Genomic DNA, 57,157 nt, shown 5'->3' with positions numbered 1-57,157 from the left:
GCACAAGGCCGACCCCGAGGCCCACATCGTGAACCTGCGGGCAATCACCCTGTCCGGCCTGGCCTGGCAGAAGGGCGCCAAGTGGTTCGGCACCGGGGGCGACGCGTGGCACGTCGGCGTCAACGACGACCGGTCCCGGCAACTCGCCGACTACTGGCAGCAGTTGGTGGACAAGAAGCTGGTGGCCACGGACCAGGGCTACAGCCCAGCATGGTGGAGCGGCCTGCAGTCCGGCAAGGTGGCCACGGCTATCGGCGCGGGCTGGCTGAGCCCGCTGATCGCCCAGAACGCCCCCAAGGCCAAGGGCAAGTTCGGCGTCGCCCCGATGCCGCAGTGGACCGCCGGGGAGAAGAAGTTCGGCAACGACGGCGGCGGCAGCACGGCCGTGCTCAAGGGCTGTCAGCACAAGGACGAGGCGGTCGAGTTCGCCACCTGGATGAGCACCGACCCCGGCAGTCTCAAGAACCTGATCACGAAGACCGGCATCTACCCGGCCGCCACCGCCGGACTCGAGCTGCCCGAAGTGAACAAGGGCGTGGACTACTACGGTGGCCAGAACATCTACGAGGTGTTCGGCGAAGCCGCCCAGCACACGGACACGAACTGGCAGTGGGGTCCCGCGCAGTCGCAGTTCGGTGTCGATCTGGACGAGGCGACCGCCAAGGCCTACGCGGGTTCCGGCACGCTGTTCGACGCGTTCAACAACGTGCAGAAGAAGACGCTCGCGGCGATCAAGTCGAAGGGCGTGAAGGTCAGATGACCCGCGATGCGGACTCCCCGACAGTGCCGGTCGCGGACCGGCTGGCACCGTCGGGCACTCCCGGCCCGGACCGGCTCGCCGGTGCACCGGGCCGGCCGCGGCGGCCGTCGCGCAGCCGCTCCGGCAGCAGGCTCGCCGCCCGGCGCAACCGCTCCGCAGCCGTGCTGCTGGCCCCGTTCGGCGTCCTGTTCCTGGCCGTGTTCGTCATTCCGATCGGGTACGCCGTCCATCAGAGCCTGTTCCGGGTGGAGCGCTCCGGGCTCGGCTTCGGGGCGCCGCGCACCGTCTTCGCCGGCCTGGACAACTACGCGCGGGTGCTCACCGACAGCACGTTCCTGAAGGGCGTGGGCAGGGTCCTGGCCTTCGGCCTCGTCCAGGTGCCGGTGATGCTGGGGCTCGCCCTGCTCCTCGCCCTCCTCCTCGACTCCCGAGTGGCACGGTTCAAGCGCTTCTTCCGCGTCGCGTACTTCCTGCCGTTCGCGATCCCTGGTGTGATCGCGGCGGTGCTGTGGGCTTTCCTCTACATGCCCGGCATCAGTCCGTTGAACGACGTCGGCAGGAGCATCGGCGTAGACGTCGACTTCCTCTCCCACAACATGGTCCTCTTCTCGATCGGCAACATCGTCACCTGGTCCTGGACCGGCTACAACATGCTGATCATCTACACCTCGCTGCAGTCCGTCCCCAAGGAGCTGTACGAGGCCGCCGAGCTGGACGGATGCTCCGGATTCCAGACCGCCTGGCACATCAAGGTGCCGCTGGTGCGCCCGGCCCTCACCCTGACCGGCGTCTTCTCCATCATCGGCACGCTGCAGCTGTTCGGCGAACCGATGGTGCTGCGCCCCATGACCGCCGCGATCAGCAGCAACTACACCCCGGTGATGCTCTCCTACCAGGCCGCCTTCGGCCTCAACGACTACAACTTCGCCGCGGCTGTCGCGGTGGTCCTGGCCCTTGCCACATTCGCCCTGTCCTACGGCTTCCTGCGCCTGAGCACACGAGGATCGCGATGAGCACGCAGCCCGCAGCCCGACACCGCAGGTCCGACCCCGGGCGGGCGGCGCCGCCCGTCCGCCGTCACGGCACCTCGGCCGCCCGACTGAGCACCACCGTGCTGCTGTTCGCGATCGCGGGCTACTTCCTGCTGCCGATCTGGTGGCTGATCGTCTCGGCGACGAAATCCAACGGCGACCTGTTCGGCAGCAGCGGCTTCTGGTTCGGCTCGCACTTCCACTTCGCCGACAACCTCACGAAGGTCTTCCGGCACAGCGACGGCATCTTCGGCCGCTGGCTCCTCAACAGCCTTCTGTACTGCGGGGTCGGGGCTTTGGTGGCCACCCTGTTCGCCGCGATGGCCGGATACGCTCTGGCCAAATATCCCTTCAAAGGCCGGGAGGGTGTCTTCGCCGTGATCCTCGGCGCGGTGCTCATCCCCCCGCCGCTGCTCGCCCTCCCGCTGTATCTGCTCGCCTCGTCGACCGGCCTTGTCAACACGTACTGGTCGGTGCTGATCCCGAGCGCCGTCACCCCCTTCGGGGTCTACCTCGCCCGCGTCTACGCCGAAGCCTCCGTGCCCGACGAACTCACCGACGCCGCCAGGGTCGATGGCGCAGGAGAACTCCGGATCTTCTTCACCATCGCCCTGCGGCTGATGTCGCCCGCGCTGGTCACCATCTTCCTGTTCCAGTTCGTAGGGATCTGGAACAACTTCTTCCTGCCACTGATGATGCTTGCCGACGACTCACGCTGGCCGCTCACCCTGGGTCTCTACTTCTGGAACAGCCAGCTTCGGGACCAGCCCTGGTACGACATCGTCGTCACGGGCTCCCTGGCGTCGGTGGTCCCCCTCTGTATCGCCTTCCTCGCCCTCCAGCGGTTCTGGCGCTCGGGGCTGTCCGCCGGAAGCCTCAAGAGCTGACGCGCGGACCGTTCCGTGCTGATCAGCTGTGGCGGGTGTTGCGAGCCTCTCTCAGCAGGTGAGGAAAGTCGCCCACCCGAGGAAGGCATGGAAGTGGGAGCCCTTGGCTCGTACCGGATGGTGAGGCGCCGGTAGCCGAAGAGCCGGGCGATGGACCACTCGGTCTTCCAGCGGTGCCGGCCGAGCCGTTCGCCGGACCGGCCCCCCGAAGAGACGTCGTGCCGCAGCTCACACGATCACGGGGAAGCTTCATACCCGCCGTAGTCATCAGCCTGGACAGCGCTGTCAGCGGTGATCGCGCCGCAGGCGGCGATGTCCTGCTCGACCTCGACGAAGAGGAGTGCGGGTCAGATCACACGGAAGAGATCGGCGGCGGCATGGACGTCGGTGAGGTCCTCGATGGAACGGAGGTTGTCGCACAGAGTGTCCAACTCCTCTGCTCTTCGCCCGGATGCGTCATGGTGGGGAGGGAACCGGCAGTTCAATCGCGCCATGTTCCTCCCCGCCTTCGCCCGCATGAACGCCGACACCGCCTCCCGCACCTCCTGCGACCGGCCAGGTCGGCCTGCCCGGCGTGCTCGGTCGGGCTATCCGGCGTTCTGCTGGTCAAGGCCGGGAGGCTCCACTGCCCGCACCCCGAGACGGCCGCGGGTGGCGATCAGCAGGATGAGAGCCGCCGTGACGGAGCTGAGCAGGAACGCGTGGGCGGAGTAGTCGTGGGGCAGCGACGGGAACATGTCCGCCCAGGCCAGGGAGAAGAAGTTGTTGATGCTGCAGTGCAGCAGCATGACCAGGGGCATGCTCTCGCCGGAGCGGTTGAACAGCCAGGTCATGACGAAGCTGAAGGCGGTCGTCGTAGCGATGAACTCAAGGACCTGGAGGGAGGTCACGTCCGTGGAGCCGCCCCACTCGGTCAGGAACAGCGGCAGGTGCCAGGCGCCCCACAGCGGACCGACGACGAGGGTGGCGACCAGGGGGCCGTAGCGGCGCTGAAGGAGGGGCATGGCGAACTCGCGCCAGCCGGGCTCCTCGGCGAGGCCGGTGGTGACCATCTGCAGGATCAGACCGGGCAGGTACGCGGCGAGCAACGCGGCGGTCGGCAGCGCGGGGCCGCGGTCGGCCAGTGCGACCGCGGTGAGGGTCAGCGCGGCGGGCACCGCGAGGAGCACCAGGGCATACCAGTGCCAGCCGACCCGGAACTTGGTCATCCGGCCCCGCCAGGTCCGCAGCCCTTGGCGACCCTGGGTGACCCAGGTCACCAGGAGGGCCGACGCGATCGGGCCGAGATAGGCGCCGGGCAGGACGCCCAGCAGCTGGGTCGTGCCGCCGAACGCGGGAAAGGCGAAATGCCAGATACTCAGGCCGTTTTCGGACAGGACGTACGGCAGCCAGCCCAGCCAGCTCAGCAGGTAGGACAGCGAGAAGAACCAGATCAGGGGACGGCGATGGACGCTGCCCCGGAAGCCGGAGAGGCGGCCCCGCCCGTCGGCGGGGGCCTGTCGGGTTTCGGCGGGGGCTTGGGGTTGGAAACTCATCGCGGTGTCCGTTCGGAGGGCGTTGAAGTGACGTGTTCAGCACATCAGCGCGACGTCCGCGGATCACTGCCGTGCCCACCCCAAGTGTTGGTACGGCAGGCTGTACTCACCGACCCCGGCGAGCGTCCTCCAGATAGTGCAACACGGCGGCGACGCGCCGGTCGACTTGCTGGGTGGGCGCCAGGTCGAGCTTGGCGAAGATGCTGCGGATGTGTTTATGGATGGCGCCGTCGGTGACGACGAGGTCCACCGCACGCTTGCGGCCCCCACCGGACTGGCGCAACCGCCCCAACAGAGCCTCGCCGGACTCCAGTTCGCGCGTCGTCGGCGGCCGCGACGTCGACGAGGAACAGCCCCGGTTCCTTCACACGTACCTCGTTGATCGGGTCCATGTACAACACCATGGCGCACGGGCTGTGCGGGTTCCGCGGTTCCGGAGTCGTCACCCGACCGAGTGGTAGCCCGGAGGTCCGTGGCCAAGGCCTCCTCACCGGCCCGGTACAGGGGCCCCGGACGCTGATGAACTGGGCGTCGGTCTCGTGGGCGCCGTAAGCGCTGGTGGCCCCGCCTGGTGGTCTGAAGTTCGTAGAACAGCCGGGAGAGCTCCGTCAGGGTCGTGACGATGCCGATCACGGTCGTCATCGAGATGACGTACGGGCCATGCCCCGGGCCGGGGTCAGCACTCGTTGGCCATGGCGAGTTCGTCGTAGCGGCGCCCTGCTATCTGCTCCCAGGTCTCCGTGACGAGGGTGAGGGAATTGTCCCCGTCGGAGATCGCGCTCTCCGGGATGCGGGCGAACAGGACGTGCCCGTATTCCTCCGGCGAGACTTGCCAGGCGCCGGAGTGGCCGCCGAGCTGAATGTCGTGCCGGTACGGGACTTCGAGGACATCACCAATTCTCTCGATCAACTCGTCCACAAGGCGTGCCCGCTCGGCGTCCCCCTCGGCGTAGTCGACCGCTTCCGGGACATCGGACCAGCTGGGGAAGGTGTCGGGTTGGGTTGTGCCCGGTACGGCGTAGAGCGGGAACGGCTCGTACGTTTCCGGGGCACCCTCCTCCTCCGATTCGTTGTCCCGCGTGTGGTGCTCGACGGTCTCGGTACCTGCCGGCAGGTGGAGGACGGCGCCCATCGCCGGGTAGTCCGCGACATCGGCGAAGATGACCAGGTGGCCGGCGGCGGGAAACGCAATGTCGAGGACGCCGGTGGGTATGACTGCGCAGTCGACGGTCACCGCGTGCGGTACGGGCAGGGGCGGTTCCATGCCCTCGGGCAGGCGGGGCAGCCCACCGGCCGGACGGGCGTCTTTCTTCAGTTCTTCTGGCAGGCAGTCGTAGGGGCAGAGGTAGACACAGGGGCGCAGGAGGCGGAGGAAGGCCTCGGTCACCGACTCGGGTACTTCGAGGGCCCGTCCGGAGTCGAGGACGGCTTCACGCACGGTCGATTTCATGGAGGTTACCGTGTCATCCGCCACTGACACGTCTGCGGCCAAGACGAATCTGTGGCTCGACCATGTCGACCGCCGAGCCCTTCCGCGGCCCTCCGACGCGTCAATGTCAGCTGGGCTCCGATCTGTGACCGACGGTGCTACGAAGTGACACCGTCGGTCACGGCGGCAGCTTGACAACAGCATTAGCCTCAATACCGGTAACTTAGGGTGTTTGTGTTCGCTTGACCCGTTTGGGTTTGGTGGTATTGACGATGGTGATGGCCGGGGCGCGTGGTCGGTCTGCGGTGCGGTGGGCGGCGCGTTTGGGGCGGCCGCGGTGACACGGCGGGCGGTACTCCCGCGACGACCCCGGCGTATCCGCCCAGGGCCCCACGTGGCTGCTTGCTCCAGCCGAACGCCGTTGATGTTCAAGCGCGTTAGCGAGCGGCAGGCGAGACGGACAACACAGGACAGCCAGGCGGATCGATTGACTTTCGATCGATATCAATCGACAGTCGATATATGAATCGCTTCTTCATCGTCGCGCTCCGAGCCGGTATCATCGCAGCGATCACGGTGGGCCTCTTCGGTCAGTTCGTGGTCATCCCCACCACAGCGGCCGATGAAGTCGACCGCTTCCCTCCATACGCCTCGTTCGCCGCGCCCTATGCGACCGTGGCAATCATCGGCGTCGCCTGCGTTCAAGTCGCGCTCGTCGCGGTGTGGATGCTGCTCACCATGGTCCGACGCGGCGCGATTTTCACCCCGAGGGCCTTCCGCTGGGTCGACACCGTCATCGGGTCCTCGGCCGTGGCGACGCTGTTGGCGCTCGGCGGCACCGGGCACCTGACCCTGGCCGAGATCCCCACCCCCGATGACGACAACATGGCCGTCCTCGGCGCCCTGTTCGCCGCGCTGGCGAGCGTCGGCGTGGGGGCGGCATTCGTCATGCTGATCGTCATCATGCGCGGCCTGCTGCGCAAGGCGACGGATCTGGAGACCGAGATCGCCGAGGTGGTGTGATGGCGATCGTCGTCAACCTGGACATGCAACTTGCCAAACGCAACATGTCGGTCGGAGAGTTCGCCGCCGCCGTCGGCATCACCCCCGCCAACGTCGCCGTGCTGAAGAACGGGCGCGCCAAAGCGGTGCGGTTCACGACACTCGACGCGATCTGCCGCACCCTCGGCTGTCAGCCCGGCGACGTACTGCGCTGGGTCCCCGACGACGAGGACGACGAGGACGACGAGAGCGACGGAAACAGCGCTGTGAGCCGCGAGAAGAACGGCGCCGGACACGTCGGCTGAACACCCGCGAAAGCCCGCCACGACAACCCGCCACCACGGCCGACCGCGCAGGCCGCACGACCACCGGCCACGGCACATCCAACGGGTCCTCGCCCAGGAACGTCCCATCCGCAGGCCCAGCCCCGGGGTTCTCGGCAGCCCCAGGAATAAGCTCGCCGATGTCGCCGCGGAACGATCCGGCCTCCACTCCCCCGTTCGTGCCCGAGGAGTTAATACTGCAACCGTGCTTGGCGTGGCGTTGTGTCGGTGTGGTCGTTGTTCCAGTCATGGGTGGGGATCTCGAAGTCGTTGACGTGTGCTGGTGGGTGGCGGGCTGGAGACGGTGCATGAGCTGTTCGTGCACCGTTTTCAGCGCGCGTAGCCCCGGGAGTCGGCGTCGGCTCATATGCGAGGGCTGGTGTCGTCGCTGGGGCGGAAGAACGCGTGGACGGTCGCCGAGCGGGCGGGGCATGAGAGGCCGCACCGTTTGCAGCGACTGCTCAACACGTGTGACTGGGATGCTGACGAAGTCCGCGACGACGTGAGGGAGTTCGTGATCGAACACCTCGGTGACCGTCAGGCGGTGCTCGTCGTGGACGACACCGGGTTCCTGAAGAAGGGGGGTCCGTTCGGCCGGGGTGCAGCGGCAGTACACCGGCACGGCGGGCCGGGTCGAGAACAGCCAGGTCGGCACCTTCCTGGCCTATGCCACCGATATCGGTCACACACTGATCGACCGGGAGCTGCACCCGCCCACGTCCTGGACCGACGACCGTGAGCGCTGCCGCAACCACCGCAACGACCGGCTGCTGCGCCGAGGAGCCTCCTTGCATAAACAAATCCTCGTCACATGCGCTCAGCGCCGGACGCGCGGCATTCCCAGACCGATCCAGGAGATGATCTCCCGTTGGATCTCATTGTTGCCGCCGCCGAAGGTGAAGATGACGGCGGACCGGTAACCACGTTCGAGTTCGCCGTGGAGTACGGCGCCCGCCGACCCTTCCTTGAGCGGTCCGGCCGAGCCGACGACCTCCATCAGCCAGGCGTAGGCGTCGCGGCGCGCCTCGGAGCCGTAGACCTTGACGGCGGAGGCGTCCTGCGGGGTGAGGGTTCCGTTCTGGACCGCGGACACCATCTGCCAGTTGAGGAGCTTCATGGCATCGAGCCTGGTGTGGGTGCGGGCGAGGAGGGCGCGGACCCAGCCGAGGTCGATGACACGGCGGCCGTCGGCGAGCCCGGTGTCGGCCGCCCAGCGCTGGACGTCGTGGAGGGCGCGGACGGCCATGGTGCCGTGGGCGGCGAGGGTGACGCGTTCGTGGTTGAGCTGATTGGTGATCAGCCGCCAGCCCTTGTTCTCCTCGCCGACGCGGTGGGAGACGGGGACGCGGATGTTCTCGTAGTAGCTGGCGGTGGTGTCGTGGGAGGCGAGGGTGTTGATGACGGTGCAGGAGTAGCCGGGGTCGCTCGTCGGGACGAGCAGCATGGTGATGCCCTTGTGCGGGGGCGCGTCCGGGTCGGTGCGGGCGGCAAGCCAGACCCAGTCCGCGGTATCGCCGTTGGTGGTCCAGATCTTCTGCCCGTTGACGATGTACGCGTCGCCGTCGCGGACGGCACGGGTCTTGAGCGCGGCGAGGTCCGTGCCCGCGTCCGGTTCGCTGTAGCCGATCGCGAAGTCGATCTCACCGGCGAGGATCTTCGGCAGGAAGCGGGCCTTCTGTTCGTCGGTGCCGAACTGCATGATCGTCGGGCCGACGGTGTTGAGGGCCATCAGCGGCAGTGGTACGCCTGCCTGGGCGGCCTCGTCGAAGAAGATGAACTGTTCCATCGTCGACAGGCCGCGTCCGCCGTACTCGGCCGGCCAGCCGACCCCCAGCCACCCGTCGGCGCCGAGGCGCCGGATCGTCTCCCGGTAGAAGGTCTTCTGTGCGGCCGGGGTCGCATAGCGCGCGTAGGCGTTGTCGGGGACCAGCCCGGCGAAGTACGTACGCAGCTCGGCGCGCAACTGCTGCTGTTCAGGCGTGTATTCGAGGTGCACGGCCCCTCCAGGAGTCTCGCGATCGCGTCGCTCGTGTGCGGCGGCGCACACAGTAGAACGTGTTGCAAGAATTCGGAAGGGCCGGGGCACCCGGCGGCTGTCAGCGCTTGACGGCGCGCAGGACGACGAACTTCGGGTCGCCCGCGACCGTGGTGCAGTTGCCGAAGGTCCGTCGCAGCTGTGTGTGGTAGCCGAGGTGCCGGTTTCCGACGACCCACAGCTCGCCGCCCGGCCGCAGTACGGTGCGCGCCCCGTGGAACATCGCGCGGGCCGTCGCGTCGGTGGTGGCCTGATGGGAGTGGAACGGCGGGTTGTTGAGGACCAGGTCCGCACTGGCGGGCGCCAGACGTGCCGGCCCGTCGCCGACCATGAACTCGGCCGTGGCGTCCGGGCCGGCGTTGGTCCGGAAGGTCTCCTCGGCAGAGGCGACCGCCTGGTAGGACTCGTCGATGAAGGTGACCGTCGCCTCGGGGTTGGCGAGCGCGGCGGACAGTCCGACGACGCCGTTCCCGCAGCCGAGGTCGACGATCCGGTCCGGACCGCTGCGCTCGGGGAGATGACCGAGGAAGAAGCGGGTGCCGATGTCGAGACGCTCGGCACAGAAGATCCCGGCGTGGTTGGTGACGGTCCTGCCGGAGACCGGACCGACGCCCTCCGGCAGGTCGTAGCGGTACGGCCACGGGCTGGGCGTACGGGGCAGGGCCGGGTCCGGGGTGCAGAAGATGAGCCGGGCCTTCTTGACCGCGAGGGAGGTGCGGGTCGGGCCGATGATCCGCTCGAAGAGCCTGAGGGTGGAGGTGTGGATCTCCTTGACCATGCCGGTGCCGATGACGACGGTGCCCGCGTGGACGGCCGGCGCGAGCCGGTGCAGCTGGTCCTCCAGGAGCGCGAGGCTCTTGGGGACGCGTACCAGCAGGACGTCGATCCGGTCCGGGGGTGTGTCCCGCGCCGACAGGAGGCGCACGGCGTCCGCGGCCACACCATTGCGCTCCAGGTTCGCCCGGGTGGCGCGCTGCGCCAGGTAGGAGTCGGTGATCTGTACGGGGTGGTGCCCGGCCAGCACGGTGCTCAGGGCACCCCAGCGGTCCCCCACCACGACCACGGCGCCCGACAGGTCGACCGGCTCCGCCTCGTCGGCCCCCTCCAGCCGCCGCAGCAGGTACTCATCGGCAGCGTCCCACGCACGGAACGGGTCGCGCGGATCCTCGGGGAAGCGGGCGAGGTCGTACCCGGCCCCTGACGTCGTCAAACGGTTCATTGTGCACCCAGGCTAGCCGAGCCGCGGGGAGTGCCCACACACTCCCCGCGGCACCCGGGCCGCCGGGCCACGGACTACGGACTACGGCAGCGTCTTGTCGATCGCCGCCCGGCCCTCCCGGGCGAGCCTGCGCTCCGCCCACTGAAGATTCTTCGGGGTCAGGTCCCGCCCGGAGGCGAGCACCAGGTCCTCCGCCGACGGATTGTCGCTCCCGCCGGTGTGCAAGAGGCTGTCGGGAGTCGCTCCCCGCAGTGCGGGAGCGACCACCGGGGCTGCGGATACGGATTCGGGCTCGTCACTCATGCCGCCTCCTCGTCCTTTCGGTCATTCTCGCCCCGCGCCCGGCCTGCCGCATCCGATGCCTTCGCCGTCCGCTCCCGGCACCGCAGAAAGGCCCTCACTTGACCTGCACATGATAGGTACGCAGCGTTCACACCAGGGTCACGGTGCGTGTGGAAGGCTCCCGCTGACCGCCTACCACACGACCACCGCGGCGCCGCCCCCCACCATGTGACGGTTTCGTGGTGCCCGCTGTTCCGGAGAGGACACCCCACATGTCCCGTCGTCATCTGCCCTGCCGGCGCCCCCTGCTGGCGACCGTCGCCGCGTTCGCGATACTCGCCGGCACCGCGGCCGCCGCACCGGCCGCCACCCCCCGGGCCACCGCCCCCGAGGCCGCTCCGGTCGCCACGACGCCGCTCCGCACCCTCGACGACACGTACTACAAGGACGCGCTCGGCAAGTCCGGAACCGCGCTCAAGAGCGCGCTGCACACGATCATCAGCGACCAGACCAAGATCTCCTACAGCCAGGTCTGGAACGCCCTCAAGGACACGGACGAGGACCCCGCCAACCCCTCGAACGTGATCCTCCTCTACACCGGGCGTTCCCAGCCCAAGACCGACAGCGGCGGCTCGGTCGGCCAGTGGAACCGCGAGCACGTCTGGGCCAAGTCCCACGGAGACTTCGGCACCGCCACCGGTCCCGGCACCGACATCCACCACCTGCGGCCGGAGGATGTCCAGGTCAACTCCATCCGTGGCAACAAGGACTTCGACAACGGCGGCAGCGCGGTCAGCGGCGCGCCGGGCAACTTCACCGACAGCGACTCCTTCGAGCCGCGCGACGCGGTCAAGGGCGACGTGGCCCGCATGATCCTCTACATGGCGGTGCGCTACGAGGGCGACGACGCCTTTCCCGACCTCGAACCCAACGACAAGGTGTCCAACGGTTCCGCACCGAACATCGGCCGCCTCTCGGTGCTGAAGGCATGGAGCCAGGAGGACCCGCCGGACAGCTTCGAGAAGCGGCGCAACGACGTCATATTCGATCAGTACCAGCACAACCGGAACCCGTTCATCGACCACCCGGAGTGGGTCGAGTCCATCTGGTAGACGGGCACGGAAACGAGCGGACTCCTCCCCCGCCTTCAGTCGGCCGGGCCACCCGTGCACCGGGCCACGGCCTCCTCACGGGAGGCGAACGACCGAACCGCCAGGTGTTCGCCCTGCTCCCCGGCACCGGGAGCAGGGCGAGGTGGTCCGCCGGGTCGGCAACGGCGGTGCGCACACCGCCTTCCGCGAGCCGGCCGAGTCCGCTGCGCAGCATTGCGCGGGCCACCGTGTCGGAACCCGTGACCCGCCGTACGTCCAGCACCATGGCGCCGGTCTCCCGCGGTCGCGCCTCGTCCCGCGCGCACAGCACCCGCTCGGCCGCCGTGAAGTCGAGGGCGCTCCGGGCGGCGACGGCGGCAACCCCTGCGCGCCCGGCGCTCCCCGGGCCCCCGCCAGGCCGCGGACGGCTCCTCGGCGGTGGCGACCGGGGCGACGGTGGTGACCCGTACCGCGCACTGCCTGAAGCATGTCTCCACCGCGGCCACCGGGTCGACGGGGAGCGGACCGGCACTGCGCATCGATGGGCGAGGGCACGATTGCGGTCGCCGGTGACGGCGTCGGCGGCGCCCACCGGAGCCGGCCGTCAGCCGCGCTCGGCCTGGGCGATCCGGGGGAACGCCTTGACTCCGGCCGCCTTCCTGCTGTTGGCGTGCCCGCTGACACTCCGGCCGGGCGGGACGTCCGCGAAGCCGAGCACCACGGAGTCGAGCACCTTCCCGGAGGAGTCGGCGAACTCCACCTTCACGGCGTAGAAGGCGGCCTTGTCCGTACGGTTGGTGACCCGGACGAGGGCGCTGCGGAACTGCTCGGACTTTGCGACCGGCAGCCCTGTCACCGAGACGTCCCCGACCGCGTTGCCGCGGCCCTGGACACCTTCGAGCTGCTTGACGGCCCGCTGCCGGTTGCGTTCGGCGGCGGCCGCGGCCGATGCGGCGAACTCCTGCTGGGTGCGCGGGGTGGAACTCGCGGACCGCGTCATGGCCGGCTCCGGGGACACCGTACGGGTGCTCCTGGCCGTGCCCGGCGAAGTGGTGTGGGAACCGCCGCAAGCGGCGGTTCCGGCGACGGTCAACGCGGCCAGCACGGCGAGGGCCGGATGACGGGCTGCGCGGCCGCCGATGGCGTGACGCGAGGAACTGGTCGGGTTCACGGACACTCCGTCTGCTCGGAAGGACATATCGGAAGGGCACAAGGGAGACGGGGAGGGACGAGGAGCCGCCGGCCATCTCCCAGGCCCCCTGACCAAGAACTCGCCCATATTAGGATCAAACGGTATGAATTAACTCGTTGAATTCGCCCGCTTCACTCAGGAGCGGATACCAGCCCCTGGGAGAGATCAATGGATACGGATGCCCTGACCGCCGGCCTGTTGAAGGAACTGCGGGCGGCCAAGCCCTATCCGGCCCTGTCCCTGACCATGCCGACGCACCGCCGCGCTCCGGGCAACGCCCAGGACGCCGTACGGCTGCGCAATCTGGCGGCCGAGGCCGTCAGCCGGCTGGAAGCGGACCCCGCCGTCACCCGCGAGGCCAGGAACGCCCTCAAGGAGCAGCTCGACCGGGCCGTCACCGAGGTGGACCCGCGCCGGGCCCTGGACGCCCTGATCGTCCTGGTCACCGATGATGCGCACCAGATCTGGCAGATTCCCCGTACCGCGCCCGAACGGGTGGTGCTCAGCGACACGTATCTGACGCGCAACCTGGTCGCCGCGAAGGCCCAGGCCCAGCCGTTCTGGGCACTCACCCTGTCGGCCGGGCACGCCGCCCTGTGGAGCGGCACGCAGGACGTGCTGAACGAGGAGCGGACCGGCGGGTTCCCGCTGGCGGCGCCGCAGGAGGCTCCCAACCCGCAGCGGGAGGAGCAGATCGGCGACACCCCGAGCACCTTCACCAACGAGGAGACGCGCAATTTCCTGCGCACCGTCGACGAGAAGCTGCGCGCGGTACTGGCCGCGGACCCGCGTCCGCTGTATCTGGTCGGCCTCGCTCCCGCGCTCGCCCTTCTCGACGAGGTGGGGGAGAGCGCCGGGTCGGCCGTGGGCCGGGTCGTCAAGGGGGCACCGGCCGACACGACGCCGGGTGACCTGCTCAAGGAGCTCCGGCCCGCGCTCGACGACCGGCGGCGGCGGTTCGCCGCGGAGATCGACGGCAAGCTGGACGAAGCGCGCGGCCGCCGTGCCTTCGCCGGCGGTCTCGACGAGGTCTGGACCGCGGTACGGGAGGGACGCGCCGGACTGGTGACGGTGGAGGAGAACTTCCAGCAGACGGTACGGGTGACGGACGAGCACCTCGAACCGGTGAGCGACGAAGCCGCGGACCTGACGGACGGCTCGGTCCGCGAGGACATCGTCGACGAACTCGTCGAGGCGGCCCTGGACAGCGGAGCCGACGTGGTCTTCCTGGCGGACGATTCGCTCGCGGAGCACGGACGGATCGCGGCGGCCCTGCGCTACTGAACGGGGGCGGCGGGACACCGCGGGACACCGTGCGCCGCCCCGGCCGCGCGGCAGGCGTGCGGGTCCCCGGGGCCGCTGGGACACTGGAGAGACCCCCGTTCGGGCCCCGGGGCCGAGAGTCCCGGAGCCGGTCCCTGAGAGAGGAGTGACAGCACCATGCCACGTGGATCCGATGCCAAACGGGAACGGCAGTACGAACACATCAAGGAAAGCGCTCAGGAGCGCGGGGTCAGCGAGGACCGGGCCGAGGAGATCGCGGCCCGTACGGTCAACAAGGCCCGCGCCCGCGCCGGTGAGTCCAGGACCGCGAGCCCTGCGTCCGTCGAGGACATGTCGTCCTCCCGCCGCGGCGGGCTGCGCTCCCACGGAGGAGCCGGGGGGCCGACTCGCGAGCAGCTCTACGAAGAGGCGCGGAAGAAGAACGTCCACGGACGTTCGCACATGACGAAGGCCGAGCTGGAACGGGCGCTCGGCCGCTGAGCCTGCATCGCGGGATCCGGACGGAGCGGGATCCGGACGGACGTGGCCGGCACCGGGCGGTGACACTGCCCGGTGCCGGCCCGTGCCGGTCACCACCCCCGGTTCAGCCGCTCCAGGTCCAGTCGGCCACCTCGGGCAGGTCCGTGCCGTGTTCACGGATCCAGTCGTGGTGGCGGGTGCGCACGTCCGCCATCGTCTGACGTACGGCCACGGCGCGGACGCCCAGGCCCGGCACCCGGTCGATGACATCCATGACCAGCCGGTAACGGTCCAGGTCGTTGCGGACCACCATGTCGAAGGGCGTGGTGGTGGTGCCCTCCTCCTTGTAGCCCCGCACGTGCAGCTGGGCATGGCCGGCCCGCCGGTAGGCCAGCCGGTGGATCAGCCACGGGTAACCGTGGTAGGCGAAGATCACCGGAGTGCTGCTGGTGAACACCGCGTCGTACTCGGAGTCCGGCATTCCGTGCGGGTGCTCCCCGCGGGGCAGCAGCCGCGTCATGTCGACCACGTTGACCACCCGCACGGCCAGTTCCGGCAGATGCCTGCGCAGCAGATCGGCCGCCGCGACGGTCTCCAGTGTGGGTACGTCACCGGCGCAGGCGAGCACCACGTCGGGTTCACGGCTGCCGTCCTCCGTGCCGGCCCACTCCCAGACACCGGCTCCGCGGGCGCAGTGTGCGCGGGCCTGGTCCATGGTGAGCCAGTCGAAGCCCGGCTGTTTGCCGGCCACGATCACATTGACGTAGTCGCGGCTGCGGAGCGCGTGGTCGGCGACGGAGAGCAGGGTGTTGGTGTCCGGCGGCAGATAGACCCGTACGACTTCGGGGCTCTTGTTGAGAATGTGGTCGACGAAGCCGGGGTCCTGGTGGGAGAACCCGTTGTGGTCCTGGCGCCAGACGTGCGAGGTGAGCAGGTAGTTGAGCGAGGCGATGGGGCGGCGCCAGGCCAGCCGCCGGGATGTCCTGAGCCATTTGATGTGCTGGTTGACCATCGAGTCGACGATGTGGGCGAACGCCTCGTAGCAGGAGAAGAGTCCGTGCCGGCCGGTGAGGAGGTATCCCTCCAGCCAGCCCTGGCACAGATGCTCCGAGAGCACCTCCATGACGCGTCCGTCGCGGGAGAGGTGCTCGTCGATCGACAGGATCCGCTCCTGCCATACCTTGCCAGTGGCCCCGTAGAGGGCGTCGAGCCGGTTGGACGTGGTTTCGTCGGGGCCCATGACCCGGAAGTCGCGGCGCTCGGCGGTGGCGGCCATGACGGCCTCCAGCAGTCCGCCGAGGACCCGGGTCGGTTCGTGCAGCACGGTGCCGGGCTTGTCGACCGCGACGGCGTGGTCGTCCAGCGGCGGGATGGGCAGATCGCGCAGGAACAGGCCTCCGTTGGCGTACGGGGTCGCGCCGAGCCGGTCGGTGCCCCCGGGCACGCAGTCGAGCACCTGGGCGGTGGGGCGCCCCGCCGTGTCGAAGAGTTCCTCCGGCCGGTAGGAGCGCATCCACGTCTCCAGCTGCCGCAGGTGCTCCGGATTCTCCCGGACGCCGGACAGCGGCACCTGGTGGGCGCGCCAGGTGCCTTCGACGGGCGCGCCGTCGACCTCGGCCGGGCCGGTCCAGCCCTTGGGGGTGCGCAGCACGATCATCGGCCAGTGCGGGCGCCCGGTGGCACCGCCGGTGCGGGCGGCGGCCTGGAGTTCCTCGATCCGGTCGACGGCCCGGTCCATCGCGGCGGCCATCGCCCGGTGGACGGTGAGGGGGTCGTCGCCGCCGACGTACAGGGGGTCGTGTCCGTAGCCGCGCAGCAGGGCGTCGAGTTCCGTCTCCGGCAGGCGGGCGAGCACCGTCGGGTTGGCGATCTTGTAACCGTTGAGGTGGAGGATCGGGAGGACGGCCCCGTCGTGCACCGGGTCGAGGAATTTGTTGGAGTGCCAGGACGCGGCGAGCGGTCCGGTCTCCGCCTCGCCGTCCCCGATGACGCAGGTGACGAGCAGGTTGGGGTGGTCGAGGGCGGCACCGTAGGCGTGGGTGAGGGCGTAGCCGAGTTCGCCGCCCTCGTGGATGGAGCCGGGGGTCTGCGGCGCCACATGGCTGGGCACCCCACCGGGGAAGGAGAACTGTCTGAACAGCCGTCCCATCCCCCGGACGTCACGGCTGACGTCGGGGTACGTCTCCGAGTAGCTGCCCTCCAGCCAGGAGTTGGCGAGGACGGCGGGTCCGCCGTGACCGGGGCCCCAGACGCACAGGCCCTGGACGGAGCGGGACTTGATGACGCGGTTGAGATGGGTGTGGACCAGGTTCAGTCCGGGTGATGTGCCCCAGTGGCCGAGCAGGCGCGGCTTGATGTGCTCCGGGGCGAGCGGCCGGGTCAGAAGCGGGTTGGCCATGAGGTAGATCTGGCCGACGGTCAGGTAGTTGGCGGCCCGCCAGTGCGCGTCGAGCGCGGCGATCTCCTCGTCGGAGGGGCCGGGTGTCGCTGCCGGGTGCGCGGCGTGACTCATCCGTGCCTGCCTTTCAGGACTGCTGGGGCGGGGCGCCGGCGGGCTCGGGGCCGTACCAGACCGTCGTCGCATTGCAGAACGCGCGGATGCCGTGGCCGGCGAGTTCGCGTCCGTAGCCGGAGCGCTTCACACCGCCGAAGGGCAGCGCGGGATGGGACGCCGTCATGCCGTTGAAGAAGACACCACCCGCCTCCAGATCGCGCACACAGCGCCGGGCCTCGTCGGCGTCACGGGTCCATACGTTGGAGCTGAGGCCGAAGGGGCTGTCGTTGGCGAGCTCCACCGCTTCGTCGAGTCCTTCGACGCGGTAGAGCGTCGCGACGGGGCCGAAGGTCTCCTCGCGGTGGATGCGCATGGCGGGCGTGATCCCGGTGAGGACCGTGGGGGCGTAGAACCAGCCCCGCTCCAGCTCCGGTCCCAGGCCGTCGGGGCGGCCGCCGCCGCACAGCACGGTCGCGCCCTGTTGTACCGCGTCGTCCACCAGCTCCTCCAGGTCGGTGCGGCCCTGTTCGCTGGAGAGGGGGCCGACATCGGTGGATTCCCGGAGCGGGTCGCCGACCGTGAGTTCGCGCATGCCCACGGTGAACCGCTCGGCGAACTCGTCGTACACCTCCGTGTGCACGATGAACCGTTTGGCGGCGATGCAGGACTGGCCGTTGTTCTGCACCCGGGCGGTAACGGCCGTACGGGCGGCCCTGGCGACGTCCGACGAGGGCAGGACGAGGTACGGGTCGCTGCCGCCCAGTTCCATGACGGTGTGCTTCACCTCGTCGCCGGCGATCGACGCGACCGAGCGCCCGGCCGGTTCGCTGCCGGTGAGGGTGGCGGCGGCGACCCGGGGGTCGCGCAGGACCGACTCGACCGCGCCGGATCCGACCAGCAGGGTCTGGAAGCATCCCGCCGGGTATCCGGCCCGGCGGAACAGACCCTCCAGGTACATCGCCGTCTGCGGGACGTTGGAGGCGTGCTTGAGCAGGCCGACGTTCCCGGCCATCAGCGCGGGGGCGGCGAACCGTACGACCTGCCAGAGCGGGAAGTTCCACGGCATCACGGCGAGGACGGCGCCCAGCGGGCGGTAGTGGACGTAGGCCCGCGACGCCCCGGAGTCCCGCACATCGGCCGCCGACGGGTGCTCGTCGGCGAGGAGTTCCTCGGCGTTGGCCGCGTACCAGCGCATCGCCTTCACGCATTTGGCGGCCTCCGCACGGGCCGCTCTGACGGGTTTGCCCATCTCGGTGGTCATGGTGCGCGCGATGTCCTGCTGGTCCTCTTCGAGGAGGCCGGCGGCGGCGTCGAGCAGCTGGGCCCGTTCGTCGAACCCGGTGGTGCGGTACTGCCGGAACGCGGTGTCGGCGGCGTCGAGCCTCTGCTCGATCTCCGCCGCTCCGAGCGCGTCGAACGTTCTCAGGGTCTCGCCGTTCGCGGGGTTGACCGTCGCGATGGGCATGACTGTGCTCTCCTTGCCTCGGTACTTCGACCGTGCCGCGCCGTGCGCCGTGCCGCAACGCGGGCCCTGCCGGGCGGATACCCGACCGGCGCGGACCATGCGTGCGATGTGCACGCCGTCCGCGCCGGGAGGGTGAGGCGTTCAGCGGGTACGGAAGCCGGCAGTACCGGTCCTGGTGTCCCGCCTCAGACGAGAGCGGGGGCGGCGTCGGACGCCGTGCTGGCGTCGGGCACAGGCTCCGGAACGGCGACCGGCGGGCGGCGGCACTCGCGCACACCGGGCAGCGGCGCCGACGGCACCAGCTCGACGGGGCGCGGCTCCTTCGCGTACCGGGTGAACCAGACGACTTTGCCTTCGGCGGTACGGCAGGTGCCCCAGCTGTCGCTCAGGGCCATGACGCGGCTGAGACCACCGCCGCCGGTGCTGAGCAGTCGCGGCATCTCGGCGCCGTCGTCGGCGACGGAGGCCGTGAGATGCCGCCCCGACCAGCGGAGTTCGACGACACAGTTGTTGTCGTCACCGACATGCCGGTGGACATTGGTCAGCAGCTCCTCCACCCCCCGGCACACGGGCCGGATATGAAGTTCGAGACTCCAGTGACGCAGGTGAGCAGCGACTATTCGGCGCAGCTGGGAAACACGTTCTGCCGAAACCTGGAGTTCGACCGAGTAGTGTCGGTCGAGTTGAACGGTCATCGTCGAGGCTCCTCACATCGAGGCCCACTGGCTTCGCCCCGTTGAACCAACGACCCCCGAATACGAAGAGTGATCGGATGTCACTTCTGGGTCACTCCACAGAGTGACCCGGCAGAGCCGGTTGCGCAACACAAGGGACGTCGGACCGGCTACCTGGGGAGGGTTCGCCCAGGTCAGAGCAGGTATGGCAGCAGTGTGTCCGGGGTGATCGGGAGGCTGCGCAGCCGAACGCCGGTGGCATGCCGCACCGCGTTGCCGACGGCAGCCGCAGCGCCGACGATGCCGATCTCACCGATTCCCTTGCTGCCCATCGGGTTGAGATGCGGGTCTTCCTCTTCGATCCAGTGCACCTCGATGTCCGGCACGTCGGCACAGACCGGCACATGGTAGGAAGCGAGATCGTTCTCGGTGAAGTCACCGAAGGTGGGGTCCATGGTGCTGGACTCGGTCAGGGCCATGCCGATCCCCATCGTCATGCCGCCGGTGAACTGGGAGTGCGCGGTACGGGAGTTGAGGATGTGCCCGGCGGCGAAGACGCCGAGCATCCGGCGCACCCGCACCTCTCCGGTACGGGAGTCGACGGCGACCTCGGCGAAGTGCGCACCGAACGCGTGCCGGGCGTAGGGGGATTCCGCGGACGTCTCCCGCTCGGTGTCCGCGAAGACCGTGAGCCCCTCGGCGGGCAAGGGGCCGCTTCGCTCGCGCAGTTGCCGGAGGAGGGCGGTGGACGCCTTGTGCACGGACCAGCCCCAGGAGGCCGTGCCCGAGGAGCCGCCGGCCAGTGGGGCATCGGGCAGGTCGCTGCTGCCGATGTCGATCCGGACTTTCTCCACCGGGATCTCCAGTGCCGAGGCGGCGATCTGCGCGAGTACGGTGCGGGCGCCGGTGCCGATGTCGGTGGCGTTGACCCGGATGCGGTACGAGCCGTCGGGTGCCGCGTGCGCCGTGGCGCTGGAAGAGGCGATGTACACGGGGTACGTGGCGGCGGCGACGCCCGTCCCGAGCAGCAGCGGCCCCTGTTCGCGGACAGCGGGGCGCGGATCGCGGTCGTACCAGCCGAAGCGCGCGGCGCCCGCCTCCAGACAGGCGGCGAGGCCGCGGCTGCTGAACGGGCGGCCGGAGTCGGGTTCGTTCACCGGGTCGTTGCGCAGGCGCAGTTCGACGGGATCCATGCCGAGGGCGGCGGAGAGTTCGTCCATGGCGGATTCCAGCGCGTACAGCCCCGGCGCCTCGCCCGGTGCGCGCATCCAGGACGGGCTCGGAACGTCCAGGGCGGCCACCCGATGGGCGGTACGGCTGTGGCCGGATCCGTACATGACCCGGGTCGGTACGGCTGCCTGCTCCACGAACTCCTTGACGGTGGAGGTGTGGGTGATGACCTCGTGGGTGACGGAGGTGAGGGTGCCGTCGAGTTCCGCCCCGAGCCGGACGCGCTGCACGGTGGGGGCGCGGTGGCCCACCAATGCGGCCATCTGGCGCCGGGGCAGGGCGATCTTGACGGGGTGTCCGGTGTGGCGTGCGGCCATGGCGGCCAGGACGGCCTGCGGGCGCGGGGTGCCCTTGGCGCCGAAGCCGCCGCCGACGTGCTCGGAGACCACGGTGACCTGCTGCGGGCGGAGTCCGAACGCGGTGGCAAGGCTGTCGCGGACCTTGGTGGAGCCCTGGCTGGAGTCGTGGACGGTCAGCCGGCCGTCCTCGGTCCACCGTGCGGTGGAGGCGTGCGGCTCCATGGGGTGGTTGTGCAGAGCGCCGACGGTGTAGGTGGCGTCGACCTGTACGGGTGCGACGGCGAAGGCCCGGTCGGCGTCGCCGCGTTCACGGACGGCGGGGTAGCCTCCGTTGACGGTCTCCGGGGTGTACAGCCCGGGGTGGTCCTCGGTCAGCAGGACATCGTGCCGGGTCTCCTCGTAGGCGATCCGCAGCGCCCCGGCGCCGGCTCGGGCCTGATCGAGCGTGTCGGCCACGACGAGCGCGATGGGCCAGCCCCGGTGCGGGACCCGGTCGTCCTGCAGGACTGCGAGGACCGGATCGTCGGGCTGCTTCAGCGTCGGGGCGTTGTCGTGGGTGAGGACGGCGCGCACGCCCGGCAGGGCCAGTGCCTCGTCGGTGTGGATGGCGCCGACGCGGCCGTGGGCGATGGTGGCGGGGACGGGCCGGCCGTACAGACAGCCCGGTGGGGTGTGCTCGGCGGCGTAGCGGGCGGCGCCTGTGACCTTGTCCCGGCCTTCGCGGCGGACGACGGGACTGCCCAGTGGTGGAGGGGCCTGGCTCATGACGGGTCCTCACGTCTGCGGGGCGTGGTATCTGCGGTTGCTCAGCTGTCGGCGGCGAGTTCGGCCAGTGCTTCGACGGCCAGACTGCGGGCGAGACCCACCTTGAACGCGTTGTCGCGCAGCGGCCGGGCCGCGGCGAGTTCGGCGTCCGCGGCCCGTGCGAAGGTCTCTTCGGTGGCCGGTGCGCCGCGGAGCACGTCTTCCGCGGCGTGTGCCCGCCAGGGCCGGTGGGCGAGCCCGCCGAAGGACAGCGCCGCATGCGCGATCCGGCCGTCGCGGACGCTCAGCACCGCGGCGACGGACGCGAGGGCGAAGGCGAAGGAGGCGCGGTCGCGGGCCTTGCGGTAGAGGGACCCGGCCCCGTCCGGACGCGGCGGGAGTACCACCTCGGTGAGGAGTTCACCCGACCGGATCCCGGTGTCCCGGTGGGGGGTGTCACCCGGCAGGCGGTGGAATTCGGAGGCGGGTACGGTCCGTTCGCCGTCCGGCCCGTGCAGGCGGACGGTGGCGTCCAGGGCGGACAGGGCGACGGCCATGTCGGACGGGTGGGTGGCGACGCAGTGCTCGGAGTGGCCGAGTACGGCGAGATCGCGGTGGGCACCTTCGCGGGCGGGGCAGCCGGTGCCGGGTTCCCGCTTGTTGCAGGGTTTGGAAGTGTCCTGGAAGTACGGACAGCGGGTGCGCTGCAGCAGATTGCCGCCGGTCGTGGCGGTGTTGCGGAGCTGTCCGGAGGCTCCGGACAGCAGCGCCTGCGACAGGACGGGGTAGCGGGTGCGTACGGCGGGATGGGCAGCCAGGTCGCTGTTGCGTACGGTCGCCCCGATGCGCAGCCCGCCGTTGTCGGTGTCGGCCACCCGGTCGAGCGGCAGCCGGCTGATGTCGATGAGCAGATCGGGGGTTTCCACCCCGAGTTTCATCAGGTCGACGAGGTTGGTGCCGCCGCCGAGGAATCCGGCGCCGGGGTGGGTGGAGCTCGCACGGACCGCTTCGTCGGTGGACCGGGCGCGGAGGTAGGCGAACGGTTTCACGGCGCCACGTCCTCGATCGCCTCGACGATACGGGGGTAGGCGCCGCAACGGCACAGGTTGCCGCTCATCCGTTCGCGGATCTCGGGGGCATCGAGCGGAGCCGGTGCGGTTACGGACGCGGCGCGTGCGGTGACATGGGACGGGAAGCCGTCCGCCGCCTCGCCGAGCATGCCGACGGCCGAGCAGATCTGGCCGGGTGTGCAGTAGCCGCACTGCAGGGCGTCGCGGTCCAGGAAGGCTGCCTGGACGGGGTGGAGCCGGTCGCCGTCGGCGAGGCCCTCGACGGTGATGATGCGGGCGCCGTCGTGGGCCACGGCGAACAGCAGGCAGCTGTTGGCACGCCGCCCGTCGACGAGGACGGTGCACGCTCCGCACTGTCCGTGGTCGCACCCCTTCTTCGCGCCGGTGAGGCCAAGGTGTTCGCGCAGGGCGTCCAGGACCGTGGTGCGGTGATCGAGCGTCAGGGTCCGCTCGGTTCCGTTGATGTGCAGTGTCAGGGTGGAACGGTCACCGGTTGTTTCCGGCTGTCGTGCACCGTCGTCCCGCCCGCGAGAGGGGTCCACTCACTCGCACCTTTCAGAGGCGACCTTTTGCCCGCTTTCTACCAGAAGTACCCTTCCTCTCCGCTTCATTGCTCCGTCACCGGGCGGCGACCTGTCGGCCTACCTGCTCCGGTGGCTCCGGTGGGTCTCCAGACGGAGACGCACCTCTTCCTCCTGGTCCCCGGAGACCGTTCCGACGACGCGCACGTCGAAGGCGTGCGCCAGGCTCCGCCTGAGCCGTTCGACCGCCCAGTAACCGCCCTGCACGTCGATCTTCACGGGCGCGCCGAGCGCGACCGGTCCCGAGATCACTCTCTCCTCGGTGACATCCACGGTCGCCACCCACACGGTGGGCCGCTTCTCCGCGAGTTTCCTCGGTACGTCGACCGAGGCCCGGTCGGTGGTGAAAGCGGCCCGCAGCGCGTCGAAGACCATTCGCGCGTCACCCGTGTCGCACCCGCTGATGACGACCGAGACCTCCTGGCCGTGCACGCTCTCTTCCGGCTGTCTCTCCTTGATGCTGTTCACCACGGTTCCTTCCGCTGGACGTCGTGTGATGCTTCCCCGGAGCGGATGCGGCGGCAGGGCGGACGCAGGCCCATACGGCGGCCATCCGGTCCCGTTCGATGCGCCATCGACGCACGCCCACCGGCCGAGCGGGTCCGGCACTCCCCTCACTTCCCTCCGGCGATTCGAGGGTCCCCTCCAGGCTCGCCCCGCTGCCGGGCGACGGCGACACGAGGCCGCGGGCAGGTGGGGCGCGAGGCGCCGCCCCCGGCCCCCTGCGCACCCGACGCCGAAACACTTTTAGGTTCATATCCACTTAAAACATGAATTCATAGTCATTACCGAGTGACGTCTGCCCCTCGGGGTATCCGGGAGGCATGGACGTATCGAACGGAGACCTCAGGTCGCTGGCCCTCACCCTCGCCGACGGGCGCGGTGCGGTCGGCGCGGTGATGGGCATTGTCGGAGTTGCGCTGGTGGCCATGCTGATCGGCGGCTTCTGGCTGGGCAAGCGGCGCCGGGCCCAGGAACCGCCTCCGCCCCGGCCCGAGGACCAGCCACCGCGACCGGACCACCGGACCCACATCGAGCAGCCCGACGCCCATCTCGACGAGAGCTTCCCGCCCAACGGCCGGGGGCTGTCCCCGTACGAACTCGGTGACCGCGGAAACATGCCCATCCCCCACGAAAGCGACGAGCAGCGTGACTGACCTCCCGGAGGCCGGGGAGACAGCTGACGCCCTGCGCTTCGCTGCGGCGGGTCGCGCCGCGTCGCCGCGTGTTGCGGGAGGCCCCGGCCGCGGTGAGGCTGGTGAGGCTCCGACGGCCGTCGGCAGGCGCAGGCCGCAGAACCGATGAAGGCAGTAGGACCATGACCGGAAGCCCTCCCGGGGCGGCGTCGATGCCGGCACCGCTGACCGGGCCCGCAGCGCCCTGCTGGGTCAATCTCATGACCCGCGACCTCGCGTCGGCGCAGGAGTTCTACGGCGCCGTACTGGGCTGGAGCTTCCGGCCGGCCAAGCCGGGGCAGGAGTTCTCCGTCGCACGCCGCGGGGACGTACCGGTCGCCGGCATCGGCGCGATGGCGACCGCCTACCGGGTGGCCGTGGCCTGGACGCCCTACTTCGCCGTCCCCGACGCCGACGCGGCGGCGTCACGCATCCGTGAGCGCAGCGGCACGGTCGCGGTGGGGCCGCTCGCGTTCGGCAAGGGACGCGGGGCGCTGGCGGCCGATCTCGACGGCGCGGTGTTCGGCATCTGGGAACGGACCGAGCCGGCGACCTCGCCCCCGGTGCCGGACGAGCACCCGCACGCCTGGCTGCGACTGCACACCAGAAACGCCTTCGATGCGGCGATCTTCTACGGCGGAGTGCTCGACTGGGCGAGCGGGCGCCCCGGGTGCTACGAGGTGTCGTACGAGAAGGACGAGGTCATCGTCGACTGCAACGGGCGTCGGCTCGCCCGGATCAGCTCCGGTGCCGTGGAGGCGGCTCCTGATCCGCTGGTCCGCCCGCACTGGCAGGTCCACTTCCCCGTGGCCGATGTGGCAGCCACGGTCGAGGCGGCACGGCAGAACGGCGGCAGCCTGGTCGAGCGGGGTCCGCTGGGGCCGGGCGAGGAGGCGACTGTGCTGGACCCCGACGGCGGGCTCTTCACGGTCACGGATGTCCGGGACCCCACAGCAGGCGACGCGGGCTGATCCGGCCACCCCGTTCAGCGGTACGAAACGGGCCCGGTCAGGGCGGCGGCGGTGGCGGAACCCAGCATCACGGTGACCACGTAGATGGTGCGGTCGGTGTCCGACAACTCGGCGAAGCGCGGCTGGAAGACGACGGCGAGCAGAAAGCCGAACAGGATCTGGACGCCGGTCTGGGCGACCCGCAGCTCCTGGAGCAGCTCCCCCCATCGCCGGTCCGCCCGCTCCTCGGACGTCTCGTCGCGGCCGGTCCCGGGGTCCCGGCCGCCGGATCCATGGAGTGTCGAGGTCACCGTGAGCCTCCGTCCGGATGCGCGGCGTACATCGCCTGCCGCCCCTCCCCCACCGTAGACCTCACGACGATCACACCGGGCTCTCGACGGGCCGCCCCTGCGCGTCTAGGCTTTTGAGTACGGCATCGCGCGCCGGTCACCGGCCGGGTGAGGCGTGGAGGTGCCCGTGAGATGCCTGTTGGAGGCATTCCACAGTGTCAGTCGAGTTGAATCACACCATCATCCACGCCCGGGACAACCGGGAGTCCGCCGAGTTCCTCGCGGACATACTGGGCCTGGAAGTCGGCGAGGAATGGGGCCCGTTCATCCCCGTCGCCACCGCGAACGGCGTCACCCTGGACTTCGCGACCATTCCCGAAGCCTCGATCACCCTGCAGCATTACGCCTTCCTCGTCTCGGAACCGGAGTTCGACAAGGCGTACGCCCGTATCAAGGAGCTCGGGCTCACGTACTACGCGGATCCGCATCGGAAGCATCCCGGCGAGATCAACCACAACGACGGCGGACGAGGTGTGTACTTCCTCGATCCCGCGGGTCACGCCATGGAGATCATCACGCGTCCGTACGGGGGCTTCCCCTCGTAACACGGCGTACGGGAAAGGTGGTTCGGCCGGAATCCGGGTGCGGGTTCCGGCCGGCCCTTTACGTATCGGGTCAAACGACCGGCAATTCCAGTTCGGGCCGGTCCCACATCACAGCGGGCGGGTTGGCCGCGAGGGTGCCGGTGCGCCGGGCGCCCACGCTCCGGTAGAAGCCCTCGGCGGGCGGGTGGGAGACGATACGGACACCGGTCAGGCCGGCGCGCCGCGCCTCGTCGCACAGATGCGAGATGAGCAGCCGCCCGATGCCGAGGCCCTGCGCGTCGTCGGCGACGAACATGAGGTCGAGTTCCGGCGGGTCGAGGATCAGCGCGTAGAAGCCGAGGAGCCGGTCGGTGCCGGCCTCGACGGCCGCGAAGACCCGGTGGGCCTCGATGTAGTCGGGTCCCACCCGGTATCCGGAGACCATCGCGGCGTAGTGGCCCTCGTATGCACGGGAGGACCTGACCAGCCGGGTGAGCCGCCGGGCGTCCCGCACGGCCGCACGCCTGATCCGTACATGCTCGCGATGCGCATCCTCAGCCGGACGCGTAATGCTCGATGTCATGGTGAGAGTATTACGCATCCGGTTACATGTGCGCGGAGCGCCCGCTTCCGGCCTTCGGTCATTGGGCTACGACGGGCGCCGGGCCGCGCGCCACTCCTCGACTACGGCGTCGGTGTCGAACGGCTCGAGGTTCAGCAGCGGCCCGGGCGGCGGCCGCCGATTGACTGCCCGGATCTTCTCGTTGACCTCCGTCAGCATCCGCCGCACCTCGGCCTCCGTCCGCGCCTCGGAGACGGCGTCGCGCACATCCTCCGCCTCTTTGCGCAGCGCCAGTACCGGCGGGAGCGCCGACACCCCTTCCCGGTGCATCTTCTGCTTGATCCACCAGGTCTCGTCATAGGGGGCGTCGAGACTACCGAGGGGCTTGCCGAAGCCCGGCAACTGCGAAAAATCACCGCGTTGCTCCGACTCCCGGATCTGCTTGTCGACCCATGATTCGAAACTGACGCCCGCAGGCTTCCGTTCGGTCAACGTACGCCCCTCTCGGAGGATTCGCATTCCAATCTGTCCACTATACCCGGGGCCGTGGAAGCACCTGCTGCGCACGTGCGCCCACGTCACCCTCAACTGCCCACCATCCGCGGCCGGTTCAGTACGCACCCGGCTCAGTGCGCATGCCCGGCGGGCGCCCCGGTTCCGCCCTCCTGAGGGCCGGAGGCACCGCGATCCGATTCCGGCACGCGGACGGTGAAGGCCGCCGTGCGGACCTTCCCCTCATGCTGGAAGTCGAGGAAGAGCCGGTACGAACCCGCACTGGGCGCCGTCGCCGTGAAGGACACCACGGGCCCCGGGCCGCCCTCGTTCGGGTGGACGTGCAGATAGGCCAGGTCGCCCGAGCGGAGGGCGACCAGATGCCCGTACGCACCGAGATAGGGCTGCAGATCGGTCACGGGGCGGCCGTTCCTGCTGACGGTCAGCTTCAGTTCGCCGCTCCGGCCGGCGCGGAGCTCACCGTCGAGGGCGACGTCATAGCCGTCCACCTCGGCGGTGGTGCGCGGGACCGGCAGAGGAGCGGGACGGTAGGCACCGGAGACGGCGAGATCCGCACCCAGCGTGAGGTTCTCGGCGCCCTCGGCCGCGGGGGTGAAGTCGGCGAACGCCCGGTACCCACCGGCCTTGGGCAGGTCCACGGGGGTCGACCAGGTGCCGTCGGCCGCGCGGACGGGGTGCAGGTGCCGGAATTCGGTGAGGTCGGTCGAGGCGAGGATGAAATGCAGTTCCTTGCCGTGCTCACGCCGATAGGCGGTGACCTTGCGGCCGGTGCCGTCCTTGACGGCGAACCTGATTTCGGACCGGGCCCCAGCCTCTATCGTGGGCGTTTCGAGGGCCAGCGTGTAGCCGCGGTCGGAGACCTGCAGCCCGCCCGCCGTTCGGTCCGCCGCCTTCACCCCGCCCCCCTTTCCCTCGTCGTGACCGGTGTGCCGCTGAGCGGGGCGGTCCTCCGCGGCCACCATCGGGTCGACCCCCCTTCCCACGCCGTACGCGGTCCCGAAGGTCGCGGCGAGCGCGGCCGCGAAGGCAGTGATCCTCAGCGCGTTGTTCATGACGGTGTCCTCCATCGGATCGACCGGAAGGCGGCGCCTCCCGACGACCCACAACATACCCCCTAGGGGTATCAGCTCAACCCAGGGGCACACCAGCATCCGGCACTGCCGCGACATACCGGCCGGGGCGCCGGGGCGGACCGGCGTCGCGGCATGCGACTCAGAGCCTGTCGGGGGGGGGGGGGTGGGGGGGGGCCCCCCCCCCACACCGGAACCCCCCCCCCCCCCCCCGGCCCCCCCCCCCCCCCCCCCCCCCCCCCCCCCCCCCCCCCCCCCCCGCCCCCCCCCCCGGGGGGGGGCGGGGGGGCCCGGCCGCCCGGCCAGCCCCCCCCCCCCGGGGGGGGGGCCGGGGGGGGGGCCGCCCCCCCCCCCCCCCCCCCCCCCCGACAGGCTCTCAGGCGGACACCACGAGCCCGCCGCGCAGCCGCTCCACCGCCGCCTGCGGAATCCTCAGTCCGTCGCGCACATACCCGTCGAGCCCGCCCCACCGCTCATCCATGGCATCCAGCGCCATGCCGAGATAGCGGGGACGGACCTCGATGATCGCGGACGCGATCTCCGGGTCACCGCCCGCGTCCAGGAAGCCCTGCACATACGGGGCGTAGACAACCCGTACGACGGAATTCACCGCGAGGAATTCAGCCCGCACCACGTCCCGTGACGCACCGAGCAGCATCAGGAGCAGCGCCGTGGCCCACCCCGTGCGGTCCTTGCCGGCCGTGCAGTGGAAGAGCACCGGGCGGGCGCGGTCGTCGGCGGCCGTCTCGACGAAGGCCCGGTAGGCGGCTGCGGCCCCCGGCAGGAGCACCATCTGACGGTAGGTCTCGGCGAACATCTCCTCGGCCTTCCCGCCGCCCAGCAACTGCTCCGCCTCTACCGGGTCGGCGAGCAGCGCGCGCAGCCGGGCAGGGGCCACGCCCGGGTTGTCGCCGAGCACATCGGCGACGAAGAGCCGCGCACCCGGGGGAAGCCGGTCGGGCGCCGCCGCGCGCTCGTCGGCGGTCCGCAGATCGACGACGGTCCGGATGCCGAGCGCGGCCACCGCCCCGTCCCGCGCCGCGTCCAGCTCGCTGAGCTGACCGGAGCGCAGCACGGCACCGGGCCGGACCTGACGGCCGGAACCCAGGGCGATGCCGCCCAGATCGCGCAGATTGACGACGGTGGATGCCGGGACGGCCCTTGCGGTCTGCACGATGAACTTCCCCTTTTCCCGGCACGTATCCGAATATTTTTGGCCCTCCCGGACCAAACGTCGCACGGGGTCGGGAATTCGACAAAGTAAAACGCCGTACCGGCACCGATAGAGGACACCGAAGGAGATAAAGGAAATCTGAAATCACCATCGCTTCTCTCCATGTCGTCTGCCATCAGGATGTCAGCGGGTTCTGCCACTGAACGTCAGTGGTTCTGCCATGAGAGGTGTCAGTGGTCAGTGGTCAGAGGTTTGGTCGGCTTCGATGACGCGGAGGCCGTACTGGACGTCGGGCGCCAGGACATCACCGCTGCTGCTTTTCGCCGGGCGTGGTCCGACGCGTGACCCGGCGGCACGCCAGGAATGCGATCGCGACGACCACCAGGTACAGCGGTACGAGGAGTACCGCGTCACCGGACGTCTGCTCCACCGTCACACCCGCGTCGCGGTCCTCGCCCTGCAGGATGATGCGGTTCACGGTCAGAACGGTCAGGTGCGTGCCGATCGCCGCCCACAGCGGGGCGTGACCCACGGCCGCACGGGCGGCGATCAGGGTCAGGCTGAAGACCGTCAGGAGGATGAGGTAGTCGACCGGGTGCTGCCCCTCCGGGGCGATGCCGATGTGGCCCGGCTCGTCACCGGCCAGCCGGGCGATGCCAACCGTCACCAGAGTTGAGGTGCCCGGTACGAGCAGGAAGACCGCCGTGGTGCCGAGCGCCGCCAGTGCGGGCCCGAACCGTCTGCGCAGCGATGTCCACGTGTAGCCGCGCAGCGTCGTCTCCTCGGGCAGGGCTTCAAGCAGGAACGCGACGACGGCGTTGGTGACGAGAAAGCCGACCAGGGTGACGAGGTCCAGCTGCTGCCAGACGAGTAACCCCACGGCCGTGCCCGCGCCCAGGACCAGCGCCGCTGCCGCGACCGTCACGCCAACGCCGGTGAGGAACGCCCGTAGGCTCGCGCCCGGACTGCCGAAGCCGATCGTCCGGGGGTGTGACAGGCGCAGGACGAACGGCACGGCCACGACGGTGACGAGGGCCGCAGTAATCAGCCGGGCGGCCAAGCCACTGGCTCCGGTGGCGTCCGCCAGTACGGGTCCGAGGCCGTTGCTGGCGCCGAGCGCCACCGCCATGATCAGGCCGCCGGCCAACGCACGGCCCATGGCCCCGGCAGCCGTGGGCGCGGGTGAGGGTGCGGGTTGTCGTATGTGCAGCTCGGTCATAGCGCTCCTGGTGACGACAGGGCCGACTCCTATCGACAACCCCGTGTGCTTTCCAGGCTCGCCCGACCACCAGTCAGGGGCATCGTGCGTGCGGACGACACCCCTATACATCCTTCGGCGCAGTGGACGACAGGGGTCGACTGGTCGTTGGCCACCGGCTCCGGCTCCGGGAACACCCAGAGGCCGAGTGCCCGCGTTCATGCGGCTGCCCGACCGGCACCCGGTCGGGTCGAACCACCGCCGTGCCTCGTGTCCGGCCTCGGCCCGGGACGCCGCGGGCGCGGAGCCCGTACGCCGGGTCCGTCGGCGTGACGTCGCGTCGCCGGGGCACAATCCCGGCGGCAGCTGTTACGCGACTGTACGTGAAGGATCAAGCGCGTTCGGAGAGTGCAAGGTCACAGACGGAGCCTCTGCTGCTCATCCGGGACCTGACCTAGCATCTGGGCATGACGGTCCTGCCTGCCGACGGGCTTTCGTTGGCCGCCGAATTCCCTCACCCCGCCCATGAGCAGTGGCAAAGCCTGGTCGAAGGCGTGCTGCGCAAGTCGGGCAAGGATGTTGCGGGTCCGGCCGCCGAGGAAGCGCTGTCCACCACGGTGGAGGACGGGCTCATCACCCGCCCCCTCTACACCTCGCGCGACACCGCGCCCGATGCCGGATATCCGGGCTTCGCCCCCTTCACCCGCGGCGGCAAGGCCGAGGGCAATGCGGCGGGCGGCTGGGACGTCCGGCAGCGGCACGCCCTGCCGGATGCCGCCCGCCTGAACGAGGCGGTCCTCGCCGATCTGGAGAACGGCGTCACCTCGCTGTGGCTGACCGTGGGCGGCACCGGCGGTGTCCCGGTGACCGCTCTGGCGGCGGCACTGGACGGTGTCTACCTGGATCTGGCCCCCGTGGTGCTCGACGCGGGCGGTGAACTCGATGTCGCCGCGGCGGAGTTGCTCCGTCTCTACGCGGAGCGGGGTGTCGACGCGCAGGCCGCCCGCGGCAATCTCGGCGCCGACCCGCTCGGGCAGGCTGCCCGCAGCGGTGACGGGCCCGATCCGACGGCGGCGGTCCACTGGGCCCGGCGGTGCGCCCGGGAGTTTCCCGGGTTGCGGGCACTGACCGTCGACGCCCTGCCGTACCACGAGGCCGGTGGCTCCGCCGCCGAGGAGCTGGGCGCTTCGCTGGCCACCGCAGTCGCCTATCTGCGGGCGCTGACGGAGGCCGGGCTCACGGTCGAGGAGGCTTGTGGGCAGCTGGAGTTCCGGTACGCGGCGACGGCAGATCAGTTCCTGACCATCGCGAAGCTGCGGGCCGCGCGGCGGCTGTGGGCCCGGGTCGCCGAGGTGTGCGGGGCCGCCGACGCCGGGGCGCAGCGACAGCAGGCGGTGACGTCCTCGGTGATGATGACGCGGCGCGACCCCTGGGTGAACATGCTGCGGACGACACTGGCGTGTCTGGGCGCGGGTGTCGGCGGGGCCGACTCCGTCACCGTGCTGCCGTTCGATCACGCCCTGGGACTGCCGGACGCGTTCGCCCGGCGCATCGCCCGCAACACGTCGACGATCCTGCTGGAGGAGTCACATCTGGCCCGGGTCATCGACCCGGCGGGCGGCTCCTGGTACGTGGAGCGCCTCACCGCCGAACTCGCCGCCTCCGCCTGGGCGTTCTTCCAGGAGATCGAGCGGTCGGGCGGCCAGGCGGCCGCCCTGCGCTCGGGAATGATCGGTGAGCGTCTCGCGGCCACCTGGGCGGCGCGCCGCAAGGATCTGGCACGGCGCAAGGAGCCGGTCACCGGGGTCAGCGAGTTCCCGCAGCTGGCGGAACGTCCCGTGGAGCGCGAGGCGGCCCCCGCCGCGGCATCGGGCGGTCTGCCCAGGGTCCGTCGTGACGAGGCGTTCGAGGAGCTGCGCGCCCGGTCGGATGCCCATCTCGCGGCGACCGGACAGCGGCCGCGGGTGTTCCTCGCCGCGCTGGGTCCGGCCTCGGCCCACACCGCGCGGGCGTCGTTCGCCTCGAATCTGTTCCAGGCGGGCGGCATCGAACCGGTCCACGACCCGGTCTCGGTCGACGCGACGACGGCCGCCGGAGCGTTCGAGTCCAGCGGGGCCACCGTGGCGTGCCTCTGCTCCAGCGACACGCTCTACGCCGAGCAGGCCGGGGCGGTCGCCGAGGCACTGGGCTCGGCCGGCGCGCAACGGGTGTTCCTCGCGGGCCGGCCCGCCGAGTACACCGGTATCGACGAGTACGTCTTCGCGGGCTCCGATGTGGTGGCCGTGCTCTCTTCCCTTCTCGACCGTATGGGTGTGGCGTGATGCGTATCCCTGACTTCTCCGGCATCGAACTCGGACCGGGCGATGCCGCCGAGGTGTCCGAGGACCAGTGGCGCGCCTCGGTGAAGGAGTCCTCCGGCAGTTCCGACGGCGATCTCCTGTGGGAGACGCCGGAAGGCATCGCCGTCAAGCCGCTGTACACCGGGCGTGACCTGGAGGGGCTCGACTTCCTCGGTACGTATCCGGGCATCGCCCCGTATCTGCGGGGGCCGTACCCGACCATGTACGTCAACCAGCCCTGGACGATCCGGCAGTACGCCGGGTTCTCCACCGCCGAGGAGTCCAACGCCTTCTACCGCCGCAACCTCGCGGCCGGACAGAAGGGCCTCTCCGTCGCCTTCGACCTGCCGACCCACCGCGGCTACGACAGCGACCATCCGCGGGTGACGGGCGACGTCGGCATGGCGGGTGTGGCGATCGACTCGATCTACGACATGCGCCGGCTCTTCGACGGCATCCCGCTGGACCGGATGTCGGTGTCGATGACGATGAACGGCGCGGTGCTCCCCGTGCTCGCGCTGTACATCGTGGCCGCCGAGGAACAGGGCGTCGGGCCCGAGAAGCTGGCCGGGACCATTCAGAACGACATTCTGAAGGAGTTCATGGTCCGCAACACGTACATCTATCCGCCGAAGCCCTCGATGCGGATCATCTCCGACATCTTCGCGTACACCTCGCAGAAGATGCCACGCTACAACTCGATCTCCATCTCCGGCTATCACATCCAGGAGGCGGGTGCGACCGCCGATCTGGAGCTGGCGTACACCCTGGCGGACGGGGTGGAGTATCTGCGGGCGGGGCGGCAGGCCGGTCTCGACGTGGACGCGTTCGCGCCGCGGCTCTCGTTCTTCTGGGCGATCGGCATGAACTTCTTCATGGAGATCGCGAAGTTGCGGGCGGCCCGGCTGCTGTGGGCCAAGCTCGTCGGAGAGTTCGAGCCGAAGAACGCCAAGTCGCTTTCCCTGCGCACCCATTCGCAGACATCGGGGTGGTCACTGACCGCACAGGACGTGTTCAACAACGTCACCCGGACGTGTGTGGAGGCGATGGCCGCCACCCAGGGGCACACCCAGTCGCTGCACACCAACGCGCTCGACGAGGCCCTCGCCCTGCCGACGGACTTCTCGGCACGGATCGCCCGGAACACCCAGCTGCTGCTCCAGCAGGAGTCGGGCACCGGCCGGGTCATCGACCCGTGGGGCGGCAGCGCGTACGTGGAACGGCTGACGTACGACCTGGCGCGCCGGGCCTGGCAGCACATCCAGGAGGTCGAAGCGGCGGGCGGCATGGCCCAGGCCATCGACGCGGGCATCCCGAAGCTCCGGGTCGAGGAGGCCGCGGCCCGTACCCAGGCGCGGATCGACTCCGGGCGTCAGCCGGTGATCGGGGTCAACAAGTACCGGGTGGAGACCGACGAGCAGATCGATGTGCTCAAGGTCGACAACTCCTCGGTGCGCGCCCAGCAGGTCGAGAAGCTGCGCCGACTGCGCGAGGAGCGCGACGAATCGGCCTGCCGGGCCGCGCTGCGCGCACTGACCGCGGCGGCCGAGCGGGCCCCCGGCCCCGGTCTCGAAGGCAATCTGCTGGCACTGGCCGTCGACGCCGCACGCGCGATGGCGACCGTGGGCGAGATCTCGGACGCCCTGGAGAAGGTGTATGGGAGGCATGCGGGCCAGATCCGTACGATCTCCGGTGTGTACCGCAACGAAGCAGGTGAATCCCCTTCCGTGGACCGTACCCGGGCGCTGGTGGACCGGTTCGAGGAGGCCGAGGGGCGCCGTCCGCGCATCCTGGTCGCCAAGATGGGACAGGACGGCCACGACCGGGGGCAGAAGGTGATCTCGACGGCCTTCGCCGACCTGGGCTTCGACGTCGACGTCGGCCCGCTGTTCCAGACGCCGGCCGAGGTGGCTCGGCAGGCGGTGGAGGCGGACGTGCACATCGTGGGCGTCTCCTCGCTGGCCGCGGGTCACCTCACCCTCGTCCCGGCGCTCCGCGAGGAGCTGGCCGCCGAGGGCCGCGACGACATCATGGTCGTGGTGGGCGGGGTGATTCCGCCACAGGACGTCGAGGCGCTGCACGAGGCCGGGGCGGCGGCCGTGTTCCCGCCCGGCACGGTGATTCCGGATGCCGCATACGACCTGGTGACGCGGCTCGGTGCCGCGCTCGGCCACGAGCTGTGAGCCGCTGACCCGATGGCTCCGAAGATCGACATCGACAGCTACGCGAAGGGCGTGCTCGACGGGAAGCGGGCGTACATCGCGCGCGCCATCACTCTCGTCGAGTCCACCCGCCCCGATCACCGGTCACTGGCCCAGCAGTTGCTGCGCGAGCTGCTCCCGCATTCCGGCAACGCCCGGCGCATCGGTATCAGCGGCGTGCCGGGGGTCGGGAAGTCCACGTTCATCGACGCGCTCGGCACGATGCTCACCGGGCTCGGCCACCGGGTCGCGGTGCTGGCCGTCGACCCCTCCTCCAGCCGTACCGGCGGCTCCATCCTGGGCGACAAGACCAGGATGGAGCGCCTCGCGGTGGACCCCGCGGCGTTCGTACGCCCCTCCCCCACCGCGGGGACGCTCGGCGGGGTGGCCAAGGCGACCCGGGAGTCCGTCGTGGTCATGGAGGCCGCGGGCTATGACGTGGTGCTGGTGGAGACGGTCGGCGTCGGCCAGTCGGAGACGGCGGTGGCCAATATGGTCGACACGTTCCTGCTGCTGACGCTGGCCCGTACCGGCGATCAGCTCCAGGGCATCAAGAAGGGCGTCCTGGAGCTGGCGGACGCCATCGCGGTCAACAAGGCGGACGGCCCGCACGAGCGCGACGCCCGCGCGGCCGCGCGCGAACTGGCGGGCGCACTGCGGCTGATGCATCCGGTGGACGCTGCCTGGACGCCCCCGGTCCTCACCTGCAGCGCCCGTGAGTCGACCGGCCTCGACACCCTGTGGGAGCGTCTGGAGCAGCACCGTACGCTGCTCGATTCGACCGGACGGCTCGCGGCGAAGCGACGTGACCAGCAGGTCGACTGGACCTGGACGATGGTGCGGGACGAGCTGCTGGAGCATCTGCGCGCCCATCCGGAGGTTCGCGCGCTCGCACCGGCGCTGGAACAGCGCGTACGGGACGGCGAGTTGACCGCCACGTTGGCGGCCGAGCAGATCCTGGGGGCCTTCCGGGGCACGCACCCGGTGGCGGAACGCACTGAAGGGTGAGGCGGCTGTATCGTCCGGTAGGCCGGGCCTCGCTCCGATCCACCGGACGACACCCTCTAGAGATCGAGTTGGTACTGGACGGACTGGTGCGTCGGCTCGTATCCCAGCGCGTCGTTGATGCTACGCATGTGCGTATTGCCGTCCGCGGTGTCCGCCAGCAGTCCGCCGAGGCCCGGATGGAGCTCGCGTGCCCGCAGGACGGACAGCGCCTTCATCCACCGTGCGAGGCCGTGCCCCCGGTGTTCGGGGAGGACCCCGGTGCCGTAGTGCCGACCATCCCCCGTCCCGTCGCCCGGGACGACCAGTTCGGTGAAGCTCACGATCGTGGACGTGGACGCCTCGACCGCGGCGACGGTGTGGAGCAGCTCGCCGCGGGCCGCGACGGCCGCGGCCGCGGCCCGGACCCGGTCCACGTCCCAGACCACCGTGCCGTAGTCGGTGTCGCCCATCGGCATGTCGTCCATGGCGCGGCGCGACGCGGCGAAGGTCGCGGCGAGGTCGTCCGGGACGGTGCCGTCCCAGGACACCAGGTGGTAGCCCGGGTGCGGCCGCCCGACGATTTTACGGAGGGCGGCGGCATCGGCCTTCTCCAGCGAGAGACGGGCGTACCTCAGGGTCAGGACCTTCCGCAGTCCTTTGGCCCGCAGGAAGTGATCACCGGCGGATCCGGCCTCGACCTGCGCGATGACGCTGCGTCGGCCCTCGTCGCGGGCGGCCGCGACCGCGACGTCCAGCAACTGTGAACCGATGCCGCCCCGACGCTCCGCCGGGTGGACGTGGAGGTCCAGTTCCGCCAGGTGGTTCTGGCCCTCGCGGGCGAAGACGCGCAGGAACGCGGAGCCCACGGGGTTTCCCCCGGGGTCGGACGCCAGCCACACCAGTCGGTGACTCGCGCCGGCACGGTCGGGGTCGGTCAGGGCGGTGATGCGTATCGACAAGATGTCTCCTCCGCGCCGAGGGCGCCGGTCAGAATGACTGAGGGGCCGACAGGCCCGGAGAACCACACCACTCCGCGAGCGGCGCGGCAACCGGATATCCGGTCCGTCGCCGCCCCGGTGAGCGCGCACCGTGGTACATTGCAGATGGCACATGTGTCCGCCTCGATACGGGGCGCCGGTGCCGATCTCTTCTCACAGAGCTTCCACGCCCGTCCTTCCGTGACCGGCGATCCTGCTCTTGCGCACCATTTCTTCCAGTCCGGTACGGGCGCCGCTTTCTCTGTCCGGGCTCTGCCACCCGTCGTACGGGGCGTGATGTCTTCCGTCCCCGTGCCGTCCGGGCCCTTCATTCGCATGTCCGCGAAAGGACCACTCATATGACCAGCACTCTCGAACACCCCATCGTCCAGCGGGAGTTGCCCGCAGAGACCGCAGCAGGTCTCCTCGACATCACGCATCAGGGGCACGGCACCCTGCACATCCGGGCCGACCACCCCTGCCCCGACGACGTGCGGGTCCCCGCCACGCTGATCCGCCGCCACGGCCTGCGCAAGGGCGATGTCGTCGAGGGCTCCTGCGACCGGCCCCGCACTCTGGCCGGGGTCGTACGGGTCAACGGCCGCTCCCCGCAGGCGCTGCGCGGCCGGCCCCATTTCCGTGACCTGACCCCGCTCCATCCCCGGCAACGACTGCGCCTGGAAACGCCCTCGGGCGGTCCGGCGACCCGCCTCGTCGACCTGGTCTCGCCGATCGGCAAGGGGCAGCGAGGACTCGTCGTCGCACCACCCAGGACGGGCAAGACGGTGCTGCTCCAGCAGGTCGCCGCGGCCATCGCCGCCAACCACCCCGAGTGCCATCTGATGGTGGTGCTGCTCGACGAACGCCCCGAGGAAGTCACGGACATGCGCCGATCCGTGCGGGGCGAGGTGCTCGCCTCGACGTTCGACCGGCCCGCGAAGGAACACATCGCGCTCGCCGAACTCGCGGTCGAACGCGCCAAGCGCCTGGTCGAGCAGGGCCAGGACGTCGTCGTCCTGCTGGACTCCCTCACCCGGCTGTGCCGTGCCCACAACAACGCCTCCGCCGCGGGCGGACGCACCCTGAGCGGTGGCGTCGACGCCTCCGCCCTGCTCGGCCCCAAGCGGCTCTTCGGCGCCGCACGCCTCGCCGAGGAGGGGGGCTCCCTCACCATCCTGGCCACCGCGCTGGTGGAGACCGGCTCACGCGCCGACGACTACTTCTTCGAAGAGCTGAAGAGCACCGGCAACATGGAACTCCGGCTCGACCGCACATTGGCCGACAGGCGCACCTACCCGGCCGTCAACATCCCTGCGTCGGGCACCCGGCGCGATGAACTCCTGCTGGCCGGCGACGAGTTGCGTACGGTGCGCGGACTGCGTCGCGTCCTGCACTCCCGGGATCCGAAGACGGCTCTCGAAACGCTGCTGGACCGGATCCGGCGCACTCCGGACAACGCGGCCTTCCTCCGTACGGTCCACCGCACCGTTCCGGATGCCTGAGCCTGCCCGAGGGCTGCCGGACGGCGCAATAGCATGGGCCGTCCACGCGTGATCCGTCCCCACGAGCACAGGGAGAGCAGGCACATGGAGTTCCGCCGACTCGGCCGCAGCGGTCTGACCATCAGTGAGATCGCCTACGGAAACTGGCTCACCCACGGCTCCCAGGTGGAGGAGGACGCCGCGATCGCCTGCATCCGCGCCGCGCTCGATGCCGGGATCACCACCTTCGACACGGCGGACGTCTACGCCGAGACGCGGGCCGAAGCCGTCCTGGGCCGGGCGCTCAGGAATGAGCGCCGCGAAGGGGTCGAGGTGTTCACCAAGGTGTACTTCCCGACCGGTCCGGGGCACAACGACCGGGGGCTCGGCCGCAAGCACATCATGGAGTCCATCGACAACTCGCTGCGCCGTCTGCAGACGGATTACGTGGACCTGTACCAGGCGCACCGCTACGACCACTCGACACCGCTGGAGGAGACCATGGAGGCATTCGCCGACGTCGTCCGCTCCGGCAAGGCCCTGTACATCGGTGTTTCGGAATGGACGGCCGACCAGCTCCGCGCCGGACACGGACTGGCCCGCGAACTGCACGTCCCGCTGGTCTCCAACCAGCCGCAGTACTCGGCGCTGTGGCGGGTCATCGAGGCCGAGGTGGTACCCGCGTCGGAGGAGCTGGGCATGGGTCAGATCGTCTGGTCGCCGGTGGCCCAGGGCGCCCTGACGGGCAAGTACAAGCCCGGTGCGCCGCTCCCGGCGGGCTCCCGGGCGACGGACGACAAGGGCGGTGCGAGCATGGTCGCCGGCTGGCTCCGCGACGACGTGCTGGAACGCGTCCAGCAGTTGCGTCCGCTCGCCGACCAGGCCGGTCTGAGTCTCGCCCGGCTCGCGGTCGCCTGGGTGCTGCAGAACCCCAACGTCTCCGCCGCGATCATCGGCGCCTCCCGGCCCGAGCAGGTGACGGAGAATGCCGGGGCGTCAGGTGTGACCCTCGACGCGGAGCTGCTGAAGAGCATCGACGACATCCTGGAACCGGTGGTGGAGCGTGACCCGGCGCTGACCGCCGGGCACGAGAGCAACGGCTGATCCCGGCCGGGGGCGCGGGCCGGGACCGGCTTCCTTCGAGCCGTACGCCGCGTCCCCTTCCGGACGGTACGCGGTCAGGTGCCGGTGTGCAGCGAGGAGGTGTGCTCGCGGACCTGTGCCGGGGTGAGGTAGGAGTCCGTGTGCTCGAAGTCGCGCAGCTTCGCCGGATTGCGGGCCTGGAATCCGGTGCGTACGAAGTCGTCGCCCGCGATGGCGTTGAGCATCCAGTTGGTCATGACCCGTGCCTTGGCCACATTGGTGCGCAGCGCCGACCAGTGGTAGCCGCGGGCAACGGCCTGTGCGGCGATTCCGTGCATCTCCAAGCCGATCGGCTTGGAGACCGCGTCCTTTCCGCCGAGGTCCACGACGAGGCCGAGGTCCTTGTGGACGTACGGCTTCAGCGGCTGGTGCCGCAGTGTGGCGATGAGGTTGCCGGCGAGCCTGCGCCCCTGGCGCATGGCGTGCTGCGCGGTGGGCGGGCAGACCGCCCCGTCGCCCTTGCTCAGGTCCGGTACGGCCGCGGCGTCGCCGAGGGCGAAAATGCCGTCGAAGCCCGGCAGAGTCATCTCGGGCGTCACCGCCAGCCGGCCGCGTACCGTCTCCGCGTCGAAGGTGGAGACCAGGGGACTCGCGGTGACCCCCGCCGTCCAGATCAGGGTGCGGCAGGGCACCACCCGGCCGTCGGTGAAGGTGACCTTCTCCGGTCCGGCCTCGGCGACGGACACGCCGAGCGACACCTCTATGCCGCGTGCGCGCAGCACCTCCAGGGCGCTCCGGCCGAGCTTGTCCCCCAGTTCGGGCATCAGCTTCGGGGCGATGTCGATGAGATGCCACTTGATCAGCTTCGGGTCGAGCCGCGGATAGTGCCTGAGCGCGTTGGTGGTGAGGCGCTGCAGACAGGCGGCCGTTTCGGTGCCCGCGTATCCACCGCCGACCACCACGAACTGCAGGCGCGAAGCCCGCTCGTTCTCGTCGTGGCTGGCGTCCGCGAGGTCGAGCTGAGCGATCACGTGGTCACGTACGAAGGCCGCCTCGGCCAGGGTCTTCATTCCCCGGGCGTTGTCGAGCAGGCCGGGGATGTCGAAGGTACGGGTGACGCTCCCGGGGCTGAGCACGATGTAGTCGTAGGGCTCGTAGACGACCTCGTCGGTGATCTTGCGAATGACACAGATCTTCGCCTTGGGATCCACTCCGATGGCTCCGCCCGGGATGATCCGGGTGCGGTGCTTGCGACTGCGGCGCAGCGACACCGCGACTGACTGCGGAGTGAGCACACCTGCCGCCACTTGGGGCAGCAGGGGCAGATAGAGCTGGTACGAGTACGGTGCGACGAGCGCGATCTCCGCCTCGCCCGGGATGAGCCCGCGCTCCAGGCGGCGTACGCATTCCACCCCGGCGAATCCGGCGCCGACAACAAGGATCCTGGGTCGTGCCACGCTATTCGTCCCTTCTCGGGCCTGCACGGTCGTCCGTTCGCCTGCCCCGTCGCACGCGCCCGTCCTCCCTCATCCTTACGAGCCGCGCCCGAGTTCGCCTGTTGGGGGCGGCGGACGGACGACACCACCCGGGTCAGCGGACCAGAAGAGAGACGGCCGTGCAGGCGCCGACGACCGCGCCGACGAGCACGACGACGACGGCCACACAGCGCGCCCTCAGCCTGCGGTAGCGTGCGTCGTATTCACCGCGCAGCTCGGCGGCACGGGCACGGACGCGGCGGAACATGGTCCGCGACGCGGCGACGCGGTCCGCGGTGTAGACCCGCCGCACGTCCTCGCGCTGTGCCGTGGTGAGCCAGGGAAGCTCGTCGGTGAAGCGGTCCGCCTGTCGCCGGGCCTCCTCGACCGCGGCGCTCCACAGCAGATAGCCCTCCAGCTGTGCCAGACCGCGGGCGGTTTCCTTGTCCGGATCCACGCGCTCCTCCTCTCCTGGTGCCGCTGTGCTCACGCCCGTGGGTCCCCCGGGGTCCGTGTCGTCCCGGTGCCAGGGCTGCTGAGGGCTTCTTCGAGGCCCCGCACCGAGGGGTGGTGCAGGTCGAACGCCGGGGATTCGGAACGGATCCGCGGCAGGGTGAGGAAGTTGTGCCGCGGCGGCGGGCAGGAGGTCGCCCACTCCAGCGAACGGCCGTAGCCCCACGGGTCGTCGACCTCGATGTCGCTGCCGTATCTGGCGGTCTTCCACACGTTGTAGAGGAACGGCAGCATCGACAGACCGAGCAGGAACGAGGAGATCGTCGAGATGGTGTTGAGCGCGGTGAAGCCGTCCGCGGCGAGGTAGTCCGCGTAGCGGCGCGGCATGCCCTCGACACCCAGCCAGTGCTGGACCAGGAACGTGCCGTGGAAGCCCACGAACAGCGTCCAGAACGTGATCTTACCGAGCCGCTCGTCCAGCATCTTGCCGGTGAACTTCGGCCACCAGAAGTGGAATCCCGCGAACATCGCGAAGACCACGGTGCCGAAGACGACGTAGTGGAAGTGCGCGACGACGAAGTACGAGTCCGAGACCTGGAAGTCCAGCGGCGGCGACGCCAGGATCACACCGGTCAGACCACCGAAGAGGAAGGTGACCAGGAAGCCGATCGACCAGAGCATCGGTGTCTCGAAGGACAGCGATCCCTTCCACATCGTGCCGATCCAGTTGAAGAACTTCACACCGGTCGGTACCGCGATGAGGAAGGTCATGAACGAGAAGAACGGCAACAGCACACCCCCGGTGACGTACATGTGGTGCGCCCACACGGTCGCAGAGAGGCCCGCGATCGCGATCGTCGCACTGATCAGGCCGATGTAGCCGAAGATCGGCTTGCGGCTGAAGACCGGAATGATCTCACTGACGATCCCGAAGAACGGCAGAGCGATGATGTACACCTCCGGGTGGCCGAAGAACCAGAAGAGGTGCTGCCAGAGCAGCGCGCCGCCGTTGGCCGGGTCGAAGACGTGCGCCCCGAACTTCCGGTCCGCCTCCAGCACCAGGAGGGCCGCAGCGAGGACCGGGAAGGCCAGCAGCACGAGCACAGCGGTCAGCAGGACGTTCCAGACGAAGATCGGCATGCGGAACATCGTCATGCCGGGGGCGCGCAGGCCGATGATGGTGGTGATGAAGTTGACCGAGCCGAGGATCGTGCCGAAGCCGGAGAAGACCAGACCCATGATCCACATGTCGCTGCCGATGCCCGGCGAGCGGACCGCGTCGGTCAGCGGGGAGTAGGCGAACCAGCCGAAGTCGGCGGCGCCCTGCGGGGTGAGGAAGCCGGCCACGACGATCAACGAGCCGAAGAGGTACAGCCAGTACGCGAACATGTTCAGCCGCGGGAACGCCACGTCGGGTGCGCCGATCTGCAACGGCATGATCCAGTTCGTGAAGCCGGCGAACAGCGGCGTCGCGAACATCAGCAGCATGATCGTCCCGTGGATCGTGAACGCCTGGTTGAACTGCTCGGGCGAGAGGATCTGGATCCCGGGCCGGGCCAGCTCCGCGCGCATGACCAGGGCCAGCACACCGCCGACGACGAAGAACGCGAACGACGTGACCAGGTAGAGCGAGCCGATCGTCTTGTGGTCGGTGGTCGTCAGCCACTTGATGACGACATTTCCCGGTTCCTTGGCGTGTACCGGAAGCTCGTTCGCGTACGCCTCCTCCGCGTCGGCTGCCCCTGGTGTGCCCGTCGTCGTCACTGGGACGCTCCTTCGATTGTCATGCGCGGGCGGACTGCGCACCCGACAGGGGCGCCGCCTCGGCCCGGTGCCGACCGGCCGGCCCCCGCGCGTCACGCCAGATTCCAGGTGCAGCAAATCAGCAGCGGGGCCACTCCGCGCGGCCCTGCGCCCGCCGTCGCGTGACTTTCACTCGTCAGGACGTCCTCGGGGCCGGACCCGCGCCCGCCCGCACCCGGCCGATGTCCACACGGCGTTTCGCGCGCGGAGATGACGGACGGCGACGGAGTCCTGGGCACGGGGTACGGAATTCCGGCCCGCCCAACCGGCCACGGGCGTGCGAGGGTTCACGCCGCCGACTCGCGACACCATCTCGGGGGCAGAATGAACTCCCTTACTGGACAGCGCTGTTGGCGGGAAGACCGGTGGACGTCCGGATCGGCGACCGGCCCGGACGCCACGGCCGTCCTTCAGGCGAGTCCGCCCGTCGCGCGCACGTTCTGACCGGTGATCCAACGGCCGTCGTGGCCGGCGAGGAAGGCGACCACATCACCCACATCCGCGGGTTCACCCAATCGGCCGAGGGGGGTCATGCCGACGACCGCGTCGAGCGCCTCCGGCGGGTTGGCGCCGCGCAGCAGCTCGGTGTCGGTCGCGCCGGGCGAGACGGTGTTGACCGTGATCCCACGCGCCCCGAGCTCGCGGGCGGCGATGGCGGTGAGCTGCTCGACCGCTCCCTTGCCGGCCGCGTACGCGGAGATGCCGGGCCCCGGCCGCACGGTGTTCGCCGTGGAGATGTTCACGATGCGGCCGCCGTCGCGCATCCGCTCCGCGGCGTGACGGATCGTCAGGAAGACCGCTCTGGTGTTGACCGCCATCACCTTGTCGAATACTTCCGGGGCGGTGTCCACGATGAGGGACGGGGTGGGGCACAGCGCGGCGTTGTTCACCAGGATGTCGAGTCCGCCGAGGCACTCCTCGGCGGCTTCCATCAGCCGCTGGGCCCCGTCCGGGTCCGCGAGGTCGATACGGAGGGCCGAGGCCGCTCCGCCGTTGTCCCGCACGGTGCGGACGACTTCCTCGGCCGCGTCGTCGCGGGTGGCGTAGTTGAAGACCACATGTGCCCCGTCACGGCACAGGCGCTCGACAATCGCGCGGCCGATGCCCCGCGCTCCTCCGGTGACCACGGCGTTCTTGCCCGTCAGCACGGTCCCTCCTCCACGAAGAGCAGTCGATCCGTTCGTTCGAACCTACCGTCGCGGCGGCTCGTCGTACACGAATTGCACGGAGAACATCCGGCGTCGGCCGGGCGGACCGCTACGGTTCCGTCCCGGAACACGCGACCGCCCCGGCCGGGCATGATGCCGGCCGGGGCGGGAGGGGCGAGGCGACGCCTGGTTGCGCCCCGGAAACGGTCTCGTCAGCCCAGGCTCGCGACGGCCTGCGTGAACGTCGCCGACGGACGCATGACGGCCGCGGCCTTGGCCGGGTCGGGCTGGTAGTAGCCGCCGATCTCGGCCGGCGAGCCCTGCACCGCGATCAGCTCGTCGACGATGGTCTGCTCCTGCTCCTCCAGCGTCTTGGCGAGTCCGGCGAACGCCTGCGCGAGCTGCGCGTCGTCGGTCTGCCGCGCCAGCTCCTGGGCCCAGTAGAGGGCCAGGTAGAAGTGGCTGCCGCGGTTGTCGATGCCACCCAGCTTGCGGCTCGGCGACTTGTCCTCGTTGAGGAAGGTGCCGGTCGCGCGGTCGAGGGTGTCCGCGAGGACCTGGGCACGCGCGTTGCCCGTGGTCTTCGCCAGGTGCTCGAAGCTGGCAGCGAGCGCGAAGAACTCGCCCAGGCTGTCCCAGCGCAGGTAGTTCTCCTTGACGAGCTGCTGAACGTGCTTGGGCGCGGAGCCGCCAGCACCGGTCTCGAACAGTCCGCCGCCGTTCATGAGCGGGACGACGGAGAGCATCTTCGCGCTCGTGCCCAGCTCGAGGATCGGGAACAGGTCGGTCAGGTAATCGCGCAGCACGTTGCCGGTGACCGAGATCGTGTCCTCGCCGCGGCGGATGCGCTCCAGCGAGAACGCGGTCGCCTTCACCGGCGACATGATCTCGATCTGCAGGCCGTCGGTGTCGTGGTCGGCGAGGTACGTCCTGACCTTGGCGATCAGCTGCGCGTCGTGGGCACGGTCCTCGTCGAGCCAGAACACGGCCGGGGCGCCCGTGGCGCGGGCGCGGGTGACGGCGAGCTTGACCCAGTCCTGGATCGGCAGGTCCTTGGCCTGGCACATGCGGAAGATGTCGCCCGCGCCCACGGCCTGCTCCAGCACGACGTCGCCACTTCCGTCGACGACCCGCACCGTACCGGTGGTGGGGATCTCGAAGGTCTTGTCGTGGCTGCCATACTCCTCGGCCTTCTGGGCCATCAGACCGACGTTCGGCACCGAGCCCATGGTCGACGGGTCGAAGGCACCATGGGCGCGGCAGTCGTCGATGACGACCTGGTAGACGCCCGCGTAGCTGCTGTCCGGCAGCACCGCGAGGGTGTCGGCCTCCTGGCCGTCCGGGCCCCACATGTGGCCGGAGGTGCGGATCATGGCCGGCATGGAGGCGTCGACGATGACATCGCTCGGTACGTGCAGGTTGGTGATGCCCTTGTCGGAGTCGACCATGGCCAGCGCGGGGCCCTCGGCGAGCTCGGCCTCGAAGGACGCCTTGATCTCGGCGCCCACGTGCGGCACCGAGTCCAGGCCGTTGAGGATGGCGCCGAGACCGTCGTTCGGGGAGAGACCGGCCGCTACGAGCACGTCGCCGTACTTGGCGAAGGTGTTCGGGAAGAAGGCGCGGACCACGTGGCCGAAGATGATCGGGTCGGAGACCTTCATCATGGTGGCCTTGAGGTGGACGGAGAACAGCACGCCCTCGGCCTTGGCGCGGGCGACCTGCGCGGTGAAGAACTCGCGCAGGGCCGCGACGCGCATGACCGCCGCGTCGACGACCTCGCCCGCGAGCACCGGCACCGACTCACGCAGAACGGTGGTGCTGCCGTCGTCACCGGCGAGCTCGATGCGCAGCGTACCGGCCTCGGCGATGACCGTGGACTTCTCGGTGGAGCGGAAGTCGTCGACGCCCATGGTGGCGACGTTCGTCTTCGAGTCGGCCGACCACGCGCCCATGCGGTGCGGGTGCGTCTTGGCGTAGTTCTTGACCGAGGCGGGGGCCCGGCGGTCGGAGTTGCCCTCGCGCAGCACGGGGTTCACGGCGCTGCCCTTGACCTTGTCGTAGCGCGCGCGGACGTCCTTGTCCTCATCGGTCTGCGGGTCGTCCGGGTAGTCCGGCAGCGCGTAGCCCTGCGCCTGGAGCTCGGCGATGGCAGCCTTCAGCTGCGGGATCGAGGCCGAGATGTTCGGCAGCTTGATGATGTTGGCCTCGGGCGTCTTGGCCAGCGCACCGAGCTCGGCGAGCGCGTCGTCGATGCGCTGGCTCTCCTGGAGACGCTCGGGGAAGCCGGCGATGATGCGTCCGGCCAGAGAGATGTCACGGCTCTCGACATTGACCCCGGCCGTCGAGGCGTACGCCTGGACGACGGGCAAGAACGAATACGTCGCCAGGGCCGGGGCCTCGTCGGTGTGTGTATAGATGATGGTCGAGTCAGTCACCCTCTGCTCCGCTCCACGTCTGCGACATTGCTTGACATCAAGATATCTCGTGATCGCAGGCGACTCGACAGTGCCCTGCCCCCGCTCCGGCGAGGGCCTTCGGAGCGGCCCGCTTCAGGGGCGCCCCGACGGCGGGACCACCTCTCCGGACGGCACCGGCCCCGGCGGGGTGCCGTCCCCGAACGGGCGTCCGCCCAGCTCTTCCCGGTGGTGCGGGGTCAGCCAGCCCGACAGGCCGGGGCCGACGGGCACGATGCCGGTGGGATTGATGCCGGTGTGGACCCGGTAGTAGTGCTGCTTGATGTGGTGGAAGTCGACCGTGTCACCGAATCCGGGCGTCTGGTACAGGTCCCTTGCGTACGCCCACAGGACCCGGTCCTCGGCCAGCTTCGAGCGGTTGCACTTGAAGTGCCCGTGGTAGACGGCGTCGAAGCGCACCAGCGTGGTGAAAAGCCTGATGTCGGCCTCGGTGAGGGACTCACCAACGAGGTAGCGCCGGTCCGCGAGACGCCCGGACACCAGGTCCAGGCGGCGGAACACGTCCGTGTACGCGGCTTCGTACTCGGACTGCGCCGCCGCGAAGCCCGCGCGGTACACGCCGTTGTTCACATCGCGGTAGATGCCGTCCATGACGTCGTCGATCTCGTCACGCAGCCCTTCGGGGTAGAGATCGGGCGCGCCCGGCCGGTGCAGCGCGGTCCACTCCGTCGCGAAGTCCAGCGTGATCTGCTGGAAGTCGTTGGTGACGAGTCTGCCGCTGGGCACGTCGACGATCGCGGGCACGCTGACGCCGCCCGAGTAGTCCCGCTCCCGCGCGTGGTACGCCTCGCTGAGGTATCGGATGCCGAGCACCGGGTCCCGGTCGCCCTCGTCGAGGGTGAAGCGCCAGCTGCGGTCGTCCTGGATCGGATCGGCGACGGCCAGTGAGAGTGATTCCTCCAGCCCGAGGAGCCGCCGGGAGACGAGCGCGCGGCTCGCCCACGGGCAGGCGCGACTGACGACCAGCCGGTAGCGGCCGGCCTCGACGGGCCAGCCGTCGCGGCCGTCGGCGGTGATGCGGTCGGCGAAGTGGCTCTTGGCACGTTTGAAGGTCTTGTGCCCGTACGCCGCGTTGCCGTCGGGCCTGCCGTTGGTACTGGTGCCGGTGGTTCCGCTCATCTCGCTCTCCCTCATGGCGTTCTTCCTACGGACGGACTTCGGACGGGTCGTTGTGCATGGCTCTTGTCACGGCGCTCCCCGAACACATCGGCCAGCCCGATGAGCAGCGCGGCCAGGATGAAGGCGGCCGCGACCACGAGGCCGTGGTCATAGGCGGTGGCCCACCCGTCGCCGCCCAGCTGGGCGAAGAACACCGAGCCGACCGCCGCGATCCCGATCGCCGACCCGACGCGCTGGCCGGTCTGGAGGGTTCCGCCGGCACTCCCCGCCGTTGCCACCGGCACTTCGGAGAGGGTCAGCGCCTGGTTCGGGGAGATGACCAGCCCGCTGCCCAGCCCGGCCAGGAGCAGCGGGGCCGCCATCGCCCATCCCGCACCCCGCCCCGGCACCAGGTGCGCGGCGACCGCGGTGCCCGCCAGCCCCACGGTCACCGTGATCAGCCCGGCCACAACGAGGGGACGGCCCAAGCGGCCGACCAGTCGGCCGCCGGGGCCCGCCGCGACGGCCGAACCCAGCGCGAAGGGCGTGATGGCGATTCCCGCCTGCAGGGCGGAGTAGTGCAGACCGTTCTGCAGGTAGAGCGTGGTGAGGAAGAAGATCGAGGTGAATCCGCAGAAGTACAGCAGGATCAGCAGACAGCCGAGCCAGTAGGAACGGACCCGGAAGAGCGACAGGTCGACGACGGGTTGTGTGCCGCGCCTGCCGCACCGGGACTCCCAGCCGACGAAGGCGGCGAGCAGCGCGGCGGCCACCGGGACCAGCAGCCATTTCCGGTCGCCCGGCCACTGCTGGGCCTGGACGAACGGCAGCAGCAGCGCCAGCACGCCCGTACCGAGCAGCAGGACCCCGAGAGGGTCCAGGTCGCGCAGGCGCACCCGGCCGGCCGAGGGGGTGTCCGGGAGCAGACGCCGGGCGAGCAGGAGGCAGACGGCGCCGAGCGGCAGATTGACGTAGAACACCCAGCGCCAGCCCTCGTGGGCCCCGGCGGCCTGGATCAGCAGCCCGCCGGTCAGCGGGCCGACGGCGGTGGAGATGCCGACCACCGTACCGAACATGCCGAAGGCCCGGCCGCGTTCGTGACCGGAGAACATCTGCTGGATCAACGCGGAGATCTGGGGCGAGATCATGCCCCCGGCGAGGCCCTGGACCAGTCGGGCGACGACCAGCCACAGGCTGGACTGGGAGGCTCCGCAGGCCGCCGACGCCAGGGTGAACAGGGCCAGTCCGGCCATGAACACCACCCGGCGCCCCCGCGCGTCGCCGAGCCGTCCGGCGGGGATCAGGAACAGGCCGAAGGCGAGTGCGTAGCCGGAGAGGATCCATTGCAGATCGGACTCCGGGGTACGGAGCCCTTCCCGGATCGACGGCAGGGCGACATTGACGATGGACACGTCCAGCAGGGTCATGAACCCCGCGATCAGACACACCGCAAGCGCCTGCCATCGACGCGGGTCGGGGGCGGCGGGGCCGGAGGCAGAGTGATCGCCCCACCCCGCAGCACCTCGGTGAGCTGCACTCGCTGCCATGGCTCGCACCCTAGGACGAAGCGGCCCGATACTCATCCCGGCAGGGCCGCGACGGCGTTTTTCCGGCATCGGACGGCGGCCTCCGGCGACGGACAGCGGCTCCTCCGGCGACGGACGTCGCGGTGGACGGCCGGCGCGGTGGACTGCCGGCGCGGTCATACCCCGGCAGGCGTCGTGCGGACCGTCGCAGGTACAAGGCCCACATTCACCACCAGGCAGAGGCCGTAATACCCGAGGAAGGCCAGATGGGCCGCCCGGCCGTTGTGCGCGGCCGCGCCGGTGGCTGCCTCGCCTCCGCCCCGCTCGGCGCCCACCCCGATGTGGCGCGGCTGGTCCTGAAACGCTTCGACGAAGTGTCCGGGCGTACTGCGTGGCGCGCATGTGCCGCTCAGTCGTTCCGATGAGTGACGTGGCGGTCTCGCGTCCCACCGGCCGTCGGCCGCCGCATGCGATCGCGGGACGGCCGCGTGGGCTCACCACGGCCCCATGACCGCGCACGCCGAACGCGTGGCCCCACCCTGGCGCGTGACCAGGCATGCCGAACCCGCGGGCTCACGACCGCCGTATGGCCCCCGGACCCGGCCGCTCCGCGGGCACGCTCGCGCCGCGGCGCTGCCTGGCACTGTGCCTGCGCAGGTTCTCGATCTGCTGCACGAGTCGGTCGACGCGGTCGGCGAGGTCGCTGCGGTCCTCCAGATGGGGGCGCGCGTCGGAGAGCGGCCCGATGAGACGGGCGGGGTCGTCGGCGCCGAGGGCCTCGTCGAGCTCGTCGACGGCTGCACGGGCCCGCTCGGGCAAATCGGTGAGGGAGGTGACCCGGCCGGCGAGCCGACGCAGGTCCGCCGCGTTGTCCCGCGCCCAGGCGGCGACCGTGCGGTTGGCGGCCCGGTGGTCGCGGGTGGCCTGTACCCGCTGTTCGCCGGTAGTCCCCAGGGGGCCGGTGCGCAGGCGCAGGTAGCGGCGTTCGGCGGCCTGGCGGCTGGTGACGCCGAGCGGGTGGGCGATCTCGGCCCAGCTGGCTCCGGCCTCGCGGGCGAGCTCGATGAGGGACGGCTCCCAGGCCGCGAGCCGTCGGCGTATGTCCCGCAGCAGAAGGAGGGCGTCCAGCGCCTCTCCCGGCTCGGGCGCGGAGCCCGCGGGCTCCGTACCTGCGGGTGTGCAGGCCTGCCGCACGGCGGCGACGACCGTGCTCAGCGCAGTGGTGGCGGCGGGGAGCGAGACCGGTACACCGGCGCTGCCGGGGATATCCGCGGCGGCATGCACGTCATCGACTTCGACTTCGGTCACGAATCAACCTTCCCGGTCGACATGCATGTCATCGTTCGCATGACATCACGCTTGTCATCCTTTGGACGACATATTACAACCGATGTGAAGCATATGGCGAGAATGCCCCTTCTCGTCCTGGAGGTGACTCATGATGCTGACGCCCACCGGCCCTTCCGCGAACTGGACCGGCTCACCCAGCAGATCGCGAACGGCACATGGTCCTGGCAGACACCTTCGACACGGAGGGGATCCAGGCCGCCTGCGACGCAGGGGCGCTGACGCTGCGCATCCCGATCGAGGAGCCCGCGAAGCGCCGGAGTCACTCCCGTGACTCCCCTCGGGGCACGCCCACAATTGGCATGACAGCCGGTCGGAAAGGCCGACGCTGTGTCAGCATCGGACCGCCGGGCTCCGCCGCACGGCATCGGCCCCGCCTCCCGGCGCCGTCATGGCCGTCAAGCCGAGACCGACAACCGGACACATCCGTCCTGACCAGGAAAACGCGGACCGCCGGTTCCATCGCCCGTCTTACCAGGAGGTACACGTGAGGATGCTGACCAACGTCCCGTAGTTTGGCGCGGCCGCAGGTCAGGCCCACGCTCGGAGGCCGTTGGTCAGCAAACTCCCAGCATGAGTCAGGAGACGTGCACTTGGCGACCCAGCTCGTCCGCGGAATGGGCAGCTTCTTCAAGAACTGCGCCTGCGCCCGCCAGAACCGTTGCGCCCACCCGTACGCCATTCGCTACCGCGATGCTGCCGGGCGCCAACGCGAGGAGACCGGGTACGCGACACAACAGTCGGCACTCGACCGGCTGACCAAAGTCTACGAGGAGAAGCGGACCACTCCTCGCGCCCAGGCCGACCTGAAGCGTGAGATCGGCAAGCAGCGCTTCGGGCACTACGCCTCCACGTGGCTCACCCGGCAACGTCATTACGCCGCCAGCAGCGTGCGCTCGGTCACTCAAGTGCTCAACGGTCAGATCCTGCCGGTGCTCGAGTCTCGGCGGATGAACACGTTCACTGAGCCTCTTCCATCTTGATCAGGTGGCGAGTTCGAGGGCGACGACGGCTCGGACGACGGCTGTGATCCGGGTGGTGCTGCAGCGGAGCTTACGCAGGAGCCGCCAGGACTTGAGGATCGCCATGGCGCGTTCACCGAGGCTGCGGATCCTCGCATGATCCTGGTTGTGACGTCGGCGCCAGCCGCGCAGATGCTTGCCACGGATCGGGACGCGGATGGCCCGCCCGGCGCCCTGGTACGCCTTGTCGGCCCAGCACTTGATGTTGTCTGCGGCAAGGGCAGCGGGAATGCCGTGGGACCGCGCCGCGGTCAGGTCGTGGGTGGCTCCCGGCAGTGCGTCCGAGGCCCAGATCAGGCGTCCGACGGGATCGGCGAGGACCTGCACGTTCATCCCACGGTGCTTCTTCTTCCCGGAGTAGTACGGCCGGTCCGCGGCGATGCGGTCGATCGGCAGCACGGTGCCGTCGAGGATCACGTACGCCTTCCTCCGGACAGTCGTCATGGCCTGTTCCAGCGTGGGCGCGAGGGCGGCCAGGAGGTCAACGGCCCCGCGTATGTACCGGTAGACGGTCGCGATCCCGATACGGAAGCCTGCAGCGAAGCGGGCATAGGTGTCGCCGCAGCGCAGGTGGGCCAGGACGAGCAGGGCCTGCTGGCCGCACGTCAGGCGACGCCACCATGAGCCGATGCGACGGCGGTGACCTGCGAGGAGACCGGAGAGGTGTTGCAGGGTGCGGCTGGACAGATCGATGCCAGACGGGTAGACAAGCAAGCGAAAGCTCCTGGCGGACTGGTGATCTTGGTCGTGAACCCGTCTACCAGGAGCTTTCTTCATGCCAGCCGCCGGGGTCACCCGCCCAACCACCCGTCAGGGTTGGAAACGGCTCAGTGAGGAATTTGCCGCAGTCGGATGGCCGGACGGGACATGGGGTTTTGCCGCCGACAGCGGCAAGACGGTGTGGGACTCGACCCGCCCGGGTTGCGGCTACGACGAGTACCTCGGCGGCAAGACCCTGGTAGGCCTGACCTATTGCGCCGATCGCTTCGAGGTGGCGCAGCGTGATCCGCGCACGGGCAAGCCGTCCCGGATCGCGAAGCTGCCGACCAAGGTGGGATGGGCTTGGATCGCCTCATCCGATCCGCTGGTGGTTGCCGCCTACGAGGGCAAGGAGAGGATATCGCTGGACGCGAACAGGCTGTACACGTTCGACGAGAGCGGCGCGATCAAGACAATGATCAAGGTCGACGGATACGTTCCCGACTGCGAGGACAACGGCGGTGCAGTAGTGGCCACGAACAACACCGTCTACCTCGCGAGCAAAAGGGAAAACCTGATCAGCGGCGACCACATCGCGGCGTTCGACGCAGATACAGGTCGGCGCAAGTGGACTGTTGACGGCATCGACGGCGCGGAAATGCTGCCCCTGCACACCGATGAGGACGGGCTCATCGCCTACAGCGACGCCGGCCCCACGAAGGATGGCAGCGGCGTACTCCACCTTGCTGCCACAGACGGAAGGCAGAACCTGCTCCTGAGGCTCCCCAACGGCTTTGCAGTCTCAGACGTGCAGTCACAGATGGCCACGCGCGGGAAGAAACCGATCGTCTACCAAGATGGGCGACTCTTCTTCCATGTCACCTCCGGCTTCAGAATCAGCTCGAAGCTACCCATGAACCTCGCCTTCACCACGCACTGACCTGCCCCGCAGGGTGCGGGCCCCGGCCCGCCGGGGCCGCAACAGCAAGGGCCGGCCGATCGCGTGGGTGGACAGCGCACCCGACGACTGGTGAGAGCAGGCCGCGCCGCCGCGAACTGGAGTCGGCGGCGGCGCGAGGTCGGACAGGATCCCGGGCGTGATGGGCGGCCTGGGGTCTTTCGCTGTCCGGGGCCAACGGCCGTACTCCCAGGGCCTACTGATCTTTTCGTAAGTTCAGTGGGTTTGGTGGGTGGATGGTCAGACCGGTGTGGGCGAGGAATGACCACGGCAGCTGTTGGTTGTGGTTGATGCGGTGGATGCCTTGTTCGGTGGCATCGGCGACGTCGGCGAGGTGGTCGCCGGCGAGGTTGGCAAGTTCGCGTTTCTTGAGCGAGGACCACAGGAGTTCCACCGGGTTCAGCTCCGGCGCGTAGGCGGGTAGTCGCTCGAGGGTGAGCCAGTCCTGTTCGGCGACCCAGGCACGCATCGCACGGCTCCAGTGGGCGGACAGTCCGTCCCAGACCAACACCACCCGGTCACCGCCGTAGAACGCCTTGACCTGCTCCAGAACCTCGATCAGTGCGGTGGTGTCGTAGCTGCCGGGCTTGAGGTGGAAACACAGGCGCGGACCGCGATCGGGGTCGGTGGCGTGATAGCCGAGGGCCGCAGCCATCGACGCCCGTTTCCAGTTCAACCGGTGCCGCAGGAGCGGAGTGCGGCCCCGGGGTGCGTAGGTGCGGCGGATTTGAGGCAACAGAGAGACGCCTGATTCGTCGAGGAACACGATCCAGGCACGTGTGTTCACCGCCCCTTTTGATGCGTGGCCACTCGTGCGCGACCCAGCGAGCGATCTCGGATTCGTCCCGCTCCACCGCCCGACGCTCCGGCCGCTGCAGACTCCACCCCAACCGGCCGGTCAGCAGCCGCCAGACCGTCGCCCGTGACAGCGACACTCCCGTCACCCGCTCGACGACCAGGCCGACTCGCTCCAAGGTCCACAGATCGGCCTCGAACCCATGGGCCTGGGCGCCCTGCTCCAACGCCGCCCGCACCTTCTCCACCTGCGGGTCGTCCAGCTTGGGCGGGCGACCGGTGGCCGCGCGCCGCCGCAAGGCCGGGGCACCGCCTTCCTCCCACACACGCCTCCACCGCCGTACGCTCTCGGCACCCACCCCCACCACCCGCGCGATCTCCACACTCGACCCGCCCTCCTCAAACAACTCGACAGCCCGAACACGACGCGCCTCCGCTAACTGCGGCCGCGACAAAGGAGGAACGGAAGAACCAGACACGGAGGTCGAAGGTCGATAGGACACCCCGACAGCCTCCCACCGACAAGACCACCACACCCACCGAACTTGCGAAAAGATCAGTAGGCCGTGTTTTAGGTAGCGGGTGAGTCTTGGGCGGATAGTTCTTCCGCCAGTTCTATACAGCGCAGGCGGGCTGGGGAGAAGTCGTAGGGCATCTTGCCGATGGCTTCGAACGCGCTCATGGAGTCAGCCTCCCGCCTGCCGGAGCTGAGGTCGACCTCGTCCTCGCCGTCATCGGCGCTGGCAGGGTGCAAAGTGTCCCAGGCGTCGAAGAGGGCATCGTCGTCCTTACCCAGGCCGGACTCCTCGATGACGGCCTGCAGGGCGCTTTCGAAGGCGTGCCGCTCGACGGCCACTTGAGCCACACGTGGATCATCGACGGCGACGCTGTCATCGAGTGCCTCCTCGGCGTCATCGATTCGGTCGGAATCCTCCCGCAGAGTGGGATGCGTGGCCAGGGCGACGAAGCGGGTGGCCTGGACGGCCGCGCCGAGCGGGCCGAAGATCCGCTCAGTGACCAGCAGAGTGTCCAGGTCTGCCTGACGCAGGGAGCCCTCGGGCAGGCTCTTGAGGCGTTCGGTGACGAAGTCGGAGAGCAGGCCCATCCGGCTGCCTTCGGCGCGCATCCGCTGCACGGCGGTCCGTTGCCACCGCAATTCCGCCTCCTGCTCGGCGAGGGTTTCCTCCAACCGCTCCAGGATGCCCGCGATACCTTCTCCGTTGTCCGCACCGACGGAAGCCGTGCCGGTGGTAAAGGCGTCACGGATGTCGTCCAGGGCGATCCCGGCGTCGGCCATCTTGCGAATCCACAGCAAGCGGATCATGTCCTCGTACCCGTAGCGGCGGCGGTCATCGCCGCCCCGCTCCGCCTCGGGGAGCAGCCCGATCTCGTGGTAATGGCGAATCGCCCGTGGCGTGCTGCCGACGAAGGCCGCCGCGTCACCGATCTTGACCTGACGGGGTGGCATGAAAGACGAATGCATGAGCAGGGACCTTTCCTCAAGGCATCGGGACGTATGTCCACCGAACCACATGCCGCTACGGAAGGTGCAACCCCATACACATCGCTCCGCGCCAATGCCAGGAAATGCGTCCTTCCTCCGCAATAACCGCAGGGCCGTCCTTTCCTGCTGTGGCATCCGCACGACGGCAGGCTGAGGGTTCACAGCCACTGATGAATCGCCGCGGCCTGAACCGTCGCCTCGAACCGAACCGCAAGTTTGTCGAACCGGGTCGCCACGGCCCGGTGCTGCTTGAGACGGCTGATCCCGCATTCGACCGCGTGCCGGGCCTTGTAGTCCTCGCGGTCGAAGAAGGGCGGACGGCCACCGCCACGTCCGCGGCGTCTGCGGTTGCGGACCTGATCGGCCGGCTCAGGAATCGTGCACCTGATGCCACGTCTGCGCAGGTAGGCGCGATTCGCGCGTGAAGAGTACGCCTTATCGCCTCGCACCCGCGGCGGGCGGCTTCTCGGCCGACCGACACCAGGCCGGGGCACCCCAATCGCCTTCAGGACCGGCTCGAACTGCGGACTGTCACCGCGCTGCCCGGCGGTGATCAGCAGCGACAACGGCTTCTGTCCCTGCTCACACGCCAGATGAACCTTCGTGGTGAACCCGCCTCGCGACCTGCCCAGTCCATGGTCTTCAGGTTCGGTGCTGACTCCGCCTGGCGGTTCCTTCTGCACAGTACCGCTCCGGCGGGCACCGGCAGCATGCTGGTGTGCCCGGCAGATGGTGGAGTCGACATTGACCTCCCAGAAGATCAGCCCGGCCGCATCAGCTCTCGCCTGCAACAACGTCAGCCGTCGGGCCCACACACCCCGACGCTGCCATCTCCGGAACAGTCCATAGACCGTCTGCCACGGTCCGTACTCGAACGGCAGGTCCCGCCACGGAACTCCGGTCCGAACCCGCCACTGCACACCGTCTACCAGTCGCCGACAGCCCGGGCCACCTGCGACTTATGCCGACCGCAGGCAGCAACGACTCCAGCACCGACCACTGCTCATCAGAAAGATCCCCTCGCCCCACATCCTGGTCATCATCGTGCAGGGCGCGCACAGGAAGCCGAACGCCGAACCTAAAACACGGCCTAGTACTCCAGCTGTAGATCGTGATCTTGCTGGTGGGGGCCGGTACGGAAACGGGTGCGACCACCGATGATCATCGTTGTTTGTGAAGACGAAC

General features: G+C 69.7%; 51 protein-coding genes and 4 pseudogenes (1 of these 55 cut by a window edge). 19 read left to right on the top strand and 36 right to left on the bottom strand.

Going from position 1 to position 57,157, the window contains the following annotated elements:
- The 3 genes in view from ACF08M_RS31065 to ACF08M_RS31055 are tightly spaced (each overlapping or abutting the next) and all read left to right on the top strand, a layout consistent with a single transcriptional unit that may run on beyond the window.
- On the top strand, positions 1-760 hold the 3' portion of the coding sequence (locus ACF08M_RS31065; protein ID WP_392188587.1) for an ABC transporter substrate-binding protein. It extends 548 nt beyond the left edge of the window; 760 of the gene's 1,308 nt are visible here — the last part of the coding sequence; its start codon lies off the left edge, out of view; it ends in the stop codon at positions 758-760.
- Positions 757-1,773 carry a carbohydrate ABC transporter permease gene (locus ACF08M_RS31060; RefSeq protein ID WP_392188586.1) on the top strand — a complete coding sequence of 339 codons (1,017 nt, stop codon included), beginning with the start codon at positions 757-759 and terminating at the stop codon, positions 1,771-1,773. The genes ACF08M_RS31065 and ACF08M_RS31060 overlap by 4 nt, the downstream gene beginning before the upstream one ends.
- The gene (locus ACF08M_RS31055) at positions 1,770-2,678 is read left to right on the top strand and encodes a carbohydrate ABC transporter permease (protein ID WP_392188585.1); all 909 of its coding nucleotides are present in this window, start codon (positions 1,770-1,772) and stop codon (positions 2,676-2,678) included. The genes ACF08M_RS31060 and ACF08M_RS31055 overlap by 4 nt, the downstream gene beginning before the upstream one ends.
- Before the next feature lie 347 nt (positions 2,679-3,025).
- Here the strand turns inward: ACF08M_RS31055 and ACF08M_RS31050 are convergent, their stop codons facing one another.
- The 5 genes and pseudogenes from ACF08M_RS31050 to ACF08M_RS31030 form a co-directional block, all read right to left on the bottom strand.
- Positions 3,026-3,172: a hypothetical protein gene (locus tag ACF08M_RS31050; protein ID WP_392188611.1), complete on the bottom strand. Its 147-nt coding sequence runs from the start codon at positions 3,170-3,172 to the stop codon at positions 3,026-3,028.
- A 93-nt stretch (positions 3,173-3,265) separates the two neighbouring features.
- A complete protein-coding gene (locus ACF08M_RS31045) occupies positions 3,266-4,213 on the bottom strand; it encodes a CPBP family intramembrane glutamic endopeptidase (RefSeq protein ID WP_392188584.1) in 948 nt (315 codons plus the stop codon).
- Positions 4,214-4,319: 106 nt separating this feature from the next.
- Positions 4,320-4,466 (bottom strand): annotated as a pseudogene (locus ACF08M_RS31040) (DNA-binding response regulator); the annotation flags it as partial.
- Positions 4,429-4,605, bottom strand: coding sequence for a DUF6207 family protein (locus ACF08M_RS31035; protein ID WP_392188583.1), 177 nt, complete (start codon positions 4,603-4,605; stop codon positions 4,429-4,431). The pseudogene ACF08M_RS31040 and the gene ACF08M_RS31035, both read right to left, overlap by 38 nt.
- A 284-nt stretch (positions 4,606-4,889) precedes the next feature.
- Positions 4,890-5,663: a hypothetical protein gene (locus ACF08M_RS31030; RefSeq protein ID WP_392188582.1), complete on the bottom strand. Its 774-nt coding sequence runs from the start codon at positions 5,661-5,663 to the stop codon at positions 4,890-4,892.
- Between the two features lie 501 nt (positions 5,664-6,164).
- Here ACF08M_RS31030 and ACF08M_RS31025 point away from each other — a divergent pair.
- From ACF08M_RS31025 to ACF08M_RS31015, 3 genes and pseudogenes are all read left to right on the top strand, one after another.
- On the top strand, positions 6,165-6,665 hold the full coding sequence (locus tag ACF08M_RS31025) for a DUF2975 domain-containing protein (RefSeq protein WP_392188581.1): 501 nt from the start codon (positions 6,165-6,167) through the stop codon (positions 6,663-6,665).
- A complete protein-coding gene (locus ACF08M_RS31020) occupies positions 6,665-6,949 on the top strand; it encodes a helix-turn-helix domain-containing protein (RefSeq protein ID WP_392188580.1) in 285 nt (94 codons plus the stop codon). The genes ACF08M_RS31025 and ACF08M_RS31020 overlap by 1 nt, the downstream gene beginning before the upstream one ends.
- Before the next feature lie 295 nt (positions 6,950-7,244).
- A pseudogene (locus ACF08M_RS31015) lies at positions 7,245-7,716 on the top strand (IS701 family transposase); the annotation flags it as partial.
- 68 nt (positions 7,717-7,784) lie between these two features.
- On the opposite strand, the gene ACF08M_RS31010 reads toward ACF08M_RS31015, so the two are convergent.
- From ACF08M_RS31010 to ACF08M_RS31000, 3 genes are all read right to left on the bottom strand, one after another.
- Positions 7,785-8,963, bottom strand: a complete 1,179-nt coding sequence (locus tag ACF08M_RS31010; protein ID WP_392188579.1) for an acyl-CoA dehydrogenase family protein — start codon at positions 8,961-8,963, stop codon at positions 7,785-7,787.
- Positions 8,964-9,063: 100 nt separating this feature from the next.
- Complete coding sequence (locus tag ACF08M_RS31005) at positions 9,064-10,221, bottom strand: methyltransferase (protein WP_392188578.1); 1,158 nt, start codon at positions 10,219-10,221, stop codon at positions 9,064-9,066.
- Positions 10,222-10,302: 81 nt separating this feature from the next.
- Entirely contained in the window at positions 10,303-10,524 is a 222-nt protein-coding gene (locus ACF08M_RS31000) for a hypothetical protein (protein WP_392188577.1), read from the bottom strand.
- Between the two features lie 251 nt (positions 10,525-10,775).
- Between ACF08M_RS31000 and ACF08M_RS30995 the strand changes: the two genes are divergently transcribed.
- On the top strand, positions 10,776-11,615 hold the full coding sequence (locus ACF08M_RS30995; protein ID WP_392188576.1) for an endonuclease I family protein: 840 nt from the start codon (positions 10,776-10,778) through the stop codon (positions 11,613-11,615).
- Between the two features lie 583 nt (positions 11,616-12,198).
- On the opposite strand, the gene ACF08M_RS30990 is transcribed toward ACF08M_RS30995, so the two are convergent.
- Complete coding sequence (locus ACF08M_RS30990) at positions 12,199-12,765, bottom strand: hypothetical protein (protein ID WP_392188575.1); 567 nt, start codon at positions 12,763-12,765, stop codon at positions 12,199-12,201.
- A gap of 189 nt (positions 12,766-12,954) precedes the next feature.
- On the opposite strand from ACF08M_RS30990, the gene ACF08M_RS30985 reads away from it, so the two are divergent.
- Positions 12,955-14,070: a chemotaxis protein gene (locus tag ACF08M_RS30985; protein ID WP_392188574.1), complete on the top strand. Its 1,116-nt coding sequence runs from the start codon at positions 12,955-12,957 to the stop codon at positions 14,068-14,070.
- Between the two features lie 156 nt (positions 14,071-14,226).
- On the top strand, positions 14,227-14,550 hold the full coding sequence (locus tag ACF08M_RS30980; RefSeq protein ID WP_392188573.1) for a plasmid stabilization protein: 324 nt from the start codon (positions 14,227-14,229) through the stop codon (positions 14,548-14,550).
- Positions 14,551-14,653: 103 nt separating this feature from the next.
- Here the strand turns inward: ACF08M_RS30980 and ACF08M_RS30975 are convergent, their stop codons facing one another.
- The 7 genes from ACF08M_RS30975 to ACF08M_RS30945 all read right to left on the bottom strand — a co-directional run bounded on the left by ACF08M_RS30975 (position 14,654) and on the right by ACF08M_RS30945 (position 23,554).
- Positions 14,654-17,041 (bottom strand): phosphoketolase, encoded by a 2,388-nt coding sequence (locus ACF08M_RS30975; RefSeq protein ID WP_392188572.1) that lies wholly within the window; start codon positions 17,039-17,041, stop codon positions 14,654-14,656.
- A 13-nt stretch (positions 17,042-17,054) separates the two neighbouring features.
- Positions 17,055-18,488 (bottom strand): NADP-dependent succinic semialdehyde dehydrogenase, encoded by a 1,434-nt coding sequence (locus ACF08M_RS30970; RefSeq protein WP_392188571.1) that lies wholly within the window; start codon positions 18,486-18,488, stop codon positions 17,055-17,057.
- A 185-nt stretch (positions 18,489-18,673) separates the two neighbouring features.
- Positions 18,674-19,183, bottom strand: a complete 510-nt coding sequence (locus ACF08M_RS30965) for an ATP-binding protein (protein ID WP_392188570.1) — start codon at positions 19,181-19,183, stop codon at positions 18,674-18,676.
- Positions 19,184-19,356: 173 nt separating this feature from the next.
- On the bottom strand, positions 19,357-21,456 hold the full coding sequence (locus ACF08M_RS30960; RefSeq protein ID WP_392188569.1) for a xanthine dehydrogenase family protein molybdopterin-binding subunit: 2,100 nt from the start codon (positions 21,454-21,456) through the stop codon (positions 19,357-19,359).
- Positions 21,457-21,497: 41 nt separating this feature from the next.
- The gene (locus ACF08M_RS30955; protein ID WP_392188568.1) at positions 21,498-22,484 is read right to left on the bottom strand and encodes an FAD binding domain-containing protein; all 987 of its coding nucleotides are present in this window, start codon (positions 22,482-22,484) and stop codon (positions 21,498-21,500) included.
- Positions 22,481-23,047, bottom strand: a complete 567-nt coding sequence (locus ACF08M_RS30950; RefSeq protein WP_392188567.1) for a 2Fe-2S iron-sulfur cluster-binding protein — start codon at positions 23,045-23,047, stop codon at positions 22,481-22,483. The genes ACF08M_RS30955 and ACF08M_RS30950 overlap by 4 nt, the downstream gene beginning before the upstream one ends.
- Before the next feature lie 99 nt (positions 23,048-23,146).
- Positions 23,147-23,554 (bottom strand): hypothetical protein, encoded by a 408-nt coding sequence (locus tag ACF08M_RS30945; RefSeq protein WP_392188566.1) that lies wholly within the window; start codon positions 23,552-23,554, stop codon positions 23,147-23,149.
- A gap of 356 nt (positions 23,555-23,910) precedes the next feature.
- On the opposite strand from ACF08M_RS30945, the gene ACF08M_RS30940 reads away from it, so the two are divergent.
- Positions 23,911-24,243, top strand: a complete 333-nt coding sequence (locus ACF08M_RS30940; RefSeq protein ID WP_392188565.1) for a DUF6479 family protein — start codon at positions 23,911-23,913, stop codon at positions 24,241-24,243.
- 161 nt (positions 24,244-24,404) lie between these two features.
- A complete protein-coding gene (locus tag ACF08M_RS30935; protein WP_392188564.1) occupies positions 24,405-25,232 on the top strand; it encodes a VOC family protein in 828 nt (275 codons plus the stop codon).
- A gap of 20 nt (positions 25,233-25,252) precedes the next feature.
- Here the strand turns inward: ACF08M_RS30935 and ACF08M_RS30930 are convergent.
- Positions 25,253-25,522 (bottom strand): annotated as a pseudogene (locus ACF08M_RS30930) (DUF6328 family protein); the annotation flags it as partial.
- Between the two features lie 194 nt (positions 25,523-25,716).
- Here ACF08M_RS30930 and ACF08M_RS30925 point away from each other — a divergent pair.
- A complete protein-coding gene (locus ACF08M_RS30925) occupies positions 25,717-26,106 on the top strand; it encodes a VOC family protein (protein ID WP_392188563.1) in 390 nt (129 codons plus the stop codon).
- A gap of 70 nt (positions 26,107-26,176) precedes the next feature.
- Here the strand turns inward: ACF08M_RS30925 and ACF08M_RS30920 are convergent, their stop codons facing one another.
- The 5 genes from ACF08M_RS30920 to ACF08M_RS30900 form a co-directional block, all read right to left on the bottom strand.
- The gene (locus tag ACF08M_RS30920; RefSeq protein WP_392188562.1) at positions 26,177-26,668 is read right to left on the bottom strand and encodes a GNAT family N-acetyltransferase; all 492 of its coding nucleotides are present in this window, start codon (positions 26,666-26,668) and stop codon (positions 26,177-26,179) included.
- Between the two features lie 66 nt (positions 26,669-26,734).
- Positions 26,735-27,139 (bottom strand): DUF1992 domain-containing protein, encoded by a 405-nt coding sequence (locus ACF08M_RS30915; RefSeq protein ID WP_392188561.1) that lies wholly within the window; start codon positions 27,137-27,139, stop codon positions 26,735-26,737.
- A gap of 134 nt (positions 27,140-27,273) precedes the next feature.
- On the bottom strand, positions 27,274-28,212 hold the full coding sequence (locus ACF08M_RS30910) for a hypothetical protein (RefSeq protein WP_392188608.1): 939 nt from the start codon (positions 28,210-28,212) through the stop codon (positions 27,274-27,276).
- A 394-nt stretch (positions 28,213-28,606) separates the two neighbouring features.
- Complete coding sequence (locus ACF08M_RS30905; RefSeq protein ID WP_392188560.1) at positions 28,607-29,404, bottom strand: tyrosine-protein phosphatase; 798 nt, start codon at positions 29,402-29,404, stop codon at positions 28,607-28,609.
- 304 nt (positions 29,405-29,708) lie between these two features.
- Positions 29,709-30,623: a type II CAAX prenyl endopeptidase Rce1 family protein gene (locus ACF08M_RS30900; protein WP_392188559.1), complete on the bottom strand. Its 915-nt coding sequence runs from the start codon at positions 30,621-30,623 to the stop codon at positions 29,709-29,711.
- Positions 30,624-31,069: 446 nt separating this feature from the next.
- Between ACF08M_RS30900 and mutA the strand changes: the two genes are divergently transcribed.
- From mutA to meaB, 3 genes are read left to right on the top strand one after another with little or no spacing between them, the layout of a single operon-like run.
- Positions 31,070-32,923, top strand: a complete 1,854-nt coding sequence (mutA, locus tag ACF08M_RS30895; protein ID WP_392188558.1) for a methylmalonyl-CoA mutase small subunit — start codon at positions 31,070-31,072, stop codon at positions 32,921-32,923.
- A complete protein-coding gene (gene scpA / locus ACF08M_RS30890) occupies positions 32,923-35,124 on the top strand; it encodes a methylmalonyl-CoA mutase (protein WP_392188557.1) in 2,202 nt (733 codons plus the stop codon). Before mutA ends, scpA begins: the two co-directional genes overlap by 1 nt.
- Positions 35,125-35,136: 12 nt before the next feature.
- The gene (gene meaB, locus ACF08M_RS30885; protein WP_392188556.1) at positions 35,137-36,150 is read left to right on the top strand and encodes a methylmalonyl Co-A mutase-associated GTPase MeaB; all 1,014 of its coding nucleotides are present in this window, start codon (positions 35,137-35,139) and stop codon (positions 36,148-36,150) included.
- Between the two features lie 56 nt (positions 36,151-36,206).
- Here the strand turns inward: meaB and ACF08M_RS30880 are convergent, their stop codons facing one another.
- Complete coding sequence (locus tag ACF08M_RS30880) at positions 36,207-37,088, bottom strand: GNAT family N-acetyltransferase (protein ID WP_392188555.1); 882 nt, start codon at positions 37,086-37,088, stop codon at positions 36,207-36,209.
- A 377-nt stretch (positions 37,089-37,465) separates the two neighbouring features.
- On the opposite strand from ACF08M_RS30880, the gene rho reads away from it, so the two are divergent.
- Entirely contained in the window at positions 37,466-38,608 is a 1,143-nt protein-coding gene (gene rho / locus ACF08M_RS30875; RefSeq protein WP_392188554.1) for a transcription termination factor Rho, read from the top strand.
- Between the two features lie 84 nt (positions 38,609-38,692).
- The gene (locus tag ACF08M_RS30870; RefSeq protein WP_392188553.1) at positions 38,693-39,691 is read left to right on the top strand and encodes an aldo/keto reductase family protein; all 999 of its coding nucleotides are present in this window, start codon (positions 38,693-38,695) and stop codon (positions 39,689-39,691) included.
- A gap of 74 nt (positions 39,692-39,765) precedes the next feature.
- On the opposite strand, the gene ACF08M_RS30865 is transcribed toward ACF08M_RS30870, so the two are convergent.
- The 8 genes from ACF08M_RS30865 to ACF08M_RS30830 all read right to left on the bottom strand — a co-directional run bounded on the left by ACF08M_RS30865 (position 39,766) and on the right by ACF08M_RS30830 (position 50,955).
- Complete coding sequence (locus tag ACF08M_RS30865; RefSeq protein ID WP_392188552.1) at positions 39,766-41,127, bottom strand: NAD(P)/FAD-dependent oxidoreductase; 1,362 nt, start codon at positions 41,125-41,127, stop codon at positions 39,766-39,768.
- 133 nt (positions 41,128-41,260) lie between these two features.
- Entirely contained in the window at positions 41,261-41,602 is a 342-nt protein-coding gene (locus ACF08M_RS30860; protein WP_392188551.1) for a hypothetical protein, read from the bottom strand.
- A gap of 29 nt (positions 41,603-41,631) precedes the next feature.
- Positions 41,632-43,362 carry a cytochrome c oxidase subunit I gene (ctaD, locus tag ACF08M_RS30855; protein ID WP_392188550.1) on the bottom strand — a complete coding sequence of 577 codons (1,731 nt, stop codon included), beginning with the start codon at positions 43,360-43,362 and terminating at the stop codon, positions 41,632-41,634.
- A gap of 449 nt (positions 43,363-43,811) precedes the next feature.
- Entirely contained in the window at positions 43,812-44,549 is a 738-nt protein-coding gene (locus ACF08M_RS30850; protein WP_392188549.1) for an SDR family oxidoreductase, read from the bottom strand.
- Between the two features lie 212 nt (positions 44,550-44,761).
- A complete protein-coding gene (locus ACF08M_RS30845; protein WP_392188548.1) occupies positions 44,762-46,984 on the bottom strand; it encodes an NADP-dependent isocitrate dehydrogenase in 2,223 nt (740 codons plus the stop codon).
- 114 nt (positions 46,985-47,098) lie between these two features.
- Complete coding sequence (locus ACF08M_RS30840) at positions 47,099-48,142, bottom strand: glutathione S-transferase family protein (RefSeq protein WP_392188547.1); 1,044 nt, start codon at positions 48,140-48,142, stop codon at positions 47,099-47,101.
- 11 nt (positions 48,143-48,153) lie between these two features.
- Positions 48,154-49,668 carry an MFS transporter gene (locus tag ACF08M_RS30835; RefSeq protein ID WP_392188546.1) on the bottom strand — a complete coding sequence of 505 codons (1,515 nt, stop codon included), beginning with the start codon at positions 49,666-49,668 and terminating at the stop codon, positions 48,154-48,156.
- 552 nt (positions 49,669-50,220) lie between these two features.
- Positions 50,221-50,955: a type III effector protein gene (locus ACF08M_RS30830; protein ID WP_392188545.1), complete on the bottom strand. Its 735-nt coding sequence runs from the start codon at positions 50,953-50,955 to the stop codon at positions 50,221-50,223.
- A gap of 632 nt (positions 50,956-51,587) precedes the next feature.
- Here ACF08M_RS30830 and ACF08M_RS30825 point away from each other — a divergent pair.
- The gene (locus tag ACF08M_RS30825) at positions 51,588-51,977 is read left to right on the top strand and encodes a hypothetical protein (RefSeq protein WP_392188544.1); all 390 of its coding nucleotides are present in this window, start codon (positions 51,588-51,590) and stop codon (positions 51,975-51,977) included.
- Here ACF08M_RS30825 and ACF08M_RS30820 read toward each other — a convergent pair whose 3' ends face one another.
- The gene (locus ACF08M_RS30820; protein ID WP_392188543.1) at positions 51,978-52,730 is read right to left on the bottom strand and encodes a transposase family protein; all 753 of its coding nucleotides are present in this window, start codon (positions 52,728-52,730) and stop codon (positions 51,978-51,980) included.
- Positions 52,731-52,791: 61 nt separating this feature from the next.
- Here ACF08M_RS30820 and ACF08M_RS30815 point away from each other — a divergent pair, with 61 nt between their 5' ends.
- On the top strand, positions 52,792-53,655 hold the full coding sequence (locus ACF08M_RS30815; protein WP_392188542.1) for a hypothetical protein: 864 nt from the start codon (positions 52,792-52,794) through the stop codon (positions 53,653-53,655).
- Positions 53,656-53,869: 214 nt separating this feature from the next.
- On the opposite strand, the gene ACF08M_RS30810 is transcribed toward ACF08M_RS30815, so the two are convergent.
- The 4 genes and pseudogenes from ACF08M_RS30810 to ACF08M_RS30795 form a co-directional block, all read right to left on the bottom strand.
- Positions 53,870-54,460, bottom strand: a complete 591-nt coding sequence (locus ACF08M_RS30810) for an IS630 family transposase (RefSeq protein WP_392188541.1) — start codon at positions 54,458-54,460, stop codon at positions 53,870-53,872.
- Between the two features lie 40 nt (positions 54,461-54,500).
- Positions 54,501-54,947 (bottom strand): annotated as a pseudogene (locus tag ACF08M_RS30805) (winged helix-turn-helix domain-containing protein); the annotation flags it as partial.
- Between the two features lie 92 nt (positions 54,948-55,039).
- On the bottom strand, positions 55,040-55,951 hold the full coding sequence (locus ACF08M_RS30800; RefSeq protein WP_392188540.1) for a MerR family transcriptional regulator: 912 nt from the start codon (positions 55,949-55,951) through the stop codon (positions 55,040-55,042).
- 179 nt (positions 55,952-56,130) lie between these two features.
- A protein-coding gene (locus ACF08M_RS30795; protein ID WP_392188607.1) for an IS5 family transposase occupies positions 56,131-57,001 on the bottom strand; the annotation gives its coding sequence in 2 pieces (ribosomal slippage) (positions 56,131-56,919 and positions 56,921-57,001; 870 coding nt in all).
- Between the last annotated feature and the right edge of the window lie 156 nt (positions 57,002-57,157).

The organism is Streptomyces sp. NPDC015032, assembly GCF_043080425.1.
Taxonomy (GTDB): domain Bacteria; phylum Actinomycetota; class Actinomycetes; order Streptomycetales; family Streptomycetaceae; genus Streptomyces.
This window is presented reverse-complemented; position numbering and strand designations above follow the sequence as displayed.

Bases quoted from the DNA above. Each gene is read 5' to 3' on its own strand.
- ACF08M_RS31060 (WP_392188586.1), top strand. From the start codon at position 757: ATGACCCGCGATGCGGACTCCCCGACAGTGCCGGTCGCGGACCGGCTG.
- ACF08M_RS31055 (WP_392188585.1), top strand. From the start codon at position 1,770: ATGAGCACGCAGCCCGCAGCCCGACACCGCAGGTCCGACCCCGGGCGG.
- ACF08M_RS31050 (WP_392188611.1), bottom strand. From the start codon at position 3,172: ATGGCGCGATTGAACTGCCGGTTCCCTCCCCACCATGACGCATCCGGG.
- ACF08M_RS31045 (WP_392188584.1), bottom strand. From the start codon at position 4,213: ATGAGTTTCCAACCCCAAGCCCCCGCCGAAACCCGACAGGCCCCCGCC.
- ACF08M_RS31035 (WP_392188583.1), bottom strand. From the start codon at position 4,605: ATGGACCCGATCAACGAGGTACGTGTGAAGGAACCGGGGCTGTTCCTC.
- ACF08M_RS31030 (WP_392188582.1), bottom strand. From the start codon at position 5,663: ATGAAATCGACCGTGCGTGAAGCCGTCCTCGACTCCGGACGGGCCCTC.
- ACF08M_RS31025 (WP_392188581.1), top strand. From the start codon at position 6,165: ATGAATCGCTTCTTCATCGTCGCGCTCCGAGCCGGTATCATCGCAGCG.
- ACF08M_RS31020 (WP_392188580.1), top strand. From the start codon at position 6,665: ATGGCGATCGTCGTCAACCTGGACATGCAACTTGCCAAACGCAACATG.
- ACF08M_RS31005 (WP_392188578.1), bottom strand. From the start codon at position 10,221: ATGAACCGTTTGACGACGTCAGGGGCCGGGTACGACCTCGCCCGCTTC.
- ACF08M_RS31000 (WP_392188577.1), bottom strand. From the start codon at position 10,524: ATGAGTGACGAGCCCGAATCCGTATCCGCAGCCCCGGTGGTCGCTCCC.
- ACF08M_RS30995 (WP_392188576.1), top strand. From the start codon at position 10,776: ATGTCCCGTCGTCATCTGCCCTGCCGGCGCCCCCTGCTGGCGACCGTC.
- ACF08M_RS30985 (WP_392188574.1), top strand. From the start codon at position 12,955: ATGGATACGGATGCCCTGACCGCCGGCCTGTTGAAGGAACTGCGGGCG.
- ACF08M_RS30980 (WP_392188573.1), top strand. From the start codon at position 14,227: ATGCCACGTGGATCCGATGCCAAACGGGAACGGCAGTACGAACACATC.
- ACF08M_RS30975 (WP_392188572.1), bottom strand. From the start codon at position 17,041: ATGAGTCACGCCGCGCACCCGGCAGCGACACCCGGCCCCTCCGACGAG.
- ACF08M_RS30970 (WP_392188571.1), bottom strand. From the start codon at position 18,488: ATGCCCATCGCGACGGTCAACCCCGCGAACGGCGAGACCCTGAGAACG.
- ACF08M_RS30965 (WP_392188570.1), bottom strand. From the start codon at position 19,183: ATGACCGTTCAACTCGACCGACACTACTCGGTCGAACTCCAGGTTTCG.
- ACF08M_RS30960 (WP_392188569.1), bottom strand. From the start codon at position 21,456: ATGAGCCAGGCCCCTCCACCACTGGGCAGTCCCGTCGTCCGCCGCGAA.
- ACF08M_RS30940 (WP_392188565.1), top strand. From the start codon at position 23,911: ATGGACGTATCGAACGGAGACCTCAGGTCGCTGGCCCTCACCCTCGCC.
- ACF08M_RS30935 (WP_392188564.1), top strand. From the start codon at position 24,405: ATGACCGGAAGCCCTCCCGGGGCGGCGTCGATGCCGGCACCGCTGACC.
- ACF08M_RS30920 (WP_392188562.1), bottom strand. From the start codon at position 26,668: ATGACATCGAGCATTACGCGTCCGGCTGAGGATGCGCATCGCGAGCAT.
- ACF08M_RS30910 (WP_392188608.1), bottom strand. From the start codon at position 28,212: ATGAACAACGCGCTGAGGATCACTGCCTTCGCGGCCGCGCTCGCCGCG.
- ACF08M_RS30900 (WP_392188559.1), bottom strand. From the start codon at position 30,623: ATGACCGAGCTGCACATACGACAACCCGCACCCTCACCCGCGCCCACG.
- mutA (WP_392188558.1), top strand. From the start codon at position 31,070: ATGACGGTCCTGCCTGCCGACGGGCTTTCGTTGGCCGCCGAATTCCCT.
- scpA (WP_392188557.1), top strand. From the start codon at position 32,923: ATGCGTATCCCTGACTTCTCCGGCATCGAACTCGGACCGGGCGATGCC.
- meaB (WP_392188556.1), top strand. From the start codon at position 35,137: ATGGCTCCGAAGATCGACATCGACAGCTACGCGAAGGGCGTGCTCGAC.
- rho (WP_392188554.1), top strand. From the start codon at position 37,466: ATGACCAGCACTCTCGAACACCCCATCGTCCAGCGGGAGTTGCCCGCA.
- ACF08M_RS30870 (WP_392188553.1), top strand. From the start codon at position 38,693: ATGGAGTTCCGCCGACTCGGCCGCAGCGGTCTGACCATCAGTGAGATC.
- ACF08M_RS30840 (WP_392188547.1), bottom strand. From the start codon at position 48,142: ATGAGCGGAACCACCGGCACCAGTACCAACGGCAGGCCCGACGGCAAC.
- ACF08M_RS30835 (WP_392188546.1), bottom strand. From the start codon at position 49,668: ATGGCAGCGAGTGCAGCTCACCGAGGTGCTGCGGGGTGGGGCGATCAC.
- ACF08M_RS30815 (WP_392188542.1), top strand. From the start codon at position 52,792: ATGCCAGCCGCCGGGGTCACCCGCCCAACCACCCGTCAGGGTTGGAAA.
- ACF08M_RS30800 (WP_392188540.1), bottom strand. From the start codon at position 55,951: ATGCATTCGTCTTTCATGCCACCCCGTCAGGTCAAGATCGGTGACGCG.